Source organism: Exiguobacterium sp. s161 (genome assembly GCF_018619045.1).
In the GTDB taxonomy this organism is placed as follows: Bacteria; Bacillota; Bacilli; order Exiguobacteriales; family Exiguobacteriaceae; genus Exiguobacterium_A; species Exiguobacterium_A indicum.
This window is the reverse complement of record NZ_JACSNH010000001.1, coordinates 572,924-630,594: the sequence shown is the minus strand read 5'-3', so window position 1 is coordinate 630,594 and position 57,671 is coordinate 572,924. Positions and strand designations below refer to the sequence as shown.

General features: G+C 46.5%; 52 protein-coding genes and 1 other annotated feature (1 of these 53 cut by a window edge). Of the genes, 15 read left to right on the top strand and 37 right to left on the bottom strand.

Going from position 1 to position 57,671, the window contains the following annotated elements:
• Positions 1-266 precede the first annotated feature (266 nt).
• The 11 genes from dnaI to KNQ14_RS02965 all read right to left on the bottom strand — a co-directional run bounded on the left by dnaI (position 267) and on the right by KNQ14_RS02965 (position 12,126).
• Positions 267-1,184: a primosomal protein DnaI gene (gene dnaI, locus KNQ14_RS03015; RefSeq protein ID WP_023469020.1), complete on the bottom strand. Its 918-nt coding sequence runs from the start codon at positions 1,182-1,184 to the stop codon at positions 267-269.
• 12 nt (positions 1,185-1,196) lie between these two features.
• On the bottom strand, positions 1,197-2,558 hold the full coding sequence (locus tag KNQ14_RS03010) for a replication initiation and membrane attachment family protein (RefSeq protein ID WP_023469021.1): 1,362 nt from the start codon (positions 2,556-2,558) through the stop codon (positions 1,197-1,199).
• Between the two features lie 72 nt (positions 2,559-2,630).
• Positions 2,631-3,107, bottom strand: a complete 477-nt coding sequence (gene nrdR / locus KNQ14_RS03005) for a transcriptional regulator NrdR (RefSeq protein ID WP_023469022.1) — start codon at positions 3,105-3,107, stop codon at positions 2,631-2,633.
• Between the two features lie 13 nt (positions 3,108-3,120).
• Positions 3,121-3,489 carry a hypothetical protein gene (locus tag KNQ14_RS03000; protein WP_023469023.1) on the bottom strand — a complete coding sequence of 123 codons (369 nt, stop codon included), beginning with the start codon at positions 3,487-3,489 and terminating at the stop codon, positions 3,121-3,123.
• 107 nt (positions 3,490-3,596) lie between these two features.
• Positions 3,597-3,983 carry an adenosylmethionine decarboxylase gene (speD, locus tag KNQ14_RS02995; protein ID WP_023469024.1) on the bottom strand — a complete coding sequence of 129 codons (387 nt, stop codon included), beginning with the start codon at positions 3,981-3,983 and terminating at the stop codon, positions 3,597-3,599.
• Between the two features lie 258 nt (positions 3,984-4,241).
• Positions 4,242-5,285 (bottom strand): glyceraldehyde-3-phosphate dehydrogenase, encoded by a 1,044-nt coding sequence (locus KNQ14_RS02990; protein WP_058264727.1) that lies wholly within the window; start codon positions 5,283-5,285, stop codon positions 4,242-4,244.
• Between the two features lie 132 nt (positions 5,286-5,417).
• A complete protein-coding gene (gene coaE, locus KNQ14_RS02985) occupies positions 5,418-6,023 on the bottom strand; it encodes a dephospho-CoA kinase (protein ID WP_023469026.1) in 606 nt (201 codons plus the stop codon).
• A complete protein-coding gene (gene mutM, locus KNQ14_RS02980) occupies positions 6,020-6,850 on the bottom strand; it encodes a DNA-formamidopyrimidine glycosylase (RefSeq protein ID WP_214859600.1) in 831 nt (276 codons plus the stop codon). The genes coaE and mutM overlap by 4 nt, the downstream gene beginning before the upstream one ends.
• 16 nt (positions 6,851-6,866) lie before the next feature.
• The gene (polA, locus tag KNQ14_RS02975) at positions 6,867-9,464 is read right to left on the bottom strand and encodes a DNA polymerase I (RefSeq protein WP_035396554.1); all 2,598 of its coding nucleotides are present in this window, start codon (positions 9,462-9,464) and stop codon (positions 6,867-6,869) included.
• A gap of 212 nt (positions 9,465-9,676) precedes the next feature.
• Positions 9,677-11,410 (bottom strand): two-component system histidine kinase PnpS, encoded by a 1,734-nt coding sequence (gene pnpS / locus KNQ14_RS02970; RefSeq protein WP_214746581.1) that lies wholly within the window; start codon positions 11,408-11,410, stop codon positions 9,677-9,679.
• Positions 11,407-12,126: a response regulator gene (locus KNQ14_RS02965; RefSeq protein WP_370567751.1), complete on the bottom strand. Its 720-nt coding sequence runs from the start codon at positions 12,124-12,126 to the stop codon at positions 11,407-11,409. The genes pnpS and KNQ14_RS02965 overlap by 4 nt, the downstream gene beginning before the upstream one ends.
• 211 nt (positions 12,127-12,337) lie before the next feature.
• Between KNQ14_RS02965 and KNQ14_RS02960 the strand changes: the two genes are divergently transcribed.
• Complete coding sequence (locus KNQ14_RS02960; RefSeq protein ID WP_214746584.1) at positions 12,338-12,763, top strand: divergent PAP2 family protein; 426 nt, start codon at positions 12,338-12,340, stop codon at positions 12,761-12,763.
• A gap of 59 nt (positions 12,764-12,822) precedes the next feature.
• On the opposite strand, the gene KNQ14_RS02955 is transcribed toward KNQ14_RS02960, so the two are convergent.
• The 11 genes from KNQ14_RS02955 to dnaE form a co-directional block, all read right to left on the bottom strand.
• Positions 12,823-13,962: a zinc-dependent alcohol dehydrogenase gene (locus tag KNQ14_RS02955; protein WP_023469032.1), complete on the bottom strand. Its 1,140-nt coding sequence runs from the start codon at positions 13,960-13,962 to the stop codon at positions 12,823-12,825.
• 455 nt (positions 13,963-14,417) lie between these two features.
• Positions 14,418-15,356: a malate dehydrogenase gene (gene mdh / locus KNQ14_RS02950; RefSeq protein ID WP_214746587.1), complete on the bottom strand. Its 939-nt coding sequence runs from the start codon at positions 15,354-15,356 to the stop codon at positions 14,418-14,420.
• A 22-nt stretch (positions 15,357-15,378) separates the two neighbouring features.
• Entirely contained in the window at positions 15,379-16,653 is a 1,275-nt protein-coding gene (gene icd, locus KNQ14_RS02945; protein ID WP_058703891.1) for an NADP-dependent isocitrate dehydrogenase, read from the bottom strand.
• 71 nt (positions 16,654-16,724) lie between these two features.
• Positions 16,725-17,837 (bottom strand): citrate synthase, encoded by a 1,113-nt coding sequence (citZ, locus tag KNQ14_RS02940; protein ID WP_214859598.1) that lies wholly within the window; start codon positions 17,835-17,837, stop codon positions 16,725-16,727.
• A 218-nt stretch (positions 17,838-18,055) separates the two neighbouring features.
• A complete protein-coding gene (locus tag KNQ14_RS02935; RefSeq protein ID WP_023469036.1) occupies positions 18,056-18,526 on the bottom strand; it encodes a DUF441 domain-containing protein in 471 nt (156 codons plus the stop codon).
• Between the two features lie 60 nt (positions 18,527-18,586).
• Complete coding sequence (pyk, locus tag KNQ14_RS02930; protein ID WP_050677653.1) at positions 18,587-20,335, bottom strand: pyruvate kinase; 1,749 nt, start codon at positions 20,333-20,335, stop codon at positions 18,587-18,589.
• Positions 20,336-20,400: 65 nt separating this feature from the next.
• Positions 20,401-21,369, bottom strand: coding sequence for a 6-phosphofructokinase (gene pfkA, locus KNQ14_RS02925; RefSeq protein ID WP_214859595.1), 969 nt, complete (start codon positions 21,367-21,369; stop codon positions 20,401-20,403).
• A 147-nt stretch (positions 21,370-21,516) separates the two neighbouring features.
• On the bottom strand, positions 21,517-22,452 hold the full coding sequence (accA, locus tag KNQ14_RS02920) for an acetyl-CoA carboxylase carboxyl transferase subunit alpha (RefSeq protein WP_214746593.1): 936 nt from the start codon (positions 22,450-22,452) through the stop codon (positions 21,517-21,519).
• Complete coding sequence (accD, locus tag KNQ14_RS02915) at positions 22,439-23,299, bottom strand: acetyl-CoA carboxylase, carboxyltransferase subunit beta (protein ID WP_023469040.1); 861 nt, start codon at positions 23,297-23,299, stop codon at positions 22,439-22,441. The genes accA and accD overlap by 14 nt, the downstream gene beginning before the upstream one ends.
• 21 nt (positions 23,300-23,320) lie before the next feature.
• Positions 23,321-23,839, bottom strand: coding sequence for a FadR/GntR family transcriptional regulator (locus KNQ14_RS02910; protein WP_023469041.1), 519 nt, complete (start codon positions 23,837-23,839; stop codon positions 23,321-23,323).
• 102 nt (positions 23,840-23,941) lie between these two features.
• On the bottom strand, positions 23,942-27,103 hold the full coding sequence (gene dnaE, locus KNQ14_RS02905; protein ID WP_214859590.1) for a DNA polymerase III subunit alpha: 3,162 nt from the start codon (positions 27,101-27,103) through the stop codon (positions 23,942-23,944).
• 146 nt (positions 27,104-27,249) lie between these two features.
• Here dnaE and KNQ14_RS02900 point away from each other — a divergent pair, with 146 nt between their 5' ends.
• On the top strand, positions 27,250-27,444 hold the full coding sequence (locus tag KNQ14_RS02900; protein ID WP_023469043.1) for a YtzJ family protein: 195 nt from the start codon (positions 27,250-27,252) through the stop codon (positions 27,442-27,444).
• Between the two features lie 65 nt (positions 27,445-27,509).
• Here the strand turns inward: KNQ14_RS02900 and KNQ14_RS02895 are convergent, their stop codons facing one another.
• Positions 27,510-28,445 (bottom strand): DHH family phosphoesterase, encoded by a 936-nt coding sequence (locus KNQ14_RS02895; protein ID WP_214859589.1) that lies wholly within the window; start codon positions 28,443-28,445, stop codon positions 27,510-27,512.
• Between the two features lie 63 nt (positions 28,446-28,508).
• Here KNQ14_RS02895 and KNQ14_RS02890 point away from each other — a divergent pair, with 63 nt between their 5' ends.
• Complete coding sequence (locus KNQ14_RS02890) at positions 28,509-28,817, top strand: YtpI family protein (RefSeq protein ID WP_023469045.1); 309 nt, start codon at positions 28,509-28,511, stop codon at positions 28,815-28,817.
• Between the two features lie 51 nt (positions 28,818-28,868).
• Here the strand turns inward: KNQ14_RS02890 and KNQ14_RS02885 are convergent, their stop codons facing one another.
• On the bottom strand, positions 28,869-30,179 hold the full coding sequence (locus tag KNQ14_RS02885) for a DRTGG domain-containing protein (protein WP_023469046.1): 1,311 nt from the start codon (positions 30,177-30,179) through the stop codon (positions 28,869-28,871).
• A gap of 155 nt (positions 30,180-30,334) precedes the next feature.
• On the opposite strand from KNQ14_RS02885, the gene KNQ14_RS02880 reads away from it, so the two are divergent.
• The gene (locus KNQ14_RS02880; RefSeq protein ID WP_214859588.1) at positions 30,335-31,438 is read left to right on the top strand and encodes a M24 family metallopeptidase; all 1,104 of its coding nucleotides are present in this window, start codon (positions 30,335-30,337) and stop codon (positions 31,436-31,438) included.
• A 239-nt stretch (positions 31,439-31,677) separates the two neighbouring features.
• On the opposite strand, the gene KNQ14_RS02875 is transcribed toward KNQ14_RS02880, so the two are convergent.
• Complete coding sequence (locus KNQ14_RS02875; protein WP_214859587.1) at positions 31,678-32,403, bottom strand: SDR family oxidoreductase; 726 nt, start codon at positions 32,401-32,403, stop codon at positions 31,678-31,680.
• 154 nt (positions 32,404-32,557) lie between these two features.
• Between KNQ14_RS02875 and KNQ14_RS02870 the strand changes: the two genes are divergently transcribed.
• Complete coding sequence (locus KNQ14_RS02870; RefSeq protein WP_029342342.1) at positions 32,558-32,995, top strand: universal stress protein; 438 nt, start codon at positions 32,558-32,560, stop codon at positions 32,993-32,995.
• Between the two features lie 314 nt (positions 32,996-33,309).
• On the opposite strand, the gene KNQ14_RS02865 is transcribed toward KNQ14_RS02870, so the two are convergent.
• The 4 genes from KNQ14_RS02865 to tpx form a co-directional block, all read right to left on the bottom strand.
• On the bottom strand, positions 33,310-33,915 hold the full coding sequence (locus KNQ14_RS02865) for a 3D domain-containing protein (RefSeq protein ID WP_087681238.1): 606 nt from the start codon (positions 33,913-33,915) through the stop codon (positions 33,310-33,312).
• 303 nt (positions 33,916-34,218) lie between these two features.
• Positions 34,219-35,430, bottom strand: coding sequence for an acetate kinase (locus KNQ14_RS02860; protein ID WP_023469051.1), 1,212 nt, complete (start codon positions 35,428-35,430; stop codon positions 34,219-34,221).
• 120 nt (positions 35,431-35,550) lie between these two features.
• Positions 35,551-36,459 (bottom strand): class I SAM-dependent methyltransferase, encoded by a 909-nt coding sequence (locus KNQ14_RS02855; protein WP_023469052.1) that lies wholly within the window; start codon positions 36,457-36,459, stop codon positions 35,551-35,553.
• Positions 36,460-36,559: 100 nt separating this feature from the next.
• Complete coding sequence (gene tpx, locus KNQ14_RS02850; protein WP_214859586.1) at positions 36,560-37,051, bottom strand: thiol peroxidase; 492 nt, start codon at positions 37,049-37,051, stop codon at positions 36,560-36,562.
• A 172-nt stretch (positions 37,052-37,223) separates the two neighbouring features.
• Between tpx and KNQ14_RS02845 the strand changes: the two genes are divergently transcribed.
• Both KNQ14_RS02845 and KNQ14_RS02840 read left to right on the top strand, forming a co-directional pair.
• Positions 37,224-38,039 (top strand): NAD kinase, encoded by an 816-nt coding sequence (locus KNQ14_RS02845; RefSeq protein ID WP_023469054.1) that lies wholly within the window; start codon positions 37,224-37,226, stop codon positions 38,037-38,039.
• A gap of 89 nt (positions 38,040-38,128) precedes the next feature.
• Positions 38,129-38,896: a MerR family transcriptional regulator gene (locus KNQ14_RS02840; protein WP_214859585.1), complete on the top strand. Its 768-nt coding sequence runs from the start codon at positions 38,129-38,131 to the stop codon at positions 38,894-38,896.
• On the opposite strand, the gene KNQ14_RS02835 is transcribed toward KNQ14_RS02840, so the two are convergent.
• Both KNQ14_RS02835 and ezrA read right to left on the bottom strand, forming a co-directional pair.
• The gene (locus KNQ14_RS02835; protein WP_214859583.1) at positions 38,888-40,447 is read right to left on the bottom strand and encodes an amidohydrolase; all 1,560 of its coding nucleotides are present in this window, start codon (positions 40,445-40,447) and stop codon (positions 38,888-38,890) included. The genes KNQ14_RS02840 and KNQ14_RS02835 overlap by 9 nt on opposite strands.
• A gap of 67 nt (positions 40,448-40,514) precedes the next feature.
• Positions 40,515-42,221 carry a septation ring formation regulator EzrA gene (gene ezrA / locus KNQ14_RS02830; RefSeq protein ID WP_214859579.1) on the bottom strand — a complete coding sequence of 569 codons (1,707 nt, stop codon included), beginning with the start codon at positions 42,219-42,221 and terminating at the stop codon, positions 40,515-40,517.
• 223 nt (positions 42,222-42,444) lie between these two features.
• Between ezrA and KNQ14_RS02825 the strand changes: the two genes are divergently transcribed.
• The 3 genes from KNQ14_RS02825 (at position 42,445) to KNQ14_RS02815 (ending at position 44,444) form a co-directional block, all read left to right on the top strand.
• Positions 42,445-42,930 (top strand): GAF domain-containing protein, encoded by a 486-nt coding sequence (locus KNQ14_RS02825; RefSeq protein ID WP_214859577.1) that lies wholly within the window; start codon positions 42,445-42,447, stop codon positions 42,928-42,930.
• 233 nt (positions 42,931-43,163) lie between these two features.
• Positions 43,164-43,763, top strand: a complete 600-nt coding sequence (gene rpsD, locus KNQ14_RS02820; RefSeq protein WP_023469059.1) for a 30S ribosomal protein S4 — start codon at positions 43,164-43,166, stop codon at positions 43,761-43,763.
• A 153-nt stretch (positions 43,764-43,916) separates the two neighbouring features.
• On the top strand, positions 43,917-44,444 hold the full coding sequence (locus KNQ14_RS02815) for a biotin transporter BioY (protein WP_023469060.1): 528 nt from the start codon (positions 43,917-43,919) through the stop codon (positions 44,442-44,444).
• A 45-nt stretch (positions 44,445-44,489) separates the two neighbouring features.
• Here the strand turns inward: KNQ14_RS02815 and tyrS are convergent, their stop codons facing one another.
• Entirely contained in the window at positions 44,490-45,737 is a 1,248-nt protein-coding gene (gene tyrS / locus KNQ14_RS02810; RefSeq protein ID WP_174316490.1) for a tyrosine--tRNA ligase, read from the bottom strand.
• A 56-nt stretch (positions 45,738-45,793) separates the two neighbouring features.
• Positions 45,794-45,998: a binding site (T-box leader), on the bottom strand.
• A gap of 148 nt (positions 45,999-46,146) precedes the next feature.
• Between tyrS and KNQ14_RS02805 the strand changes: the two genes are divergently transcribed.
• Positions 46,147-48,663, top strand: a complete 2,517-nt coding sequence (locus tag KNQ14_RS02805; RefSeq protein WP_214859575.1) for a transglycosylase domain-containing protein — start codon at positions 46,147-46,149, stop codon at positions 48,661-48,663.
• Between the two features lie 125 nt (positions 48,664-48,788).
• On the opposite strand, the gene KNQ14_RS02800 is transcribed toward KNQ14_RS02805, so the two are convergent.
• Together KNQ14_RS02800 and acsA are read right to left on the bottom strand one after the other, a co-directional pair.
• Positions 48,789-49,337 carry a hypothetical protein gene (locus KNQ14_RS02800; protein ID WP_174316491.1) on the bottom strand — a complete coding sequence of 183 codons (549 nt, stop codon included), beginning with the start codon at positions 49,335-49,337 and terminating at the stop codon, positions 48,789-48,791.
• 198 nt (positions 49,338-49,535) lie between these two features.
• Positions 49,536-51,239, bottom strand: coding sequence for an acetate--CoA ligase (acsA, locus tag KNQ14_RS02795; RefSeq protein WP_023469063.1), 1,704 nt, complete (start codon positions 51,237-51,239; stop codon positions 49,536-49,538).
• 146 nt (positions 51,240-51,385) lie between these two features.
• Here acsA and KNQ14_RS02790 point away from each other — a divergent pair, with 146 nt between their 5' ends.
• From KNQ14_RS02790 to KNQ14_RS02775, 4 genes are all read left to right on the top strand, one after another.
• Positions 51,386-52,018 (top strand): GNAT family N-acetyltransferase, encoded by a 633-nt coding sequence (locus KNQ14_RS02790; protein WP_214859573.1) that lies wholly within the window; start codon positions 51,386-51,388, stop codon positions 52,016-52,018.
• Positions 52,019-52,036: 18 nt separating this feature from the next.
• Positions 52,037-52,669, top strand: coding sequence for an acetoin utilization AcuB family protein (locus KNQ14_RS02785; RefSeq protein ID WP_023469065.1), 633 nt, complete (start codon positions 52,037-52,039; stop codon positions 52,667-52,669).
• Positions 52,666-53,859 (top strand): acetoin utilization protein AcuC, encoded by a 1,194-nt coding sequence (locus KNQ14_RS02780; RefSeq protein ID WP_214859571.1) that lies wholly within the window; start codon positions 52,666-52,668, stop codon positions 53,857-53,859. Before KNQ14_RS02785 ends, KNQ14_RS02780 begins: the two co-directional genes overlap by 4 nt.
• Positions 53,860-53,964: 105 nt before the next feature.
• Positions 53,965-54,720, top strand: a complete 756-nt coding sequence (locus KNQ14_RS02775; RefSeq protein WP_149427725.1) for a maltotransferase domain-containing protein — start codon at positions 53,965-53,967, stop codon at positions 54,718-54,720.
• A gap of 53 nt (positions 54,721-54,773) precedes the next feature.
• Here the strand turns inward: KNQ14_RS02775 and ccpA are convergent, their stop codons facing one another.
• The 3 genes from ccpA to KNQ14_RS02760 all read right to left on the bottom strand — a co-directional run.
• Positions 54,774-55,784: a catabolite control protein A gene (gene ccpA, locus KNQ14_RS02770; RefSeq protein ID WP_023469068.1), complete on the bottom strand. Its 1,011-nt coding sequence runs from the start codon at positions 55,782-55,784 to the stop codon at positions 54,774-54,776.
• 159 nt (positions 55,785-55,943) lie between these two features.
• Positions 55,944-57,029, bottom strand: a complete 1,086-nt coding sequence (locus KNQ14_RS02765; protein WP_023469069.1) for a bifunctional 3-deoxy-7-phosphoheptulonate synthase/chorismate mutase — start codon at positions 57,027-57,029, stop codon at positions 55,944-55,946.
• A 199-nt stretch (positions 57,030-57,228) separates the two neighbouring features.
• Positions 57,229-57,671, bottom strand: partial view of a YtxH domain-containing protein gene (locus KNQ14_RS02760; protein WP_035396501.1) — the 3' portion only. Its footprint extends 94 nt past the window's final position; 443 of the gene's 537 nt are visible here — the last part of the coding sequence; the start codon falls outside the window, past its right edge; it ends in the stop codon at positions 57,229-57,231.

Below are 57,671 nucleotides of genomic sequence, written 5' to 3'. Positions count from 1 at the left end.
AGGGACGAGTCTTAATCTCGTGGTACCACCCTCGTTCCCGGACCATGTACTGGTTCGGCTCGAACACGCGTTAACGGGCGTGAGGCGCAAACGGATTAGCCCCGTTCGTGCTATGAGGGAGTAAAGACATGAATGATGCCATGAGAAGCTTCCACCATTCTTCTCTCGCTAGTTTGGTTCATTTCATACTTCTTATCCTCAATCGTTGCATCGTCTATTGACGTGTCATTAGTATAACGAATCGGTCGCTTCCTTGACAAGGAAAATTAGTAGCGACGTCGATTTTCACCGAGGAACTCGATCGGTTGTGTCGTCGTCCGGATCCGTTCCATTAGTCGTGCGGCCTTTAACTTATCACCTTGATCGTTCGTAATCCCGAAATGAAGCTCGAGTTCGTCATACGATAAGTTCGAGCTGAATAATGTCGGCAGACGATGCATCATGCGGTATTGCAAAATGATCCCGAACAATTCATCCCGTACCCACGGACTGATCGATTCTGCACCGATATCGTCAATCAGCAAGACTGGAATCGTTTGGAATCCTTCGAGGAACGTATCGAACGAGTCCGACCGGATTCGTCGTTTCGCTTCAGCGACGAAACCAGGAGCATGGACGAGAATCGTTGCAATCCGTTCTTTCTTCAGTGCATTCCCGATCGCAGCCAAGAGATACGTTTTCCCGACACCAAAGCTACCGTGCAGATACAATCCCTTTACATGCTCTTTTGAGCGCAGATGATTGAGGAACTGCGAAGCCGCGCGCAAGGCAAGCTTCCGGTCCGTAGTCGACAAGTCGAAATCACTGAAGTTCGCATCGCGGACTTCGTCCGGAAGGAATAGGCTCTTGAATTTTTTCTCAAGTGCACGTTCATCCTCTCGATCTTTGAGCGCTTGTGACTTCTCATACGAAACGACAATCTGTCCTTTTTCGACATGCAGGATCGGCTGATAACCTTCAATGACGGCCTTACTTTCAATCAGTCGATTCCCGTCCATCTGTTCCGCGTATTCATTCAGCTTGAGCATGCCCCGCTCGATCATTCGTTGATCGATTTCCGGATGGGTCCGTAAGAACATGACGACCCCCGGATGAGACAACACCCGTTGTTGAATCGCTCGAACCGATTCTGCGACGTCCGGTCGACTTAATATTTTTTCGATAGATGATTGGATATGTTCCATGTCCCGACTCCTTTAGTTCCCCTTCAGTTCTCGTAAGATTCGTTCCATCTCTTCATCGTCTGGAACATCCGCTTCGAAACTCGCTTTTTTAGAGGCTTCATACTGTTGCTGTTTCGCCTTCTCTTCTTGCAACCATTTCGGATTCGGACCGCCGTTCGTATTGCTTGTCCGTCCCCGACGTCCACCAACGGTCTGACGCGCGCGTTCTTGTTTTTGCTCCTGCTTCTTCGCGATCAAGTCATCTTGCTCCTGCGTCTTCGCCAGTGCCTCGGATGCTGTCACGTACCCCTTCTGTTTCCAATCATCGACGATCGATAAGAGGAAGTTCTTACTGAAGCGATTGTCTTTTTTGACGACGAGCGCATAGTAGTAGGCGGCATTGACGATCCCAGACGACATCTCATAATCGATGATCAATTGTTGGATCAACTCTTCATCTCGCTCTGACAGCGCTTTGACCTTCCGCAACTTCGCGACATAATGCTTCGGATGGGTGCTTTCCATCGTCTCCGTCGCTTCGACGTCTCCGACCTCGATCGTGTCGAGTGAGGCGACCTTCGCTTTTTTCTCTCGGCTGAGTTTTTGTTTCGCTGACAACATCATCTGTTTGCAACGTTCTTGTTTCTCAGCATCGGTCATCGGCAAGTATGCTTCGTGACGGAAACGGGCATTCAACAGCTCCGCCATCAATGCTTCATTCGACTGCGTGACGTAAGCAAGCTTCACGAGCAGATGATCGATCGCCTTTGAGTAAAAGGTCCGTGGTAAAAAGCGATCGGTTTGACGTTTCATCTCTTCTAAATCAAACGAATAATCGAATTCATATACTGCTCGTTCCTGTTTGGCATAGGCCTTCGGCTGATGCGCAGAAGCAAGACCAGCTTTCACATCGAACACTTGATCAAATCGGACCGTCCGATCAACGATATTCTTCGGAAGCGGTTCCGTCCGGAAACGATGCTGGAGGGAGCGGAAACGAATTTCACCGACGCGGTAGAATAGCAGACTCGATAACACCCCGTCATTCAAGAAAGTGTTCGGCGCAAGCGGCACCCGGATTTGATAGATGTAGCGATACGCGGCTTGGCGCGCTTCGAACGTCCGGATCAAACCGATGCCTTCTAGCTTGAATAACTCTTCCTTGAACTCGTCGACGGAAAAACCGAGTAGCGTTCCGAGTTCCGCATGGGAGATGTATTGGGATTTTGTTTTTCCCGGAATCATCTCGCTCCAAAACGTTTGATAGAGTCCAAGTGCTTTGACACCAATGATCGGCTGGTACAAATAATATAAAGATTGATAGGCTTCACGGTCGACGACACCATTGCTCATCACTAAGCAAAGATCGGTACCGGAAAGTTCACGTTCTACCATCTGACTCGTCCTTTCCTTAGGGAGAAAAAGAGAGGTGCGCTGACCGGACAGACGACCTCTCTTATATCACGTTCAATTTTCACGGTCATTTTCTTGATGTCGCTCCATCAGCTCAGAGAGCTCTTGGAAGAAGACATTGATGTCCTTGAATTGTTTATAAACACTCGCAAAGCGGACGTATGCCACTTCATCGACGGAAGCTAATTCATTTAACACGAGACGTCCGACCTGCTCACTTGGAATCTCATGCTGAGCCGTCGCCCGCAATGCCTTTTCGACCCGACTGACGACTGTTTCTAGCTGTTCAATCGAAATCGGTCGTTTTTCACAGGCACGCACTAGTCCCCTCAAAATTTTATCACGATTAAACTCGTCGCGCGTTCCGTCTTTCTTTACGATGATTAAAGGGGTCTGTTCGACCATTTCGAAAGTCGTAAAGCGATAGCCGCAAGACTCACATTCACGTCTCCTCCGAATCGAACCGAAATCCTGGACCGGTCTTGAGTCCAGTACTTTTGTTCCGTTAAAATTACAGGCTGGACAGCGCATGCCGTACCTCCGTTCACGTGATTTCTTTTGTTCCAATCATTTTTAATCGATATCCCGCATCAAGTGATGCATAGATTCGCTCGATGTGTTTTTCGAGATCAGGTCCGAGAAGACTTTCACGATGTAAGAATAGATCGACGGCCGTACGTCCGCCCGCCACCATAATGACGGTCGCGAGTCCGTCGACTTCTTTTAATGTAAAAGCGAGTTCTCCACGTTCCGCGTCAACACGACGAACTGTCCCGCCTTCTTGCTTTAAGATATTTTCTAAACCAGCAAACAACATCTCGACTGTTGCCGCATAGTAGTGTGTGCGTAAATTTTCGTTTTTATGTGTATCGGATGTCTCTAGCTGTTTTTGCAAGCGTTCCTTCAGTCCCATGGTCATCCTCTTTTCTTTGTTTCTTCTACTATTAAGAATAACAGACGTCAGACATATTAAAAAGCCCTCGTCTGAACGACGAGGGCTTGACGAATTCGTGTGTGTTGTCAGTTGACGTGCTGGACAGTAGCCGCTGGAACTTGAACTGGTCCCATACCACGTGGAATTTCGACATTTTCACGGATTTTCGCATCGAGCTTTTCAGCAATGTAGTTCGCTGCGATGGCTGGATCGATCCGATCCCCACAAGTAAAGACATCAACCGATGCATACCCGTGCTCTGGGAAACTGTGAATCGTCAAGTGCGATTCAGAGATAATGACGACGCCACTGACGCCGTGTGGTGCAAACTTGTGGAATGCTACTTCTCGTACTTCTGCACCTGCTTGAAGTGCTGCGTCAACGAAAAGTCGTTCAACGAATTCCATGTCGTTCAATTTTTCAGGATTACAATCCCAAAGTTCTGCAATAATGTGTCTTCCCATAGTATCCATTTGTGGATCCCCCCTACATTCAATGGTCTTCAAAGTAGTTGATCACTTACTTTGCGCCTGAGTCGTTCGCACCCACGGGGGAAAGTTAGTCCAGAGAGGTCCTAACCCTTTAAGCTGCGATTGCCAGACCGATTGAAGTTCACGATTTGAATTATAGCGAGTATCAAAAAGATACACAAGGATAAATTTCAAAAATTAATACATTTCTAGAAAAAAAACGGGACAGGTCCCGTCGTTACTGGGATCTGCCCGTTGTCATTAATTCAATTCAAGTTCTTTTTCAACCGTTCCCATCGCCTCTAAGTGCGCCGAAACAAGGTGTACGAGGTCGACGACGCGGCAGGAGTAACCCCACTCATTATCGTACCAAGCGAGGACCTTCACCTGACGACCACCCATGACCATCGTCGAGAGTCCATCGACGACCGTCGAACGCTCTTCTCCGTTGAAGTCGATCGAAACGAGCGGTTCCATCGTCATTCCGAGAATGCCTTCAAGCGCACCGTCCGCTGCTTTCGTGAACGCTTCGTTCACTTCGGCAACCGTCGTATCGCGACTGACTTCGACGACGAGATCGACGAGTGAGACGTTTGGTGTCGGAACACGAAGCGCGAGTCCATTCAATTTTCCTTCCAAGTGTGGCAAGACGAGAGAAATCGCCTTTGCCGCACCTGTCGATGTTGGAATGATGGATGAGCCACATGCACGGGCGCGTCGTAAATCCTTATGTGGATTATCAATATTATTTTGATCGTTCGTAAACGCGTGAACCGTCGTCACGAGACCCGATTCGATTCCGAATGCCCGATCGATGACTTGCACGACAGGTGCGAGACAGTTCGTCGTACACGATGCGTTCGAGACGATAGCATCTGTTTCATGATCATACATGTCGTCATTGACACCCATGACGATCGTCCGGACATCCCCTTTAGCAGGTGCCGTGATGACGACCTTTTTTGCGCCTGCCACTAAATGCTTCGCAGCACCCGTATCTGAGTTGAACTTTCCTGTCGCTTCGACGACGATATCGATGCCGAGTTCCCCCCACGGCAATAGTTCAGGATTGCGTTCACTGACGATTTGAATTTGTCTTCCGTCAACCATCAACGCCCCATCGATGATGTCGACCGAATAATTGAATTTTCCATGTACCGTGTCGTACTTGATTAAATGTGCGAGTGTTTCGACTGGATAACTTGCATTGATTGCTACGACTTCGCTTTTCCCCTCAGCGATCAGACGTCGAAAGACCATTCGACCAATTCGACCAAAACCATTGACTGCCACCTTGACTCCCATGTGCGGATCCCCCTTCAATGTGACGGATGTAGCTCCGTTTACAGATAGAACTATATCATGAAATGTAAGCGATTTCATTATGTTCTCTAAAAAAAGTGAGAGAAGATGGAAACTTCTCTCACTTCACACTTTTCATGTACCACTCTCATGCTTATCGGTGTCATATAATACTAACCATTTATCGATTTGTTGATATAACGAATCAAGACTCCCATCATTGAAGAACACATCATCCGCAAGCTCTTTTTTCTGTTCAATGCTAAGTTGCGAATGAATACGTGCATATGCTTCTTCTTCCGATAGATCATTACGTTGCATCAATCGTCTTAACTGCATGTTTTCCGGACAATAAACGACGACGACACGGTCGAACAGCGTCCGCCAATCGCCTTCAAGTAATAACGGAATATCAAATACGACGAGCGAATGTCCTGAACGTTCATAGGCATCTGCTTCATCAAGCATCTGTTGTCGAATACTTGGGTGCATCAACTGATTCAGCTGTTGTCGTTTTTCGCTATCCTGAAAAATGATTTGTCCGAGTTTTGGACGAACGAGACGTCCTTCTTCGAATGCTTCCGGGAAGGCCATCTTGACCCCATCATAGGCTCGCCCTCCTGGTTCAATGACTTCTCGCGCAACAAGATCCGCATCGATGACGGCTATTCCTTTTTGCTTCAGATAGCTAGAGACCGTACTTTTACCGGTAGCGATACTACCCGTCAGACCTACCCTCATAAGGCGACCTGTTGGCACGTCGGACAGAAGTGTGTTCCTCGTCCGCCGACTTTGATTTTTTCAATGGCAGTGCCGCAACGGGGACATGGTTCGCCCTTTTGACCGTATACCGCGAGTTGAAGCTGGAACTCACCTTTTCCGGAAGGTGAGACATAACTTCGGATCGTACTTCCCCCTGCTTCTACCGCTTGTCGTAAGACGTCGACACCGGCTTGATGGATGCGTGAGATATCATCAAGCGTCAAGGCACCAGCCTTCGTCAACGGATGGACACGTGCCGCATGAAGGGTCTCATCGACATAGATGTTACCGAGACCAAGGAAGACCGATTGGTCGAGCAATGCCGTTTTGATTGGACTTCTTTTTTTACGAATTAAATTCTCCGCTAACACTTCTGCTGTGAACTCTGGATCAAATGGTTCACGCTCCAGCTGTGCCAGTGGAGCAGTCTGCATCGCTGTTTCCTTATCACGTAATTCCATCGTTCCGAACTTCCGGACGTCATTGTAATGCAGCTCCGAACCATCCGTGAAACGGAAGACGACATGAGTATGTTTATCCCGCTCGACCGGTTGTGGATACGGGAAGTACTTCCCTTCCATCCGCAAATGGCTGACGAGATAAAAACGATCAAAATCAAAGAGTAGGAACTTACCGCGACGTTCGACGCGTTCGATCCGTTCTTGATGTAAGGCATCTGCAAATGGTGCCACTTCCATCCCCCGAATCATTTTCGGGTGGTAGACTTTGACGGAAGAGACTGTTTTTCCAGAGACCGAACGTTCTAAACTGCGGCGAACGGTCTCGACTTCAGGTAATTCAGGCACGTCTATTCCTCCTTGCTTACTTCGTTTCGTACCACGTATGTCCTGCGCCCCCATCGACGCGTAGCGGTACGGATAATTCGACGGTCTGCTCCATCGCTTGTTTGACAAGCGCTTGTAGCGCATCGAGTTCCTCGTCTGGTGCTTCAAAAATCAACTCATCGTGTACTTGTAATAACAAACGCGCTTTCAGATCAGATGCCTGTAAGGCAGCATGAACATCAAGCATCGCTTTTTTAATGATATCCGCAGCCGAACCTTGAATCGGCGTATTGATCGCCGTACGTTCCGCAAAACCGCGTAAGTTGAAGTTTTTCGAATTGATATCCGGAATATTACGGCGGCGGTTCATCAACGTTTCGACGAATCCATTCGCTCGTGCCGTCTCGATCGCCGTATCCATGAACTGTTTGATTTGCGGGAACAGCTCGAAATAACGATCGATGAACGATTGTGCTTCCTTCCGCGTGATGTTCAAATTTTGTGACAGTCCATAATCGCTGATTCCATAAATAATGCCGAAGTTGACGGCTTTCGCCTGACGACGCATGTTTCCTGTGACATCCTCCGGTTCAACACCAAAGACACTACTTGCCGTTTGGGTATGGATGTCCTCATCATGTAAGAACGCATCGACAAGCGTCTGATCCTGCGACATATCGGCCATGACACGTAATTCGATTTGTGAATAATCGGCAGCGTACAGTGACCAGCCTGCTTCACTTGGAACGAAGGCTTTTCGAATCTTCCGTCCTTCTTCAATCCGAATCGGGATATTCTGAAGGTTCGGATTGACCGAACTTAAACGGCCTGTCTGGGCAATCGTCTGAGCAAAACGGGTATGAATCTTTCCGTCTTCCTTGATGACTTTTTGTAAGCCTTCGACATACGTCGACTGTAATTTTTGGAGCTCCCGGTATAACATGATGTGATCGATGACCGGATGCAACGGACGCAGTTTTTCAAGGACGTCCGCGGCAGTCGAATAGCCGGTCTTTGTTTTCTTGAAGGCGGGCAGTTCGAGTTTTTCAAACAGAATCACACCAAGTTGTTTCGGTGAATTGATATTGAACGACTCACCTGCCGCTTCAAAGACCAACGTCTCAAGTTCCGTTAAACGTCCGGCAAGATCTGCTTGCATCGATTGGAGGGTCGCGACGTCGACACGAATCCCGGTCCACTCCATCTCAGCGAGGACACCTGACAATGGACGCTCTAGTGTTTCATACAGCTCATATTGCTGATTCGCCTTCAACTCTTCCCGGACTTTCGGGAACAATAATTCGATCATCCGTGCCTTCTCTGCAAGATAAGGGTGTAATACGTCATCCGCTGGGGCTAGACGTTTCGCTCCCTTACCGAGGACCGCTTCTTCGTTCGGTGCCATCAATGCATAATGACCAGCAATTGAAGCGAGCGTCGTGCCGCCACTTAAATTCAATAAGTAACCCGCTAATAACAAATCCTCATAACCGTTTAAGGTTAAGCCATGCTTACGCAACGCGAATGCGACTTGTTTGGCATCGAGACAAATCTTCCGATGTTCCGACTCGATCCATTGGCGGAATGCCGGATCCTCGACGAGCGTTGGAGCAGCAACATAGATCGTGTCAGGCGTCGCGATCGCAAACCCGATGATGTCTTCTTCCATGTAATCCTCTCGTAGCTGTTCAGCAAGCAACACCGCATCGGTGACGTCTTCAGGAAGTGAAGTGATCGTCACGACGTTCAACTGCTCTTTATCCTCTTCTTTGACGACAGGAGCAAATCGATTCGTCAACGACTTGAAGCCAAGCGACTGGAACAACGAATACGGCACTTGGGTATCAACGTCGCGAATTTGCAAATCCTCTAGCGTCGTCTCGAGCGGGACATCAACTTTAATCGTCGCAAGTTCTTTCGATAGTCGTGCGAGTTCTTCGTTCGCGATGACTTTTTCCTTCTGCTTCCCTTTTAAGTCTTCAACATGTTCATACAGTCCTTCGACAGAACCGTATGCCGAAATCAATTTTACCGCCGTCTTTTCACCAATCCCAGGAATCCCTGGAATGTTATCCGACTTATCCCCCATTAACCCCTTCAGGTCAATCATTTGAATCGGCTTTAGACCACCATACGTCTCAGCGAACAGTTCCTCCGTCATGCACTGGACGTCCGTGATCCCACGCTTCGTGATCAAGACTTCGACCTTATCTGTGACAAGTTGAAGTAAATCTTTATCACCTGTGACGATCCGCGTCCGATCCGTCGACATCGTTCGTGCGAGCGTACCAATCAAATCATCTGCCTCATAGCGATGGAGTTCCATCATTTGAATACCGAGCGCTTCACAGATATCCCGGACGATCGGGAATTGCTCACGTAGTTCGGACGGTGTCTTTTCCCGACTTCCCTTATACTCCTGATAGACATCATGACGGAACGTTTCACTCGAAGCATCGAAGGCAACGAGCATATGTGTCGGTTGTTCTTCCTCGAGCAACTTCAATAACATCATCGTAAAGCCATAAGCTGCGTTCGTATTTCGTCCTTGCGCATCCGTCATTGGTGGTAAGGCGAAAAACGCCCGATAGGTCAACGAGTTCCCATCAATCAATAGCAATTTATTTTCCATCATCTACGCCCCTTTAATCGATTTTCTGTTCCTATTGTATCACTCTACACACATTTGTTCGCTAAAAATGACCAAAAAAAGACGATTGACTCACGGAGAGTCAACCGCCAAGGGCATGACGACATGGGAGCTGATCCAGTCGCCATACAGATGATGAAGAAGGTACTTTCATCATAAGATACATCTATTAAGGAAATGTGAATCCACTGTGAAATTCAGCCATGTTTTGGTAAACGAATCGTAAATGTCGTGCCTTTGTGCTCTTCCGATGCGATTTCGATCTCACCGTGATGGAGGTCGACAATGTGTTTGACGATGGCTAGTCCAAGACCCGTTCCCCCAGAATTACGGCTTCGTGCCTTATCGACACGATAGAAACGTTCGAAGATTCGTTGGGTTTCTTTCGGATGAATACCAATTCCGTCATCTTTGATGATGAGTTGGACAGACTCTTCTCCATCCTCGAGCTGAATCCAGACGTTGCCGCCGTTCGGCGTATAATTCAACGCATTCGCAACCAAGTTGACGACGACCTGTTTCAGACGATTCAGATCTGCTCGGATGAAGACTTCCTCTTCCATTTCGATATGAATCGTCATCTCTTTTTCTGTTGCTCGTCGATGCAGGAGTGCTGCTGTCTCCCGAACGAGACTTGTCACGTCAACGATTGCAGTCTCGAGCTGATAGTTATCTTGTTCTAAACGAGACAGCTCAAGCAAATCTTCTACCAATGTCTGCATTCGTTCCGATTCATCGTGGATGATCCGTAAGAACTGCTCTCGGATTTCCGGAACCTCTTGCGCACCATCGAGTAACGTTTCCGCAAATCCTTTAATGGACGTCAATGGTGTCTTTAATTCATGGCTGACATTCGCGACGAAGTCTTTACGCATTTGTTCCAGTTTTTTGATTTCCGTGATGTCGTTAAAGACGACGGTCGTTCCCTGCACGCGACCGTTCTTATCGAAAATCGGAGCGGCACTGACCATGAACGTCCGGCTATTGATGCCAAATCGAACACTCGACTGCTTTCGATTCGGTTTTTCCGTCAGATAGACATCTTCAATCACCTGACTCATTTTTTCGTTCGGAAGTACACGATAGTACAGCTTCCCACTAGACGGTTCATGAATGTTGAACATTTCCCGATACGTCCGGTTGACGAGCAGGACGTAGCCCTTCTCATCAATCAACATAAGACCGGCGCCCATGTATTCGATCAAAGATTCGAGACGTGCTCGTTGCATTGCTTCACCAGACGATGCGTTTTCGAGATTTCGCGCTAATAGATTGATAGAGCGCCCTAAATCGCGTGATTCATCCGGTGCCGCTAATTCATACACACGCGACTTGTAGTTCCCGTGCGACAGTTCATGTAAAACATCTGTTGCTTCTGCGATTGGACGTAGAAATCGTTTCGTCGACCGATAGATCGTCAAGAATATGATCACTAACGAGGCGAGTAGGGACAGAATGATGACCGTCCAAATCCGTGAATAAATGACGTTCAAGTCTTTTGCATAACGAATGAAACTGACATATACCTCACCACCGTCCGCTGTCGGAACAGGCTTCGTGAATTGGACGACACTGTCATCTGTTTTCGATTCAAACGTACCCTCATCAGGAATCGCTGAAAAATTGAGGGTCGCGACTTTCAGTTTCGTCACATCAACCGGTGTACCGGCAATGATTTCACCCCGACTATTGAATAAAATCATATCGAAGTTTGATTCCGCGTACAACTGATTCACGTACTGGGCCATCTCCGAAACATCGCGCCCTTGTAAGATCGTCTCGACAAGAGAAGTCTCATCCATCAATTTTTCTTTTTCATTTTGGACATAAAATTCTTTGAAGGATTGTCCAAGTAAGAAACCGAGTGCAATCAGCACGAGACTGATGAATGAAAACATTTTAAAGATGAATCGCTTGCGATACTTACTCATTCCGGTTTCGGCTCCTCCATCTTATACCCGAGACCACGAATCGTTTTGATGTAAATCGGTTTTTTCGTATTCGGCTCGATTTTTTCACGGACATGGCTAATGTGCACATCCACGATTCGTGTGTCGCCGACGAAATCATAGTTCCAGATTGCGGATAAGAGTTGATCGCGTGTCAGGACACGCCCCTTATTTTTAGCAAGATATACGAGCAATTCGAATTCCTTAGGTGTCAGTTCAAGACGCTCTTCTGCTTTGAAAGCTTCGTAGTTATCTGGAACGATCTTGACATCACCAATCAGAATCGTCCCATCCGTCACTTCTTCTGAAGGTGTTGTCTGATGACTCATCCGTCGTAAAATCGCTTTCACACGGGCGACGACTTCACGTGGACTAAATGGTTTCGTCAGATAATCGTCCGCACCGAGTTCCAGACCAAGGACTTTATCGAACTCATCATCCTTTGCCGTCAGCATCAAAATCGGCGTATTGATTTTTTGCTGGCGTAGTCGTTTACATACCTCCAAACCATCGAGTTCCGGCAACATGAGATCTAGTACGATCAATGCGGCATCTTGTTTTTCCGCTAATTTTAAACCTGACATCCCATCATGTGCCGTTTCGACGACGAAACCAGCCTGCTCTAGATTAAACTTCAACAGTGTTGCAATCGACAATTCATCATCTACCACGATAATTTTATCTTTCAAACCTTGCATCCCCCTCAAGTTTCGTTCTTTCGAATGAGGAATTCCGTGGAATCCGCTTCGTCTGTCTTCATCTTACCGACTTTCACAGGAAAATCACAAATCTTTCTGCTGTTTCTTTACACAATCTTTAAAGGAGATGCCGAATCTCACTAGATCATTCGTGTAAAAGCTAATAAAACGGGGAAACAATACATATCGTCAATTGTAGGAGGTAGAATGTATGGAATGGAACCATCCCCTTTTTGCAGCCATTACGGCGTGGTTCATCGCCCAAGCAGCGAAGCTTGTCACGAGTTTGGTACGGACACGAAAGTTCGACCTGGAAATCATGTTTGCTTCTGGTGGTATGCCTAGTTCACATAGCTCGACTGTCGTCGCCTTAGCCGTGGTCATCGGTTTTCAGGAAGGCTTCTCGTCCTCACTCTTCGCACTAGCTGCTATATTTGCCACGATCATCATGTATGACGCAACGGGTGTCAGACAAGCAGTCGGTGTTCAGGCAAAATTACTCAATGATTATTTCAAAGGAATTCGTCATGAGACCCCTCTTCTGAATGAGCTCGTCGGTCATACCGAGTTTCAGGTGTTCGTCGGTCTGTTACTCGGACTAGTCGTCGGTCTTCTATGGCCCGTCTTCTTCTTTTAATCCTATGATGTACAACAGCCCATCCAATAATCGGATGGGCTGTTTGAGTATGATATAGCTTATGGTTTCAAGACGACCTTGATGCATCCATCTGTCCGATCATTAAATGTCTGATAGGCAGAAGCAGCATCATCAAGTGCCACTCGGTGTGTCACGATATCCGTCGGATCAAATTCTTGATTGATGATTTTCTGGAATAGTTCCGGCATCAAATGAATGACTGGTGCTTGTCCCATTTTCAGCGTAATATTTCGGGTAAAGAAATCGCCAAGCGGAAACTGATTATATTTTTTAGCGTAGACGCCTGTCAACTGCACAGTACCAAATTTCCGGACAGCGTCCTTTGCAATGTCAATGGCACTCAACGTTCCACCTTGCAGACCAATCTTTTGTTCAATTTTTTCTACAGGGGACATCTTCCCATCAAAACCGACGCAATCAATTACGACGTCTGCCCCACCTTGTGTCAGCTCTTTAATATACGCACCACTTTCTGCGTGATCTGAGAAATTTACTGTCTCGACTTTATTCGTGACTTTAGCATGATTTAATCGATACACTTGATCATCTACCGCAATGACTCGCTTTGCCCCTTGCATCCATGCAAATTTTTGTGTCATTAGTCCAACTGGTCCTGATCCGAGTACAACGACTGTATCTCCTTTTTTCACACCCGCATGCAGAACACTCCAATACGCCGTAGGTAAAACGTCAGATAAAAACAATAGTGCCTCATCTTCTAATTCACATGATTCAGGAATCACGAGTGGCATGAAATTCCCGAACGGAACTTTTAAATATTCCGCCTGACCACCGGGATGTCCACCAAACTCTTCTGTAAAGCCGAAGTACCCACCTGTATCAACATGGGGATTTCCGTTCGAGTTATCACATTGACTCTCCATATCATGTTCACAAAAGAAACAGTGACCACAAGCAACATTAAACGGTAACACGACGCGATCACCACGCTTGACCTTCGTCACACCTGGTCCAACTTCTTCAACGATGCCCATCGGTTCATGACCAATGACATAATCCTTGTGAGCCGGCATATTCCCTTGATAGATGTGTAAATCTGATCCACAAATGGCAGTCGAAGTGATTTTAACGATGATATCATCGTTTTTATCAATCGATGGATCCTGGACTTGTTTGACTTGAACATCTTTTGCTCCTTGGTACGTTACGGCGCGCATGTGGCATCCCCCTTAGTGGAATAGAATGACGTACCTTTGTCCTTACCCTAATACAATCTTTTTTTATACATGTTTATTGAAATTGGAACTTTTCTCCTATATATATCGTATGTTGTGAAAAACACACTTTACACAATTAACCTATGAATGAAAGGAGGCACTCGCGTGGCACGATGCACCGTTTGTCGTCAATCCTGGTCTGCTCGAACAATCTATCGTTTAATCTGGTCTGCTCACGGACTCCCCTGTCCACATTGTCAAAACCGACAACATCTACATATGGAACATCAAGGTCACTTCCTTCGAATCGGATATTTGATTCCTTGGCTGACGTTTCTTCTTATACTGATTTGTCCTTGGTATGCCAAGTTATCGCACTATGCTTCTCCTCATCGGTTATGACGAGACAAAAAAGACGAACTTGTCACTTTCGACAAGTTCGTCTTTTTTTAGAATCAAGATTTTAATAAGTCGAGTACAGAACGGACTGTAGAGGCAGAGCGATTCAAAGCCTCTTGCTCTTCAGTCGTCAGTTCGAGTTCATAGACATGCTCAACACCGTTTCCGCCAAGAATGACCGGTACACCGAAATACATATCGTCATATCCATATTCGCCTTCGAGATAAGCAATGGCAGGTAGAATACGTCGCTGGTCCTTCAAGATCGCCTCGACCATCTCAGCAATTGCTGCTGCCGGTGCGTAGTAAGCGGAACCGCTTCCGAGTAACTGAACGATTTCACCGCCGCCTTTACGTGTTCGGTCAACGATCGCCTCTAACCGCTCCTTGGATATCAGTCTCTCGATTGGAATGCCTCCTGCCTGAGAATAGCGCAGTAGCGGCACCATGTCATCTCCGTGTCCTCCGAGTACGAATCCCGATACATCCTTTACAGAAACGTTCAGTTCCTCTGCTAAGAATGTCCGGAAACGTGCCGTGTCGAGGACACCGGATTGACCGATGACACGCTCTTTTGGAAAACCAGATGCTTGATAGACTGTATACGTCATCGCATCGACCGGATTCGTCAAAACAATGATGATCGATTCCGGTGCATGCGCGACGATTTCCTTCGTCACAGCCGTCATGACGGCAGCATTCGTACTCACGAGGTCCTCACGGCTCATCCCTGGCTTCCGAGCGATACCGGCAGTGATGACGACGATATCCGCACCGTTGATGTCGGCATAGTTCGATGTCCCTTTTACTGAAGCATCAAACCCGAGGATCGGCGCTGCCTCTTGCATATCGAGCGCCTTTCCTTTCGTCGGATTCTCTTGCTCGGGTCGGTCGACGAGGACGACATCTCCTAGCTCTCGCTGAGCAAGATAGAGTGCTGTCGTTGCGCCCGTAAAGCCACTTCCTATGACTGCGATTTTCTTCCGTCTGTTCATCGACTCATTCCTCCTGATCGGATTACATGTTTTTGATGAGTTCGTCCGCGAATTCAGAACACTTCACTTCAGTCGCACCATCCATGAGACGTGCGAAGTCGTATGTGACAACTTTCGATTCAATCGATGTTTCCATCGATTTGATGATGAGATCTGCTGCTTCGTTCCAGCCGAGGTGACGGAACATCATTTCGCCTGACAAGATGACAGACGATGGGTTTACTTTATCAAGTCCAGCGTATTTCGGTGCTGTACCGTGAGTGGCTTCAAAGATCGCATGACCTGTCATGTAGTTGATGTTTGCTCCAGGTGCGATTCCGATACCACCGACTTGTGCAGCAAGTGCATCTGAGATGTAGTCACCGTTCAAGTTCATTGTCGCAACGACATCGAACTCTTTTGGACGAGTCAAGATTTGTTGTAAGAAGATATCAGCGATTGAGTCTTTCACGATCAACTTACCAGCAGCTTCTGCGTCTGCTTGTGCTTTGTTCGCAGCATCTGTTCCTTCTTCTTCCTTGATACGATCATACTGGTTCCAAGTGAAGACGTGCTCTGCGTATTCACGCTCAGCAAGCTCATAACCCCAGTTTTTGAAAGCTCCCTCAGTGAACTTCATGATGTTTCCTTTGTGAACGAGCGTCAACGAAGCGCGCTTGTGCTCAAGTGCGTATTCGATCGCTGCACGAACGAGGCGTTCTGTTCCCTCTTTTGAAATCGGTTTGATTCCAAGACCAGATGTCTCAGGGAAGCGGATTTTATTGACACCCATTTCGTTTTGAAGGAACTCAAGCAGTTTTGCAGCGCCTTCGCTACCTTCTGCGTATTCGATTCCTGCGTAGATGTCTTCAGTATTTTCACGGAAGATGACCATGTCTGTATCTTCTGGGCGTTTAACCGGTGAAGGAACACCTGTGAAGTAACGAACTGGACGAAGGCATGTGTACAAATCAAGTTCTTGACGTAGAGCAACGTTCAACGAACGGATTCCGCCGCCGACTGGTGTCGTAAGTGGTCCTTTGATTGCGATGATGTGCTCGCGAATGAGGTCAAGTGTCTCTTCCGGTAACCAGTTGCCTGTTTTGTTGAATGCTTTTTCACCAGCGTAGACTTCTTTCCATTCGATTTTCTTTTCACCGTTGTATGCTTTTTCAACTGCTGCATCAAACACACGTACCGCTGCGTTCCAGATATCAGGTCCTGTTCCGTCACCAATGATGAACGGAATGATTGGAGCGTTTGGAACTTGAAGTGTACCGTTAGTTACTGTGATGTTTTCGCCTTGAAGTGTAGCCATGTCTAAAAATCCCCCTTAAGTAATTGTAATCTACATCAAAAATCAGGAGAGGATTGCTCCTCCCCGTCCTTTTAACGTTCTTGGATGGACACGTATGTCCGGTGCGTTTCACCCGTGTAGTCTGCACGCGGGCGAATCAGACGGTTATCGCTATACTGCTCTAAAATGTGCGCCAACCAACCTGACATCCGACTTACTGCAAAGATTGGAGTGAATAGTTCTGTATCAAGTCCAAGTGCATGGTACGTAGAAGCGGAATAGAAATCAACATTTGGTTTCAATCCTTTTTCCGATTGGACGATTTTGTCGATCTTAACTGACATCTCATACCATTTCGGCTCCCCGATTTGAGCAGTCAGCTGACGACTCATTTCTTGAAGGTGCTTCGCACGTGGATCGCCGTCCTTGTAGACACGGTGACCGAAGCCCATGATTTTTTGCTTGTTCTCAAGTTTATTATGAACATACTCGTCAACCTTTTCAACCGAATCAATTTCTAACAACATCTTCATGACGGCTTCGTTCGCGCCACCGTGAAGTGGTCCTTTTAATGCGCCCATCGCTGCCGTCACACCTGAGTAGACGTCAGAGAGCGTCGCGACACACACGCGTGCTGTGAACGTCGAAGCGTTCAACTCGTGGTCAGCGTGAAGAACGAGCGCTTGGTTGAAGGCTTTTTCTGCAACTTCCGTTGGCTCGTCACCCGTCAACATGAACAAGAAGTTTCCTGCGTATGAAAGACCTGTTTTAGGTGCGATCGGTTCTTGTCCTTTTTTGATACGGGCGTAAGCTGTGACGAGTGTTGCGATTTGTGCCTGTAATTTGATGGCTTTAGCGTAATTCGCCTCAGTCGACATATCTTCCGATGTCTCATCGTAAAGCGCGAGTTGAGAGAGCGCTGTTCGAATCGTCGCCATCGCATTCGCCGACTTCGGTGCTGCCTTCATCGTTTCAAGAACGGCAGTCGCAACCGTTGCTTCGGAAATGAGTGCTTCCGATAGTTGCTTCAATTCCTCTTCTTTTGGTAGACGGTCGTTCCACAATAAGAAGACGACTTCCTCAAATGAGGCGTGCTCCGCCAAATCATCAATCGTATAACCGCCATACGTCAATTGACCATCGATGATCGAACTGATTTTCGATGAAGTCGCGACGATTCCTTCTAAACCTTTAGTTTGCGTCATGACAATAATCCCCCTTTTTTTCCCCAGAAATTTAAAACGCTTTCATTTCCGTATTGAAAAAAAGACGTCCACTCAAGAGTCGTTCCCCATGCTTGTAGCGCTGTACTCTTGAATAGACCATCTTGTTTCTGTTCTTAGTATAAACAAAATTACCCAAAAAGTGAATGAACTTGCATACTATTATCAAAAAATTAATTCAGTTACTTTGCTGATTCGGCTCATCCTGTGAACGCTTTTGCGATGACATCCCACATTCCAATGACGAGCGCCGCGATTCCAGCACCAATCAATGGTCCAACCGGTACACCTCTAAAGAGTCCGACCGCAAGTATCGTTCCAGCTAGCAAGGCTGTCGTCACGAGTGGATCTTCTTTCATCAGTCCAACACCGTGTGCTGCGACGATTGCAACAAAAATTCCTGATAAAAATGAGATGATGCCGATGTGTCCCCGAATACTTTGGAGCAACTCCTTAAATCCGATATCCCCTGCTGCAATCGGTACGAGGATCGCTGCCGTGATCAATGTGACGCCCCACGTGATCCCCTTTGCCTGCAAGGAAGGAAACAGTCTACCATCCAGCCCGATTGCCTTGATGATCAGCAGGAAGGCTGCAGCGATGATTAATGATTTATTTTGTGCGATGACCCCGATGAAGACGAGGGCAATCAAAAAAAGATAAGCTTCCATACGTCCTCCTCATACAAAAAAAAGGCGGACATGACCTAAGTCACGTCCGTCATGAATGGATTATGCGTTATATAGTTTACCTGTCAATGGATCGATTGAGATCATTTGACCGTCTTTGAAGACTGTCAATGCATCTTCGACACCAACGATGACTGGTTTACCGAGTGATGGTCCAACGATTCCAGCATGGCTTGTCAATCCGCCATCAACTGTGATCATCGCTGCAGCCATCTCGATTGCAGGCATCATGTCACGATCAGTTGAGTTCGTAACGAGGATCATGCCTGGCTTCGCTTTAGAGTTTGCTTCTTCAGCATTGTTTGCGATGACGACTTCGCCAACGACTCCACGCTCACCGATACCGCGACCGTTTGCGATCTCTTTACCGACGATGTGGATTTTCAACATGTTCGTTGTACCAGCAGTCAAAGCAGGAATACCTGCTGAGATGACGACGAGATCACCATCTGTGACGAAACCAGCGTCTTTTGCTGTGTCCGCAGCAAGTGTCAACATGTCATCCGTGTTGTCTGAAAGATGATCAACGACGATTGGGTACACGCCCCATACGATGTTCAACTGACGTGCGACACGTGCGCTTGGTGTAACAGCGACGATGTTTGGCTCTGGACGGTATTTCGAGATACGTGCAGCCGTGTAACCCGATTGTGTCGGTGTCAAGATTGCTTTTGCGTCCAAGTTGATCGCAGTGTGCGTAACCGCTTGAGCGATTGCATCCGTTACTGTGTGCTCACTACGTGTCTGACGATCTTTCAACAAGAGCTTGTAGTCGAGCATTTTTTCTGTACGTTTTGCGATCGAGTGCATCATTTGGACAGATTCGATCGGGTAGTCCCCTGCTGCTGTCTCACCTGAAAGCATGATTGCATCCGTACCATCAAGAATCGCGTTCGCGACGTCTGATGCTTCAGCACGTGTTGGACGTGGGAAACGTTGCATCGAGTCAAGCATTTGTGTTGCTGTAATGACTGGTTTACCGAAGTCGTTACAAAGCTTGATCAAGTCTTTTTGAGTTGGCGTGACTTCTTCCGTTGGAATCTCGATACCGAGGTCACCACGCGCTACCATCAAACCGTCCGAAATCGCAAGGATTTCTTCGATGTTATCGACACCTTCTTGGTTCTCGATTTTCGGGAAGATTTTGATGTGGCTCGCGTTGTTTTTCTCAAGCAATTGACGAATCGCAACGACGTCTGACGCACGGCGCACGAAAGATGCCGCGATCAAATCGATATCGCTCTTGATACCGAACTCGATATCCGCAATATCTTTTTCTGTCAAAGCAGGAAGGTTAACCTTCACGTTTGGCAAGTTAACGCCTTTTTTCGTCTTGATGACGCCTTCGTTTTCGATTGAACAACGAAGCTCACGGTTCGGAAGTTTTTCAGTGACACGAAGACCGATGAGACCGTCATCAAGCATGATCATCGAACCAACTTCGACGTCATCATAGAGTCCTTCATACGTGACAGAGAATTTATCTTTCGTTCCGACGATTTCGTTTGCGTCTCCGCTAACGATGATGACTTCTTGACCACGTTCGAGAAGCGCTTTTCCTTCTTCAAACGAATGTGTACGGATTTCTGGTCCTTTCGTATCAAGAAGAATCGTAACGATTTTGTTTGCTTCTTTCGCTGCACGACGGATATCCGTGATACGTGCACCGTGTTCTTCATAATCGCCGTGTGAGAAGTTCAAACGAGCAACGTTCATACCTGCTTCAATCATTTCTGGAAGACGTTTTTCTGACGCCGGTCCAATCGTACATACAATTTTAGTTCTACGCATATTCCATAAACCTCCTACGGTGTTTGGCCAAGTGCTCTTGTCCATTCCAATCCTATCGACGTTCGTTAAATCGAAAGCTGTTTTGAAAGCTCGAGAATATCAAGATCCAGCTCATGTTTATTTTCGTCGAGTGCCTCATCGATATCGAGATCGATCATCTTACCACCACGTACACCTACGACACGTCCTTGTTTTCCTTGAAGTAGGATTTCGATGGCATGCGCCCCCATCCGACTTGCAAGTACACGGTCCGCTGCCGTTGGTGCTCCACCACGTTGAACGTGACCAAGAACCGTGACGCGTGTATCGAGACCTGTTTCTTTTGCGATAGCGTCTCCAACGTCCTGAGCACGGCCTGCACCTTCAGCGACGATGACGATTGAGTGTTTCTTACCGCGGTCGACACCACTTTGAATGCGATCGAGGACTTCTTTTAAATCTTCAGGACGCTCGGGAACAAGAATCGATTCTGCTCCACCAGCAAGTCCTGCATATAATGCGATATCACCCGCATCGCGTCCCATGACTTCAATGACATACGTTCGCTCATGCGACGATGCCGTATCACGAATTTTATCGATCGCTTCAAGCGCCGTGTTGAGCGCTGTATCAAAACCGATCGTATAGTCCGTTCCAGGGATGTCGTTATCGATCGTACCTGGAAGTCCAATTGTCGGGAAACCAAGTCCCGTCAATTTTTGGGCACCACGATACGACCCGTCTCCGCCTACGACGACGAGTGCATCAATTTCAAATTTCTTTAGATTGACGACCGCTTTTGCTCGTCCTTCTTCTGTACGGAACTCAGGGCAACGTGCTGAACGTAGGAACGTTCCACCTCGTTGAATGATGTCACCGACTGATCCAAGGTTCAACTGGACGATGTCCCCGTTGATTAATCCTTGATAGCCATTGTAGACACCAAATACTTCTAAGCCATGAAAAATCGCTTTACGCGTGACAGCACGCACCGCGGCATTCATACCTGGTGCATCGCCGCCACTCGTTAAGACAGCAATCCGTTTTAAACTCACGTTAATCACCTCTCCATTAATCTGAATCTAAAATAGCACGTTGTTTTCTTGTTTTACAACAGGGCAGATTGCATAAACTTTCACTAGCTTTTTCATCATCGATTCCGGAAATGAGGAATATCAATCATGATAGCGATTACATGGTGCTTATGTGCCAATTTGGTGATATTTTTCGGTCCGCTGATCGATGAGCTCTTCCTTGGTCAGATGAACCAATGATTCAAGTTTCTGTACCAATACAGTTTTTAATTTATCCGCCTGTAATGACACATCGAGATGCGCCCCTCCGACGACTTCTGGAATGATGGCATCCGCGATCCCGAGTCGTAATAAATCAGGTGCTGTGATCTTCATCGATTCCGCCGCTTTCTCCGCAAGACTTGCATCTTTCCATAATAATGCTGCAGCACCTTCAGGAGAGATGACCGAATACGTTGAATTCTCGAGCATCAAAAGTTGGTCACATACTCCGATTCCTAAAGCACCACCTGATCCACCTTCACCGATGACGATGGAGATGATTGGAACTGTCATACCAGCCATCTCAAATAAGTTTTTCGCGATGGCCTCACTCTGACCACGTTCTTCTGCCGCACGTCCTGGGTAAGCCCCTTTCGTGTCGATGAACGTAATGATCGGTCGATTGAATTTCTCCGCTTGTTGCATGAGACGTAGTGCTTTTCGGTACCCCTCCGGATGTGGCATCCCGAAATTACGACGAATGTTTTCTTTTGTGTCTTTTCCGCGTTGATGACCGATGATCGTCACCGGACGACCATTCAGTGTTCCGATTCCACCGACGATTGCCGCATCATCATATCCATGACGATCGCCGTGCAACTCGATGAAGTCTTCACAAATGAATTCAATGTAATCGAGTGTCGTTGGACGTTCTGGATGACGTGCCAATTGAACGCGATTCCACGCTTTCATATTCCCGTAAATATCGAGTTCTAACCGATGAAGGCGTTCTTCAAGAAGTTGGAGTTCTTCCTTGAAGTCTAGTCCTTGTGTTTCCGCCATATCATGGAGCTCAAGAATTTTTTCGCGTAACGCGATGACTGGTTGGTCAAATGGTTGCATGGTTCGTTCCCTCCGCATGTAGCTTTAAGATTCGCGTATAGTACGTTTTCAGATCATGTCGTGATACGACATCGTCCAGTTGACCTGCTTGTAATAAGAATTCTGCTGTTTGGAAATCTTCCGGTAGTTTTTCACGTATCGTCTGTTCGATGATCCGTCGACCTGCAAACCCGATCAACGCCCCCGGTTCAGCGATGTTAAAGTCACCGAGCATCGCAAAACTCGCTGATACCCCGCCGGTCGTCGGATGCGTCATACAAGAAATATAAAGTAATCCAGCATCTGAATGCTGTTTTAAGAAGAGACTCGATTTCGCCATCTGCATGAGACTAACCATTCCCTCTTGCATCCGTGCTCCACCTGAAGCGGAGAAAATCGTGACAGGTAGACGATGTTTCGTTGCGTAACGAACCGCTTCAGAAATCGCAGCACCGACCGCTGCACCCATCGAGCCCATCCGGAATCGTGCATCCATGACACAAGCGACGAGTGGGTGACCATTCACATTCCCGACGCCACAGACGATCGCTTCTTCAAGACCCGTTCTGACTTGGTCGCCCTTTAATTTTTCCGGGTAATCCTGGAATCCAAGCGGATCCGCTTGAACTGCCGGTAAGTCGAAATACGTCACCGAACCTTCATCGAATAATTGCGTAAAACGTTCTTGCGCTGTCAACGGGTGATGATACCCACATGAACAGACACGTAAGTTCGCCTCCAATTGTTTCGTATATTGGATTAATTTACATTTCGGACATTTCGTCATTAGGCCAACTGGCACATCGACACGCTGCTCCTTCGAAGTCAGCGTGACGAACTTTTTAGGTTTTCGAAAAAATGCTTGCACGTTCAGTTCCCCCTTGTCATCCTATGGGCGGTTCAAGAGTTGTTCCCGTTCCGCCTGCGTATAGAGTTCCCCTTGACCGAAGCTTTTATGGAAGGCATTGACTTGTCGCCAGATTCGTTCAAACAAATCGTTATCGACCGTCTGAATCAACGTCTCACGAAACGCTGCATCGGATGATACGACTGGTGCAAGCACCGAAAGGTCATCCAGCTGCGTGAGCGCTGCTTGCTCAAGCAAGCGGAGCGTTCCTGCCAAGTCTTCGAACTTCGAATCGCCAGTCACTAAGAATTGAGCGATGATTTGAATATAGGTATGATCGTCACGGTTCAATAGAAAGCTTCCGCCTCCATGTCGTGTCTCGACGATTCCTAAATAAGCGAGCGTCCGTAATGCTTCTCGTACGGACGGTCGACTGATGGATAGTCGTTCTGCCAGTTCCCGTTCTGATGGAATACGGTCTCCTGGAACTAATCCATCTTGTTCGATCATCAATTTAATCGCCGCGATATTGGCTTCAAACGCATTTCGTTTCTTCTCCATATCGATACGGCACCACCTTTCTGACCCTTAAGTCGGTTGCTTCAATCGGTGGCATTGGTCAGACCAATTACCCCTTATTATAACAAATCTTATTACCTAGTACTAGTTTGAGCGGGGGACATTTTTCAGGACGACATGATCCTCGCCAAACCGAATACGTAGCCGAGCTAGTAATTCCTCATCATGCTGCACTGCATAGAGCGGCGGTAACGATTTCGTCTCGCGTGAATCCGCGTAGCGAACGACGACTGGAATATCGCCTGGTACTGCTTCAAGCAACTGTTCGAGTGCGGCCAGCTCATTTTTTGAGGTTAACTTGACGAATAGCACATCTTGCCCAAGCGGACGCAGACGTTCCAAAATGAACTGACGCTCCCCTTCGCGATCCTGCACCTTTAGTTCAATCAGCAAGACGTTCCCTAAATAAAGTGATCGACGGAATCGTTCATATTGATTCGGGAAGACGACGACCTCTTCATTCGAATATCCGTCGACTGCCTGAATGACCGCCATCGTTTGACCGCGTTTCGTCTTGAATTCTCGAATCTGATCAATATAACAGACTAAATAATGTGTTTCCGAACCGACGCCAAGGTCATGGAAATAAGCAGATTCAACCGGAGCTTTCATTGCTGTCGTCAACGGCGAATACGTCAACCAGAACCCAAGCGCTTCCCGTTCTAATCGTGCCCAATCGGAATCACTTCGTTTCGAGGACTTCTGTGTCCGGCGTTTCCCGAGAATTGCCAACTCGTCTGGAAGTAATGTATTCGACGACTCAGTGAAATATTCGAGTACTTCTTGTTCAGCGAGTCCGCGATCGCCGTGTGTCGCTCGATCTAGCGCACCACTGTAGAGTAACAATTCGATTTTTGCGCGCTCCTTCTTACCCCATCCGACGTGGGTCAATAGATCAGCAATCGTCGCCGTGTGCTTTGATGCTTCCTTTACACGTTCGAACTCTCGCTCGGAAATACCTTTAATCACATGTATTCCGAGACGAATCCCTTTGCCTTCTAACGAAGAACGGTAATCGGAAATCCAGACGTCCGGCGATAAAACAGGAAGACGTCGTTCGCGCATCAATCGGACGAGACGCTCCGGTTGTTCGACCGAGACGAGTAAGAAAATGTGTGGGAAATGCGCTTTGATATATCCGAGGGCGTAACTAATCTTTGAATAGGCGACCGCATGGCTTCGGTTGAATCCATACCCAGCAAATCGCTCAATTTGTTCATAGAGTGAATGTGCAATCGCATCATCGAATCCATTCGATTTTGCTCCTTCGAGAAAACGAACCCGTTCCTGTTCGAGCGAATCCGTACTTTTCTTAGAAATCGCACGTCGTAATAAATCTGCTTGTGCGAGTGTAAATCCAGCCACTCGACGAGTGATTTCCATGACTTGTTCCTGATAGACGATGATGCCATACGTTGGTGCAAGTACGTCTTCTAATACGGGATGTAACATCTGATAAGGTTGACCAGCTTTTCGTTTCGCGTACAGATCAATGAATTTCATTGGTCCCGGACGATAGAGTGACATCGTTGCTACCAAATCCTCGAACCGATTCGGTTTGACTTCGCGCAACGTTTGTTTCATACCTGTCGACTCGAATTGGAAAATATCATCCGTCTCGGCGCGGGCAAAGACTTGGAATGTCGCGCGGTCTTCTTCCGGAATTTGCGTGAGCGTAAAGGATGGCTGTTCTCGTCGAATCAATTCTTCCATCCGACGCAAACGACTGAGATTTCGTAATCCTAACAAGTCAATTTTCAACAATCCTTGACGTTCCAATGCCTGCATCAAAAACTGCGTCACATAGCGTTCATTTGGTCCCGTTTCAACGGGTGTCGTCTCAACGAGCTGTTTAGATCCAATGACGACGCCAGCCGCGTGAACCGAACGTTGTCGCGGGAGACCCTCGACCGCTTGCGCTAGTTGCAACAGTTGCCGGCGCTTTTCGCTTCCAGAGAACCAGCGATATGTCTGTTTGTTTTGTTCGATTCCTTGTAACGTCGTGGATTTTCCAAGCTGTTTGACCGCAGCATCTAATTCATCCTTCGAAAACTCTAGCGTCCGTCCGACGTCTCGCAAAGCGGCTTTGGCACCGAGCGTCGACAATGTACCGATTTGAGCGACGTGATCTTTTCCATAACGCATCACGAGATCCTCTAATACTTCTTCGCGTCGTTCATCTTCGATATCGATATCGATATCCGGCATCGAAATCCGCTCGGGGTTCAAGAAACGTTCGAATAGTAATCCATACTTCAATGGATCCACCGTCGTGATCCCAAGCGCATAGCTGACAAGTGATCCGGCTGCTGAGCCTCGACCGGGTCCAACGAAGATGCCTTTCGCTTTTGCACTACGTACGAGTTCTTCAACGATTAAAAAATAATCGGCAAATCCTGTCTTATGGATGACTGATAGTTCATAAGCGAGACGTTCCCGCGCTTCATTACTTTCATGACCATGTGCCAGTAACCCTTCCTCAGCACGTTTCCGTAATAACGCATTCGAGTCTTCCGCGACACGCGGCAGTGGACGTTGTTGAAACGGTAATTCCAAGCGTTCAGATGTCGTAGCAAACTGCTCCGCCATCGTAATTTCTCGCTCGGTAAAGTCTTCGAGTAACTCTTCCCGGGTCTTTAAATGCATCAGACGATCTGTCTTTTGGTCTTGGAACGTTGTCGCTTCACCAATCGCACGTATCGCTTGATACGCTGGCGCTTCATCTCGACGGATGTAACGAACAGGATCGACTGGGACGGTCTCAACACCAAGCGCTGCTGCGACTTCGCGGTAACGCGCACGACTCTCTCGTTCGACCGTTGAGCGACTAGAGGTCACACCCATATATGTACGCGCTCCTTGAACATGTCCCATCCATTGAACGAAGGAACGACGTAGACGCGTCGCATCTTCAGAGGCTTGACGCAGTGGCACGAGCACCGCGATCAGTGATGAAACTTCAGTCTCCCCTTGTTGACTGGCTAGTCGATACAGTTGACGCAGTCCATCAGAAGAAAAAGCAAACCATAAGATACAAAATTCTTCTTCTTCGATTCGCTGCTCCCATCCGACGATCGGTTGCATATTTCGACGCTGACATGCATCGATGAATGCGGGAACTCCTGTTAATGTCGTTTCACAGATGACCGCTCGTCCGATGTGTCGACGGACTAGTTCATCGAGATAGGGCTCGATTCGAACTAAACTCTGCAATGGACTAAACTGCGTTCGAACATTTATATGCATCTTCCATTCTCCTTTCTCTTCTGATGGATGTTTTTAAAAGTTTTCAGAACCTTCATATCTAACTGACTCAAGTACTCGCCATCTGATTTATTATTCGATACAATAAGTATAGAAATATCATGACGGGTACGGAAGGAGCGTTTCTCATGATTTTGAATCGCAGTCAAATCGCACGTGAAAAAGTCGAACAATTAAAGCTCGGTGTTACCGCTTTTACTGAAACGGAAGAAATCGCTGAGAAGATTCGCAAATCTGTCGCTGAACTTCAACTGAATGTCATTGAAGATCACACAGATCGTGGCGTTTGGTTCATTCCGCAAGACGAAACAAAAACGCAATAAGCGTAAAAAGGCTGTTCGCTTCGCTTCCTCAATGAGAGGAGTGAGACCGAGCAGCCTTTTTCCATTTAAAACTGGAAGTTAGCAGCGACCTCGTCCAGACGACGGATGACACGTTCGACTTCACTCAACTGTCCAATCGTTGCACCAGACGCCATCGGATGTCCACCACCATTGAATTCTTTTGCTACTTCATTGATGACGGGACCCTTCGAACGAATCCGGACGCGAACCTCCGTGTCCGTCTCAAGGAACAATGCCCAACACTTCATGCCTTTTAAACCGGCAAAACTATTGACGAGCAACGATGCTTGTTCAACCGTTGCGCCAAACTGTTTCAACGTATCTTGTGTCAATACGACATAACCGACACCTTGATCCGTCAATTGAATTTGTTGCAGGACGTATCCTTGTAAATGAAGCGCCGCAAGTTCTGTTTCGTACATATTACGATACAACCAGTCCGTATCGATTCCTGCATCAATCAATTGCGCTGCGACTTCAAATGTTCGTTTCGTCGTACCACGGAATTGGAAACGTCCTGTGTCACCGACGATCCCAGCGTAGAATTGAATTGCAGCTGATCCTGGAATGTCGTATCCCCATTCGTTCAATAAATGAACGAGCAGTTCCGATGTCGAACTCATCGTCGTATCGACGAGTTGTACTGGTGCGTAGGGATCTTCATCCGGATGATGGTCGATTTTAATGACGTCTTTTCCTGTCATTGCGACCTTCCCGTCAATCCGCGCTTGATTCGCTGTATCCAGAATCACGACTAACGCCTCTTTGTATAATTCATCGTCTACTTGATCGAGCTCTCCCATGAATGACAATGATGTCGCCATCTCTCCAACCGTTAATACCGTTTTGCTAGGGAATTGATGTTGTAACGTCAATTGCAAACCGAATTGACTACCGAGTGCATCGGGATCTGGACGTTCATGACGATGAATGATGATCGTATCTGCCGCTTCAATCATTTGTTTGATTTGCTCTTTCACTGTGCACAGCTCCTCTAATCTTGATATGATATGAGATGAAGACAAAAAGGAGGTCCTTTTAACATGCAATTCATCCTCATCGCCCTCATCGTTTTCTCGCTTGGTGGGTATTTGTTAGCAAAACGCCGCGCGTTCCATACGAAAAGCACGAACCGAAAATACTTGTTCAATACGCAAGCGAGCATTTGGTTGAGCTTGTTCGTCATCCTATTCGCCGTCAACCAGTTCGTTTCCGGGAACGGATTAACGACACTCGTCGGGAAAATCGTTTGTTCCATTTTAATCATCGTCGGTGTTGCTTCATTCATCGCCGGATTCATCCGTTACAAAAAGATTTATCCGTATGTCGTCCGCGAGATGGAGCAATCCTGAGCTAGATTCAGAGGAACCGAAGTCCATTGACTTCGGTTCTTTTTGATTCATTTAACGATCGATGAGTTGGGATGTCACGAGTGCCTTCGCAACGATTTGTGTACCTTGATACATTTCGACATCGACTTTCCCGAATTTTCGACCGACATCAAAGACATTCGCCCGGATCGTTACCGTGCTCTCGATTTGAACAGGTTTAATGAAATAGATGCTGACGTTCTCGATGACAAGGTCACCTTTTTTCATATGGCGTAACATTCGCGTCGCTCCTTCGACTAGAAGCGTCGTCAACACCCCACTCGAAGCAGTCCCCATGAAGTTCGTCATTTGCGGCGAGACCTCAAGCGATAAGTACGGTCCTCGTTCGTCCTCTGCCGCCTTGATCTGTCCTGTAATTAGATCGTCGAACGTCTCTCCGACTTGTGGCTGACGATTCGCGAGTTGCAGTGCCTTGAGGACGTCTTGACGGCTAATGATCCCGAGCAATCGACCGTACTGGTCGATGACCGGCAGCATCTCGATTCCTTCCCAGACCATCTGATGCGCAGAATTCGTGACACTCGTTCGAATACCGACCGTGATCGGATGACGGGTCATGACTTTTTCAACAGCCCAGTCATGTGGACGGTCAATGATGTCCTTCGCTGTCACGACACCGACGACCTTCATTTGTTCATCGATGACGGGATAACGGTTGTGTTTCGTCTGCTCATTCAACTCGTGCCAGCGTGAAATCGGATCCGTCGTCTGTAAATAGAACGTATCATGCAACGGAATTAAAATATCCGAAACGAGTAAAATCTCCTTTTTGATCAATCGATCATAAATCGCTCGGTTGATCATCGTCGCAACCGTGAACGTATCGTAGGACGTCGAAATGATCGGTAACTCCATCTCATCCGCTAATCGTTTCGCATCTTCTGTCGTATCAAAGCCACCGGTAATCAATACAGCAGCTCCTGCTTCAAGCACGAGTTCATGTGCTTTTTCGCGGTTTCCGATGATGACGAGACTATCGACATCGATATAGCGCATCATCGCTTCGAGCTTCATTGCGCCAATGACGAATTTCGTCAACGTCTTGTGTAATCCATTTCGACCACCGAGCACCTGACCGTCGACGATGTTCACGACTTCCGCGAATGTCAGCTTCTCGATATTTTCTTTTTGTTTCTTTTTGATCCGAATCGTTCCGACTCGCTCAATCGTCGAAACGAACCCTAAATTTTCTGCTTCCTTGATGGCGCGATAAGCCGTCCCCTCGGATACGGTCAAATCCTTCGCGATTTGTCGGACGGAAATCTTTGTTCCGACATCAAGATCTTCGATATGTCGAATGATCTGTTCGTGTTTCGTAGGCATACTGTATCCCTTCTTTTCCTTTTTTCTACTCTCCTGTCATTATACTGTACTACTCTAAAGATGAAAACGTGTACTAGTCTGATTTGCGATAAATGTTTTTCGAACCGGACGATGATATACTTATGTAGAAAATGAGTAGAGAGGTGGAATCATATATGAGCGAACGTACGAATCAAATCAGTGAATTCCTGAAAGAACAAGGAATCGACTTAGCCGTCGTCACTTCGAAGGCAAATGTCTTTTACTTCTCAGGAGTCTACGCTGAACCCCACGAACGTGTCATGGCGGTTCTCGTCGATGTAACCGGTAAGCATGTATTATTCTGTCCGGCACTCGAAGCAAGTATCGTTGCAGCGAGTCCTTGGGAAGGAGACGTCATGACCTATGAGGATCACGAAAACCCATTTGATCGATTAGCAGAATTATTCGCGACATTCGAGCACTCGAATAACCGAATCGGTATCGAAGGAGAACACATGACGTTTAGTCGCTATCAGGAACTAAGCTCACGTCTCGAGAACGCAGCCATTCTTGATATCGGTGAGTCTTTACAAGCGCTTCGTCTGAAGAAAACACCGGAAGAAATCGCTATTCTTCAAGAAGCAGCCACACTTGCGGATGAAGCAATCGAAATCGGTAAACAAGCAATCCGCCCAGGAATCACGGAAATCGAAGTCATTGCAGAAATCGAATATGAAATGAAGAAAAAAGGTGTCCGTGAGATGTCATTTGATACGCTTGTCCTATTTGGTGCAAACAGTGCTGATCCGCATGGTGTACCCGGCGACCGTGTCATCCAAGAAGGCGACTTCGTCTTATTCGACCTCGGCGTCGTTTGGAAAGGCTACTGTTCCGATATTACACGGACCTTCATTTATGGCGAAGCGAACGAAGAACAGAAAAAGATCTATGAAACGGTTCGCCAAGCACTTGAAGCCGCGACAGAAGCGAGTCAGATCGGCACGACACTCGGTGCGTTAGATAAGGCAGCCCGTGACGTTATTACAAACGCTGGCTACGGACAGTACTTCACGCACCGTGTCGGTCACGGACTCGGAATCGAGGTTCATGAATTCCCGTCCCTCGCGTCAAACAACCTACTGACGGCTGAAGCTGGTATCGTCTACACACTCGAACCAGGCATTTATGTTCCAGGTGTCGGTGGCGTCCGTATCGAGGATGATATTCATCTCACTGCGGAAGGTCCAGTTGCGTTAACTCGCACACCAAAACATCTTCAATCCATTCCATCATCTTAAGCTGACTCAACAGTCAGTCTCTACAAAGATAAGGGTGGCAGAATGATAATCTGCCACCCTTATCTCGTGGATGACGCGTCACACGCCACTCCTACAGGAAAAGCGCATTGATGCGCTGTCAGAGACGAACAAGACCCGCTTTCCTGCTTAAATGAAGCATGAAAACTGGCTTGTGTCTCGCCTGAGGAAAGAGCGTGAAAAGACGCGTCATTCTTTTTTTGAGTCAACCTCATTTTCTCTTACTTACGGGATTGATGGACGACATTTACGCCACCAGTCACATCGAGGATTGCTCCCGTGATCATACTTGATTCTTCTGCCAACAAGAAAGAGATCGCGCGAGCGATATCTTCTCCGACACCCGTTCTTCCGACCGGCGTCGCCTCATCTTGCTCCGCTTCAGAAATCAACTTCGTCTTATTGTCACCGACGATGTTTCCCGGGTTGACCATGTTGACCGTAATGCCGTGTTCTGCCTCTTCAAGCGCTACACTCTTCGTCAAACTTACCATCCCACTTTTAGCAGCAGCGAACGCTGCCCGGCATACCCATCCTGGCGCTGTTGCACTTTCCGGGAAACCGTACGTAATGATTCGACCATAGGCTTGTTTACGCATGACAGGCAATACTTGACGCAACAGCCAAAAACTAGCTGTCAGATTTCCGGTGATCACTTCATTCCATTCCTGATCGGTGTAATCCACTAACGCTTTTCGTTCAAATATATAAGGTCCTGCATTAAGTATCAACGCATCAATCCGACCTTGCTCATTGATTGCTTGTTGGGTTGCGCGTTCCAATTCTTCTTGATTCGTCACATCTGCTTGAATCGTTATGAGATTCGGATGTGTAAATTCGGGTTCGGAACGATGAAACGCTGTCACTTTCCAACCTTCTTCCAGTAACTGGCGCGTCACTCGTTCTCCCAGTCCTTTTGTACCTGCTGTTATTAACGCGTGCCTCATCTTGGCATCGCCCCCTTTCACTGACTCCATCTTACGACGGAACGGAAAGGAAGGACAATTTTTAGAACTCACTGAATGTTTCATCCGCTCCCAGTAAAAGAATGGTATAATTAGGGTGTACTCATCATATCGATTACGAAGGGATGGATTCATCATGGCAATCGTCTATCATAATGTACTCGTAGCAGTAGATGGCTCAAAAGAGGCAGAACGTGCCTTTGAGACGGCAATCGATGTTTCATTGCGAAATGATGCAAAATTAATCATCGCACACGTCATTGATACACGGACATTCGCAACAGTAGAAGCCTATGACCGCACCATCACGGAACGTGCCGAATCTTACGCGAAGGAATTGCTAGACGAATACGTCAAGACTGCTCAAGATCGCGGTGTACAGGAAGTCGAAGTAGCGATTGAATACGGCTCACCGAAAGTAACGATCGCTAAAAAGCTTGCCCCTAATCATGATGCTGATTTAATCATCTGTGGCGCAACTGGTTTAAACGCTGTTGAGCGTTTCTTCATCGGTAGTGTCTCTGAAAGCATTACGCGTTACGCAAAATGCGACGTCTTGATCGTCCGTTTATGAATCCTCTTCTACAAAAAGGGGCTGACTCAAAAGTCAGTCTCTACAAAGATAAGGGTGGCAGAATGATGATCTGCCACCCTTATCTCGTAACAAAAAGAATGATGCGTCACACGCCACTCCTACAGGAAAAAGCGCATTATGCGCTGTCAGAGACAAACAAGACCCGCTTTCCTGCTGAATGAAGCAGGAAAACTGGCTTGTGTCTCGCCTGAGGAAAGGGCGTGAAAAGACGCATCATTCTTTTTTTGAGTCGGCCTCTTTTTGACGACCTGCTTAATTAAAAAACCATCGAACCAATGTCCGATGGTTTGCAATCATTTGTATTTTACTGTGACCGTACGACGACCCCAGTTGAAAGCTTCTGAACGAGAGTAGTAAAGGATATCCATCTTTTTCCCTTTAATGGCACCACCAGTATCAGCAGCTGTATACGTCCCTTTTAATTTCCCTTTGTAATACACTTTCACTGTCGAACGAAGTGGAATGACACGTGGATCAACCGCTACGACTTTCTTTTTCGAGCTTTTGATGTTCCAACCGATTGCTGTCAGATTACCGCTACCTGGATCATATGGTGTGTAAGCTGTTGCACTTACGTTCGTGATTGTTTTCCAACCACCTGTCGATTGTTTTTTCGATCCACTCGATTTTACGAGTTTCGAGTATTTCGCGCTAAGATAAGCCGTTTTACCTTTGTAGCTTACTTTGTACCAGTTCCCTGTTTTTGCTTTGTACGATAACGTTTGGTTCTTATATAGAAGACCGAGTTTTTTCGACGAAGTAGTAGCTTTTTGACGAATGACTAGGCTATCGACTGTTGACTTGACGCTTTTCTTAGTTGCAGCCTCTGCTTGAAGACCTGCGAACGAACTGAGTGCTAACACGACCGTTAAAACACTTGCGAGCATCCGTTTCATCATGTATTTTCTCCTCCATCATTGTTTCGTGTTTGTTAACTGAGATTAATATACATGACAAAACGAGAGAGTGCCGTTACATATAGACCACAAAAATATGTCTGTACTATTACTTTTATGTTACAAAGGACTCATTTTTTAAAGAAATCGACCTTTTTCGGATTTATTTTTACAAAGATGACGATTCATTTTTGGTTATATGACAAACACCGTAACAATAGATCGTACGTTCGTATATTTTCATTCTTAGATTTCATCAAAAAAGGACTGAATCGTCGGAATAACGACTCAGTCCTTTTGAGACAATTATGCGTTTTGAGCAACCAATCCACCAACACGAACTGTGTCACGTGCAATCATCAATTCCTCATTCGTTGGAATGATGATGACTTTAACTGGTGAGTGTGGGTAGTTAATGAAGAGTTCTTCTCCACGAGCTCCGTTGTTGAGTGATGGATCCCAGTAAACGCCCATGAATTCAAGACCACGTAAGACACGCTCACGGATTGAATCTGAGTTTTCACCTACACCGGCTGTGAAGATGATCGCATCGACACCATTCATCTCAGCAGCGTATTGCCCGATGTAACCGTGGATACGGTTCGCAAAGATACGAAGTGCCATCTCTGAACGATGGTTTCCTTCTTTAGCAGCTGTCTGGACATCACGCAAGTCACTTGAAAGACCTGAAAGACCGTAGATTCCAGACTCTTTGTTCATGACGTTCAAGACGTCTTCTGCTGTTTTCCCTGTTTTCTCCATCAAGAATGGAATCAACGCTGGGTCCAGTGAACCAGAACGTGTTCCCATCGTGATCCCTTCAAGCGGTGTGAAGCCCATTGTCGTATCGATTGATTCGCCACCCGAAACTGCTGCGATCGATGCTCCGCTACCTAGGTGACACGAGATCAAACGGAGGTCTTTTAACGGACGACCGAGTAATTCAGATGCACGTTCCGTAACGTATTTATGGCTCGTACCGTGGAAACCATATTTACGGATACCGTATTCTGTATAGTAATCATACGGCAAGCTGTAAAGGAAGTTTTCTTCTGGCATCGTTTGGTGGAACGCCGTATCGAAGACTGCCACTTGTGGTACTTCCGGAAGCAATGCTTGGAATGCCCGGATTCCGATCAAGTTTGGTGGAATGTGAAGTGGTCCGAGCTCTGTGTACGACTCGATATCGTGCATGACTTCATCTGTAATCAATACAGAGTCTGCATATTTTTCTTTACCATGAAGCACACGGTGTCCAACACCTTTAATCTCATCGTAAGACGAGATGATTCCGAACTCCATTAATTTTTCGAGTGACAACTCGACTGCTTCTTTATGTGTTGCAAGTGGGAGGACATCTGTATACTTTTGTCCTTCACCATATTTGATCGTAAAGATTGCATCGTCTTTACCGACGCGTTCAACGAGTCCGACTGCGATCATCGTTTCGTTCGGCATTTCGAGCAATTGGAACTTCAAAGACGAACTACCTGCGTTTACCGCCATAATTTTTGCCATGATTTTTCCCCTTTTCCATTTGAATCCAATGAACATTCACATCTGTTTAGGTTTTCTTCTATTTCTGTTCTACAACTAGAATAGTCAAATTAACGACAGATTTCAATCACTTTGCGTAATTCATTTTAATTCTGTGTTAATCCATTCATCAATCTGTTTCACCATGCCGCCAAACGCGCGAGCATCTGTGAACGATGGCAACTCAGCAAGCAATGCTTGTTTTGGCATCTTCATACCGGCTAAATGATTACGGACGATCAAGTAACTTTTTGCTGCCTGTTCTTGTTTGAACATCGTGAGCGGCAACTGCAAAATACCGATGACATGCGCTTTTGATTCGAAGTACTGTTTCAACTTCCCTTCCGTATCATGCTGGAACAGACCGTTCGGAATGACGAAGACTCCAAATCCACCTGGTTTGACGTATTGCATCGCTTGTTCAATCAACAAGAAATGACTGTAACTCATGCCTTCATCTCGTTTCAAGATGTAAGAAGCGGCAGCCTCTTCATCCGGATAATAACCGACAGGAAGATCAGCCATCGCAAGATCAACTGGATCTAACAATAATGGTCGTAATGCATCTTGATGGGTATACGTGACTGGATAGTCGAGTAATTCCGTTACCGCTGCCGATAAACGAATCAATGTCTCATCTACCTCGACCGCCTCAGCAGATGTACCTGTCGAAAGCTGACTTAAGACAGCATGTAACATGCCACCTGTCCCACTCCCCAACTCAAGTAGTCGGATGTCCTCCTTACCTACCAATTTCCCGATTAGATAACCAGCAAACAAAGCGACGCTATCTGGCGTCGGCAAATGATTCGGTTGCGCTTGTTTCATCCCTTCTAGAATAGCAAGCGATACTGCCTTACGAATGACTTCTTTGTCTACATTTTCAGTATGACGATCGTTCAATCGATCAATCACCGTCGTCAGTGCTTCTAAATAGGGCATATCCAGATCACGTTCGATTTGTTTTGTTTGACGTGTTAATTCCTTATATAACTTTTCTAACGGCTCCATGTACGTCATCCTCTCCAAAACGAAACGGCCCCCCGTAGAGCGGGAGCCGTTTCTATCATTAGTTCCATTGTAACGCTTCAGCGGCGTTTGTAAACCATTCTTACTTTGCTTCACGTGCTGCAGCGAGTGCTGCTTCGAAATTGACTTCGTCTGTTGATTCTTCAAGATATTCAACGTACGTAATCTTGTTGTTTGAATCAAGAACGAAAACAGAACGGGCAAGCAGGCGTAATTCTTCGATGGCTACGCCATACTGTGTACCGAATGAAAGATCACGGTGATCAGACAACGTCACGACTTGATCGAGACCGCTTGATGCGCACCAGCGACGTTGTGCGAATGGAAGGTCGTTTGAGACCGTCATGACCGTCACACCTTCGATTGTTGCTGCTTCTTCATTGAATTTACGTGTCTGCGCATCACAAACGCCTGTATCGATTGATGGGACGACGCTGATGATCCGGACACCTTGATATGTATCACGTGTTACCGGTGATAAGTCGTTAGCTAACACTTGAAAGTCAGGTGCTGTTTGTCCGACTTGAACCGCTGTACCTTGAAGTGTGATTGGATTTCCTTTAAACGTTGCCATTATGAATTCCCCTTTTCCCCTGAATGGATATACTGTATTTTCTATTTAACTATAGGAATGATCCGCGAAGATGGCAAGCATTCTGCCGTAATTGATGGACTTCAGTACCCGTCTTTCTAAAAAACAGGTATAATGAAAGAGTTCATGAAACGCTTTCAAGGGGGAATTGACCATGGCTCGAAATAATGTCTACCTGTACTACCGAAATACACAAAGACACGAGACGCAGGTGCGAAAGTTGATTGATGTCGGTACACGATACGGACTGAACGTCGTCCAAGATCACCGACAAGCAAACATCATCGTCTCGATTGGTGGAGATGGGGCTTTCTTGCAAGCGGCACGCTTCACAGGTTTCCGTGATGATGCGATCTATGTTGGATTCGCTGAAGGACCAAACTCGTTCTACTGTGATTTTGATATCAATGATCTTTCTGCGGTCGAAGCGATCTTTAAAGAGACAGGCAACCGTGTCTCGGATGGTGAAATCGAAGTACGTCGTTATCCACTGCTCGAAGCATCCATCAACGGTGGACCACCGATGCTCTGTCTGAACGAATGTTCCGTGAAGTCGAGCATCATCAAATCACTCGCGATCGAAGTCTATATCGACGACTTCCTGTTTGAGACATTCCGTGGGGATGGAATGGTCATCTCAACACCGACGGGCTCTACGGCTTATAATAAGTCACTCTCTGGTGCGATCGTCGATCCGTTGATCCATTGTCTTCAAGTCAGCGAAATTGCTTCCGTCAACAACAACCGGTACCGGACACTCGGTTCTGCTTTCCTATTGAATCGTGGACGGAAACTTTCGTTACGCATCATCGAGGACGGAAACGACTATCCGATCATCGGGATGGATAACGAAGCACTCAGTCTCACACGAACAGATTCAGTCGATATCCAGCTTTCTGAAAAAGAACTGAAAACCGTCAAATTGACGAACAATACATTTTGGCATAAGATTCAACGCTCGTTCTTATGACAATAAAAAAATCTGCCTCCTCGGGGCAGATTTTTTATTGCGTCTCCCGTTACGTCACCCTTTATACTCCAATCAAAGGAGGTACACAAATGATGTATTCCACTCAGGAAATCGCCAAACTGACCGGCGTCACAAAACGAACACTCTATCATTATGAGACGATCGGTCTCCTCGTGCCAAAGCGTACCAATGCTGGTCACCGAAGTTACAGCAGAGAGGATCTTTTACGTTTACAACAAATCCTGCTCTACCGCTCTCTTGATTTCCCACTGTCAGAAATCCAAAGATTACTCACGCAATCTGATCCCAATCATCATACGACACTGAAAAAGCAGATTGCACTCCTTCAAGAAAAAGCTTCGCATTATCAAATGCTTGCTCGACTCGCTGAACAGACATTACTCACCTTAAAAGGAGGACTCCCGATGAAAGACGAACAATTATTCCGTGGTTTGCGCCACGAAGAAATCGTTATGCATGAAAAGCAACATGCAGATGAAGTCCAGCAACACTACGGTGACACTGACGCCTATCGAATCAGTGCAAAAAGACAACAACAACGAACACCAAAAGAGAAAGAACAACTGAGCGGCATGCATAAGCAACTCGATCAGCGCTTGACGACCCTTTACCGCGACGGGCACGCGACGACGGATCCGGACGTTCAACAAGTCGTCAAAGAACAACATGATTTCATCGATACGTACTATTATCCGTGCGCATTATCTCTCTTTGCCTCACTCGGTCAGATGTATGTGTCTGACGAACGATTCCGTGCCTATTACGATGCGTATGCCCCCGGACTATCCACGTTCTATTCGGAAGCTATTTCACACTATACGCAAACATCACACTAACGCGGCTTCCGCCTGATAAACGGTTTTTCCAGCTTGGACCGTCTCGACCAAACGGTTATTCAAGATGGCTTCCCCACGTAAGCGATAGAAGTCTTCTTCAAAGATGACGAAGTCGGCATCATAGCCTGGTAAGAGCAATCCTTTTCGACCATGTGTTTCCGTCGCGAGATGTGGATTCTTCGTAAAGAGCAACAAGGCATCAAACATCGATAACGTCTCGTTCGTTTTATTGACACGCCCTGCCATTCCTTCCGTCGCTGCATAAAGCGACCGTCGGACATCGGGGTCAGAGATCGGCGCATCTGCTCCACCGCACAATAATGCGCCGGTCTCAGCTAAAGAACGTAAACGGTAACTCCAGTCTAAACGGTTCAATCCGAGTCGATCGACGATGAAGTCGGCGTCATCCAGTAAAAAGACCGGTTGAACGTCAACCAAGACTGGTAACTTCCGAATTCGCGCAAGCGTTTCTGGTCGGACGACCGTCGCATGAATGATGCGATCACGTTTCCCTTTTGGCGCCGGATACTTCTCGAGCATCTGTACGAACCGCTCGATTGCTAAATCACCGATGACATGTGCCGCGACCGTGAATCCGTAACTACGTGCACGTTTGACGAGTTGTTCGAGTTGGTCTGGTGTATGCACTTCGATACCACGTGTCGTCGGATCATCGGAATAACCACGACCGAGAAGAGCGGTTCGTCCTCCGAGAGCGCCGTCGACGAACAGTTTCATCGCACCGATTGACATCGTTGACGGTAAAGTAGGTTGTTGTTGCACGAACTCATCGATGACAAGATGATGCACGAGCAGGTGTGTATGGAATCCTGTCTCTTGCGTCACTTCCTTATAGGCTTGCAAGATATCCGCGACATCCCCGTGATACGACAAATCTTCCGTATGTGCCGCAATGATGCCATATTGGTATAAGTTCTTAATCGCTGACCGAAGGGACGCTTTATTTCGCTCCAAGTTTCCAGCTTGTAACGCATATAAAGGTTCAAGCGCCGCATCGTACAAGAATCCGTCTGCTTCTCCATTATCCGATAAACCGACCTTTCCACCTTCGATGACGGTTGATGCTTTATATCCGAGCTGTTGGAACAAGACATCGTTGACAAGTGCTGTATGCCGGTCCGTTCGTTTCAACAAGGCAGGTGCGTCAGGGAACAACTGATTGAGCCATGCCTTCGTCGGTGCACGATCAAGCTTCGTTTCGTCATAGCCTTCTGCCACATGGATCCCATTGACTGGTTCCGCCTTGAGAAAAGCTTGTCCTAACGCTTCAAGCGTTGTATAACGCGAGGCATCGACACGATTGATTGCTTCCCCGTAACCGATCAGATGAATATGCGCATCCGTAAAGGCTGGATATACAGCTTTTCCGTTCAAGTCGTGAATTTGATCAATACGTCTACCGAAACGGCGGCGTAGCTTTCCTTCCTCTCCCATCGCGATGATCCGCGTCTTCTCGACGAACATCGCTGAATGGACATCCTCTTCGTGTGCCATCGTTCGAATTAATCCGTTTACGTATAGTGTTCCCATTCCACTCACTCCTCTTTTTACAAAAATAGGGTGACCATGACGGTCACCCTGAATTGTCGATCCTGATTTAAACGTGCAATGTTTCTTCTGGTGCACACGACCGTTTAATACGTTCGATCGCGGCCGGATCGTATTCATTTAGGACACGTTCCGCTAAGACAATCGTTCGTTCATAGTCTCCCGCTAAGAACTTCGTTTCCGCGATCGTCAGCGACATATGTATCTCGTTGTCGTGGCGACGGTATCGGTTCGCATACTGGACGAGCCGTTCGGCATACGTGACTTCGAACACTAATGTATCTAACCGTTCTTGCACATGTTTAAACGTTTCTTGGACGTCTTGACTTTGTGCGACGATTGATCGAACGTTAAACGGTAACTCCTCTAACCGTGTTTCAAGCGTCTGCAGTGAACGATTCGCATTTCGAAGCGCTTCTTCCACCTCAGCCGGTAAATTCGGTAATCCGAGTCGTTTCAGACGGAGACGTGCCTGCGACAGCTGATGACGCCATTCGACGATTCGTTCGCGAACTTCCGTCTCTTCTTTTCGAAGTGCCTGGAGTTCGACCGTAAAGCGTTCGTACTGAATCATCAACTGTTCTTCAAGGCGAATCGCATCGCGCATCTGATCTTCAAGCATACTGAACGGGATGATTTTTCCAGCAATCGACTCATCGAGATCTTTTGCTGCTTCAAACAGTAGCTCTTCGTCACGCTGGATTGTCTCATAGTGAATCCCTAGATCTGCTGAGATTTCATATTTTTCACGTAAGATACTGAATTCTTGTGCCAACTGATGAATCCGTTCACGCATCCGTAGTGCTTTTTGTTTCAAGAATTGGTTTTCTTTTTTCACTTGATGACGCGCATCGACCTCACGACGGAACGTATCATACATTTGATCCACATCGGCTGATAACTGTTGAATCGCCTCTTCCAAACCATCGACTTCTAGCATTTCGATTTTTTCAGAAAGGCTCAGACGTTGTTCCTCGAACCGTTTGATCTCGGATTGAAGACCGAGTGGTTCAAGCGGATACCCATCTAACGACATTTCCTTATAGCCTGCTCCGAGCTGATCAATCCGTTGACGCAATTCATGAGCGAGAATCTTCCATTGTTTCGGTACGAGTTCGACGAGTTGACGCGTCGTTGCTACTTCTTGCTCGAGTAACAAGCTTGTTTCATACGCCTTCGTCACTTCACCTGAAGCTTCGTACTGACACATCTCATTCCAGTGCGCGTCGATTTGTTCACTTCGTTCTTCGAGACGCGCAAGCGCCGGACCGAATGAGTTCGCTTGAATCAATAATGATTTCCGAACTTGCCCTGAATCGGCTTCCCCTTGCGCTTTCAGTTCGGCTAGAACCGATTGATTCGATTTGAACGTCGACATCTCGACGAGCATCTCATCGATCAACCCTTCGAGTTCTGCAATCAATTGTTCCGTTACTTCGAGGTCATTCTTGACGGCGATGAACCGATATTTATCGAGCGCTTCCTCTGCCCGGTAAAGGGTCTCATCGATTTGGGCGACGTGGACCGTTAATAACTCTTCCCACGCTTGATGCCAGGAGCTGAACTTCGTCTCCGTCTCACCCGCCATCGGTAGTTGCTTTAAGTCCTGCAACTCCTTTGGAATCGATGCACTGACGATGCCTTGTTTGCGCATATCAAGTTCATCGATTTTCGTGTAGTATTTTTTTCGACTGATCATGCTAAAAAGCATGACGAGTAATACGATGACGATGACTCCGATCACCCATGCCCACATTTGTCACGACCTCCACTCTGTCCTACGACTTTAGATTTTCTCTAAATCGCAATAATCTTATCCTTATAATAGTATAGCGCAACCGTTTTGCATAGATTTACAAGGGCTTTTCCTGATTTCTTCCGCTGTTTTGAATCCTTTTTCCAAAAATCAATTGTTTGTCAGCTACGCGAAAACTCGTTAAACTAAGAAAAATACGCTTTTCACGGGAGGAATTTTTATTATGTTCGAAACAAAGACATATGAAGGTGACCGGACGAAACAATATGACATGCTCTCAAAACAACTCGATGCGCTATTAATGGGAGAAGACAATCAAGTCGCGAACTTATCGAACGCGAGCGCGTTGCTCAACCAGTTCCTCGACCGTATCAATTGGGTCGGCTTCTATTTGACGGATGCGGAGCAAAACCAACTCGTCCTCGGACCGTTCCAAGGACTTCCAGCATGCGTCCGTATTCCATTCAGTCGTGGCGTCTGCGGAACGTCCGCAGCAGAACAAACGACACAACGAATCAAAGATGTACATCAGTTCCCAGGTCACATCGCATGTGACGCGGCTTCGAATTCAGAAATCGTCATTCCACTCGTCAAAGACGGACAAACGATTGGTGTCCTCGATATCGACAGCCCAGAATTCAACCGTTTCGACGAAGTCGATCAAGCTGGTCTAGAAGCATTCTGTACGACACTGCTTCGCCATCTGTAATTCTGATTGACAGTCGATTATCCACACCGTATACTTGTAAAAGTGCAGAAATGATAACGATAGCGGTCAAATCGCTTACGTATCACATTTCATGACTCGGTGAATAACCGGAGGGGCATCGTGTAACTTTGCTATCAAGCGAGGGTGCCACATCATGAAATGGGCGTAATGTGGGTTTGATGGCGTTATTATTTTTATGCAAATAATAACGAACAATAAGGAGGAGTCTTATTATGGCTCGCTATACAGGTCCAGCTTGGAAACTCTCACGTCGTCTCGGTATCTCACTTACTGAAACAGGAAAAGAAATCGCAAAACGCCCTTACGCACCAGGTCAACACGGTAACAGCCGTCGTAAAGTATCTGAGTACGGTCTTCAACTTCAAGCGAAGCAAACACTTCGTCACATGTACGGAGTAAACGAACGCCAATTCAACCGTATCTTCAACGATGCTGGCAAAATGCCTGGTATCCACGGTGAGAACTTCATGTTCTTACTCGAAGCACGTCTTGATAACGTCGTTTACCGTATGGGTATGGCTCGTACACGTCGTGCTGCTCGTCAGCTCGTCAACCACGGTCACATCCAAGTTGATGGACAACGCGTTGATATCCCATCATTCCGCGTGAAACCAGGTCAAACGATCTCAGTTCGCGAAAAATCGAAGAACTTTGTCGTTATCAAAGAAGCACTCGAAGTTGCTCCAGCAACTAAAGACTTCGTTACTTTCGATGCTGAGAAGCTCGAAGGAACGTTCGTCCGTCTTCCTGAGCGTTCTGAATTGAACGATCAAATCCAAGAACAACTCGTCGTCGAGTACTACTCACGTTAATCGATTGTTCCAGCACTCACTTCGGTGGGTGCTTTTTTTATGCCTATGACTAAAATGTATACCTGGTCTTAAAAAAAGAGTGACGTCATTCATCCGTTTGTGTTAACCTTTAAACATAAATAGTTAACACAAACAGAAAAGAGGACTTCATTCATGAAAACAAGAGATTTAACATTCATCGCCCTTGGTGCTGCCATCATCGCAGCCGTCAGTTCTTTGCCACAGATTCAACTTGTCGGCGCTGTTCCAATCACGCTCCAGATGCTCGCGATCATGACGGTCAGCGCGATTCTCGGTGGAAAACGTGGTGGACTCGCTGTCTTGATTTTCTTATTACTCGCAGCAGCTGGTCTACCGGTGCTTGGCGGAAAAGGCGGACTAGCCCCATTCGTCGGACCAACCGTTGGTTATTTGATTGCCTTTCCGATTGCCGGATTCTTCATCGGACTTGTTGCTGAAAAAACGCGTCGCTTCGTTCCCCTCTTCATCGGGATGATCGTCTTCGGACTTGGTTTAGTCTACTTGCTTGGAACATTCGGTTTAATGGCTGTACTCGATCTATCGTTCAAAGATGCCTTTGCGATCAACTATCCTTTTGTCTTATGGGATACGATCAAAGCCGTCATCGCCACAACAATCGCCGTTCGCTTGTTGCCACTCCGTTTATTCCGGACAGCTTAAAAAAACGCTCTCTGCATCTAAGTGCAGGGAGCGTTTCGTATATCATCAAGCATGCTCGACGACGAAGTATTTTTTCTTTCCGCGACGTACGATCGTAAAGCGACCGATTGCATCAGCTTCCGTGATTTCTTTCGTTAAATCTTGCTCGCGTTCTCCGTTCAGGTAGATCGCACCGTTCGTAACGTCTTCACGTGCTTGACGTTTTGACGGACTGATCTTCGCCTCAACGAGAACGTCGACGAGGTTTGTCGCTTCACCGAGTGTAAAGCGTGGCATTCCTTTGAACGCATCTTCGATATCTTCGACTTGCAACGATTTAATGTCTCCACTAAAGAGTGCCGTCGTAATACGTTGCGCTTGTTTCAGCCCTTCTTCACCATGGACGAGAACTGTCATCTCTTCTGCGAGACGACGTTGCGCGACACGCTTCTCTGGTGCTGCCTTGACTTCTTCTGCGAGCGCGTCAAGTTCTTCGTGCGTTAAGAACGTGAAGTATTTCAAGAACTTGATGACGTCAAGATCGTCAACGTTGAACCAGAATTGGTAGAACTCGTACGGTGACGTTTTGTCAGCGTCTAACCAAACCGCACCACCTGCTGTCTTACCGAATTTTTGACCGTCTGCTTTTGTAACAAGCGGTACCGTCAATCCGAATGCTTTTTCTTCATGACCCGCACGACGAATCAATTCCATCCCTGCTGTGATGTTCCCCCACTGGTCACTACCTCCGACTTGAAGGCGGCATCCTTTGTCTTCGTAGAGTTTCAAGAAGTCAAACGATTGAAGTAACATATATGAGAACTCAGTGAATGAAATCCCGTTTTGAAGGCGTGAGTCAACAGAGTCTTTCGCAAGCATGTAGCTGACCGGGAAGTGTTTTCCGATATCGCGTAAGAAATCGATGATCGTCAAATCTTTCGTCCAGTCCAGGTTATTGGCGATCGTGACCGGGTTTTCTCCTTCAAGTGGTAAGAAACGTGACAACTGGTCCTTAATCCGATTCGCGAACTCTTCGACGATATCCGATGTATTCAACGAACGTTCTGTTGCGCGACCACTCGGGTCTCCGATCATTCCCGTTGCTCCACCAACGAGACCTACGACATGGTGTCCTGCTTGTTGGAATCGTTTTAAGACTAAGATCGGCAACAGGTGTCCGATGTGAAGTGAATCCGCTGTTGGATCAAATCCTGTGTAAAGTGTCGTTGGTGTCTCGAGTAATGTCTTCAATCCTTCTTCATCCGTCATCTGGTTAATTAAACCGCGAAATTCTAAATCCTCTAATAACGTCATTGTGTCTCCTCCTAAAGTTCACTTTTAACAATAAAAAACCGTCCCTTCGTCTAAGACGAAGGGACGGAAGATTCCGTGGTACCACCCTGATTGCCCTTTTAAAAAGGACCACTTGGTTCGTCGATAACGGGACGGACCGCTTGATTTCTCAAGAAACTCCTGGAAGCGTAATTCATAAGTTCACTGTGTCCTAGTTCGCAGCACCACTAGGTCTCTGTCACAGGGAGTGACTTACTACTGTATTCCGATCACTGTTTAACGTATCATATGAAAATAAGATGGTTTCATGATACGTCGAAGGCGAATCCGCTGTCAAGCCAAAATTAAGCAATGGATTTATGGTATAATACGTCTATCTGTGATTTAATATTAATTTACACCTAAGTTTAAGATGCAAAGGAGATCATTTATGCGCGAGAACTGGTCCAAGTTTTGGAATCACCCCCGGACGAAAGCCGTTCGGCACTGGTCGAATATCACATACGATGTTTCATGGAACATCATTTTATTCCTCATCATAGCAGTGTTGCTCATTGGAAGCTTTTCTGTCGGAGCTGCCGGCGGATACTTCGCTTCCCTTGTCAAAGGTACGAAAGCCCCTCCATTGACGGAAATGAAACAACAAGTCAATAGCTATGCAGTAACGAGTCAGATTTATTGGGGAAGCGGCGAGAAATTGACGAACGTCTCTACTGATGAAGAACGTCAGCCTGTCGACATTAAAAATATCTCTCCGTATTTATTAGATGCCGTCTTATCAACTGAAGATACTGATTTTTATCAGCATGATGGTGTTGTCCCAAAAGCAACATTGCGTGCAGTCTTGCAAGAGCTGACAAACTCCGCGTCACGGACTGGCGGAAGTACGTTGACTCAACAATTAATTAAAAACCAAATTTTGACGAATGAAGTCTCGTTCGAACGCAAAGCAAAGGAAATCATCTTAGCGCTACGCCTCGAGAATGCGATGTCAAAAGACGAAATTCTTCAAGCTTATTTGAATGTCGTCTCATTTGGTCGAAATTCACTCGGACGTAACATTGCTGGAATTGAAGCGGCTTCTCAAGGTGTCTTTAATAAATCAGCGAAAAAGCTGACATTACCACAAGCAGCCTTCCTCGCCGGCATTCCGAAAAACCCTTATTATTACACACCGTATCTTCAAGGTGGCGTCGTCAAGAAAGATTTGACACCAAGTATCAATCGGATGAAAACCGTCTTGAAGCGGATGTATGTCGCAAAAAACATCACAAAAGAACAATACGAAAAAGCGATCAAGTACGATATCACGAAAGACTTTGCGAAACAATCGAAACGTTCACGTGACACATATCCGTATGTCTACGACTTAGCAGAGCGTGAAGCAACAAAAATCATGACGAAGTACTTGATGAAACAAGATGGAATTAAAGAAGATGAAGTCAAACCGTCTGAACTAGCAGAAGTTCGAGCAAACTACCAAGATCAAGCACTGGTTGCTCTCCGTCAAGGTGGGTACAAAGTTCACTTGACGCTGGATAAGAAAATTCATGAATCCATGCAACAACCTGCGAAGAACAATGGAAACTTCCCTGGCAGCATGCAGTACAAACAAGTCGTGGATCCAAAAACGAAAAAAACCGTTTCGAAACAAGATCCCGAAGAGACAGCAGCGGTCATGGTTCAAAACGAAACAGGTCGTATCCTTGGATTCGTCGGCGGGCGCTATATGGATGGGAAAGCGGATGACTTCAACCGGGCATTCCAAGCCAAACGTCAAATCGGATCGACAGCAAAACCAATTCTCGTATATTCAAATGGTATCGAGAACGGTTTAATTACTCCGGGATCGACCGTCAATGACGAAGAGTATTACTACCAGACCGTACCACGTCAACCAGGTGATCGCCCAATCAAGAACGAAGGCGGTCGTTATCGTGGGAACGTGACGGTTCGCACCGCACTTGAACTCTCATTAAATGTACCTGCTGTTAAGATTTACGAGAAGATGAACATGTCGAACTCGATTCAAAAACTCGTCGATATGGGCGTGGAAGTACCGGATGCGATTCGTTATGCTCCTTCGGCAGCACTCGGAACGATGGAGATCACACCAGTCGAACTTGCTGGTGCTTACGCAACACTCGCGAACTATGGTGAATTCGTGCAACCATACGTCATTTCGAAAATCACGAAAGACGGAAAAAACATTTATAAAGCAAAACCAAAGAAAAAACGAATTTACGAACCACGAACGGCTTACTTGACGCTTGATATGATGCGCGGTGTCTTCACAAAAGGTACGGCAACATTTGCAAAAGACCGATTGAATGTTCCTGGAGACTGGGCAGGTAAAACCGGTACGACCAATGATGTCAAAGACTCTTACCTCGTTGGTTCGACACCTGGTGTGACCCTTGCCGTCTGGACAGGGCATGACCAAAACAACTCACTCATCGGTCCGACGACGTATTATCAACGCACACAGACGCTATGGTCACAAATGGCGAACGCAGCATATGGCGCTAACAACAGCTATTTCAAATCAGGTGCTCGCTTCACACAACCATCTTCTGTAACAGCAAATGACTTTAAGAACAGTGGTCGTTTCAAAGAAGAAGATAAAAAGAAAAAAGCCGAAGAGGCGAAGAAAAAAGCGGAAGCTGAGAAAAAGAAAGAAGAAGCAGCTAAGCGAGCAGAAGAAGAAGCAAGCAGAGCGGAAGAACAGAAACAAGAAGCTCAACAAAACGAGCAACAAGCGGAAGCTGATGCTAAGAAAAAAGCAGCCGACGACGCCAAACGCGCTGCCGATGCAAAAGCGAAAGCCGAGGCGGAAGCTAAGAAGAAAGCGGAAGCTGAGGCGAAGAAAAAAGAAGCAGATGTACAGAAACAACAAGAACAACAGAAAAAACAAGATGAAAAGAAAGACGATACTTCTGAAAACTAATAAAAAGAAGCTGGAACACAACTAACTGATTTTATAGGAAAAGACCCTCGATACGACTACTCGTTTCGAGGGTCTTTCGTTTATTAAACTGGATTATATTACAACCTCATTTTGAAAATTTTAATTTAGAGTGACTTAGAGAAGGTTGATGTTTTTACTTTAGTCACTTTTTTTCCTTTATATGCGACCCAAGATTTTATTTTTACAGAGTATTCTAACTTTGCAGGGTTCGTCCACTTAAAATAAGTTTTGTGCATGACTATACTATCTTTTTTAAATTTAGAATACGTCATTTTCCCATATGTCCCCAGTAAAACCATTGCAGTTCCACCTTTTTCTGCAGCCTTTAATGCCGTTCCGACATAAGGAACATTTTGTATACTCTTCACGTAACCAGCAAGATTCCCTCCTCCAGCTACAAAAGTACCGTACAAGATTATTTTATTGTTATCTTTTTTAATCTTATTTACTTTTTGGATCGCCACACTAAATTGTTTGTATTTAGTTTGAGATTTTGGAGCATACATTTTGTAATACATAGCGTGTAATCCCGAATCTTTTGTAGGTAGAGTTGAACTCCCTGAATCAGCACTTGTAAAGCTTGGTGCGCCTAAAGATACAGTTAGAACGGTGGAAAGAATTAAACCAGATTTTAAAGTCTTGATTTTAACCAAACAAACCATCTCCCTACTCTTTTTATTGGAAAAATAATTCAGTAAAATTATAACATAAGAAAATTCTTTTAACTTTCTATCATCTATTTTTAAAAAATTTGTAATAAAAAATCCCCCTTAAGTAAGGGGGATAAAATTTCCATAATAGAATTTTTTGAACTTACTAATCTCTGAATTTTACTGGAACTGTTTTTACACTCAATCTTCCATCGTAGAAAGATCCCCTGTTTCAAGATTTAACTCCCATGCTTTCAAGACACGGCGCATGATTTTACCACTTCGTGTCTTCGGCAATTTATCCCGGAAATCAATTTCTCTCGGTGCCGCGTGAGCAGCCAGCCCCTCTTTGACGAATGCTTGGATTTCTTGTTTTAGTTCATCCGTCGGCTCGTAACCATCACGCAAGGCAATGAACGCCTTGATGATTTCACCGCGGACTGGATCTGGTTTCCCGATGACACCGGCTTCTGCGACAGCTGGGTGCTCGACGAGACGACTTTCGACTTCGAACGGACCAACCCGTTCTCCAGCCGTCATGATGACATCATCGACACGTCCTTGGAACCAGAAGTAACCTTCGTCATCCATATAGGCAGAATCCCCTGAGACATACCATCCTTTAAAGAAATACGATTCATATTTCTGCGGATTGTTCCAAATTTGACGCATCATCGATGGCCATGGTGTTTTTAAAGCAAGGTTCCCCATTCGGAATGGCGGTAACTCATTTCCTTGATCATCAATGATCGCAGCCTGAGTTCCTGGAATCGGTTTCCCCATCGATCCCGGTTTGATGTCCATCGACTTGTAGTTACAAATCATCATCGCGCCTGTCTCCGTCATCCACCATGTATCATGAATCCGTTGATCAAAGGCTTCTTTCCCCCAACGAATGACTTCTGGGTTCAACGGTTCGCCGACAGACAATACATGACGAAGACTTGAGAGATCATGATGATTTGCAACATCCGCTCCCGCTCCCATCAACATCCGGAAAGCCGTTGGTGCGCTATACCAGACCGTTACCTTGTACTTCTCAATGACACTGTACCAGAAATCCGGATTGAAGCGTCCACCGACGACGATGTTCGTCGCGCCATTCAAGAATGGTGCGAAGATACCGTAACTTGTTCCTGTGACCCATCCCGGGTCAGCCGTACACCAGTAGATATCATCTTCTTGGAGATCAAGTACCCAGCGACCTGTCATCAAGTGCTGAATCATCGCATTTTGAACGTGGAGCACACCTTTCGGCTTCCCTGTCGATCCTGAAGTGTAGTGCAGGATCAATCCGTCTTCACGATCTAACCAGACCGGTTCGAATACATCGGATGCTTGCTCGAACGCTTTGCGGAAATCGAGTAATGTGTCCGATTCTTCGATATCTTCGTCGACAAGTACTACTTTTTCAAGTGATTCCAGTTCCCCAACTGGAACACGTGGGAGCAATGCCTTCGTCGTCACGAGTAACTTCGCTTCAGAATCAAGCAAGCGATCACGGACCGCTTGTTCCATGAATGCTTCAAATAACGGACCGACGATTGCGCCTACCTTCAGTGCGCCAAGCAAGGCAAAATACAATTCCGGTGAACGTGGCATGAAGATGAAAATACGGTCACCCGTTTTGACCCCTGCGTCGACTAATACGTTTGCCGCTTTATTCGTCAATCGTTTCATATCTGCATATGTGAATCGTTGTTCCGTCGTTCCATCGAAATAGATCAGCGCATCCTTGTTCGCCCGCTCGCCTTCTGCGTGGCGGTCGATTGCTTCATGAGCCATGTTGACTTTCCCCGTTGTCGCCCATGAAAAGTACTGCTCAGCATCTTTCCAGTCGTACGTGTTCGTTTCATCATACTCTGCTAACCAATGCTTCCCCGGAAGCGCTTTCAAAACTTTCATGTCTCGTTCCTCCCCTTCTATGTTTTCCTCTTTATTATAAGCTAGTTATCCGTCAGTTCAATCCATTTGCCGTCAATTTGTTAAAAAATCCCTCTCTTTGCTCAAGCGCTTTCGTCTATAATGAATAGGAAGGTGGTGACGCTTACATGTTTGAAAAACAATTCAATCATCGGACGCATGAAACATCACTCGGTCCCGTTGACATCGAAGGTCCCGTACCGAGTCAAACACTAGCAACGTATACACTCGATTCAGGGTTGACGGCTTTTCGTCCACCCACTGAACAACATCAAGCGCTCGTTGAGATTGCGGACCTTGAAGAAGGACGGATCATCGTCGCTCGTCAAGGAACGGAAATCATCGGTTATGTGACTTACTTATACCCTGACCCTTACGAAACGTGGAGCGAAGGAAACAATCCGTACATCTTGGAACTAGGAGCGATCGAAGTCTCCTCTCGGTTCCGCGGACAACAGATCGGTAAAAAATTGCTTGAAATCTCTATGCTCGATCCTGCTATGGAACACTATTTGATTTTAACGACTGAATATTATTGGCATTGGGACCTAAAAGGGAGCGGACTATCGGTCTGGGATTACCGAAAGATCATGGAGAAGATGATGAACCATGGTGGTCTTGTCTTCTTCCCGACCGACGATCCGGAAATCGCCTCCCATCCTGCCAACTGCCTGATGGCACGTATCGGAAAACACGTCTCACCTGAAGTCGTCGCTCATTTTGATGCGCTACGCTTGAGAAGACGCTTCATGTATGACTGAGCTCGAGGAGGAATCGTCATGTTAATCGAACAAATCATGAATACGACGTGCATCACGATGCAACCGACGAATTCCATCGCGCATGCGGTCGAACTCATGCAACGTCATCAGATTCGTCATGTTCTTGTCGTCAATGCCCGCCATGAACTCGTCGGTCTTGTCGGATTAAAGGAAATTCAAAGCGCAAGTAGTATCTTTCATCCGGATACAGCAAAACAAGACCTACAGTATCCGGTCTCAAGCATCATGATTGAAAGTCCTGTCACGGCTCATCCGCTCGATTTTCTCGAAGATGCGGCTGTGCTGTTTTATGAATACCGATTGACGTGTCTGCCAATCGTCCGCGGTCGACGCCTTGTCGGTGTCGTCACGGAAACGGATTTGTTGCGGACATTCGTTCAATTGACAGGTGCACTCGAACCAAGTTCTCAAATCGAAATCCGTGTTGAGAACACTGCTGGAACATTAGCAAAAATTGCCGCACTGCTTGCCAAAACGAATATCAATATCTTAAATGTACTCGTATATCCAACAGACGATCCGTATGTCCGGATCGTTGCGTTTCGTGTCCAGACGATGAATCCGATTCGGATTATCGAAAAGTTGCGCAAAGAAGGATTCGATGTACTTGGACCGGATGTGAGCAGATGAAGGATTTTGCTTATCTGTACAGTCCTGAAGAAGCGACTTATCGGTTTTCGGAGACACATCCATTCAATCCGATTCGTCTCGAATTAACTGTTTCCTTGCTTGAAGCGATGCATCAATTAGATGACATTCCTTGTATCGCGCCACGTCATGCGACTGATGAAGAATTGTCACTCGTTCATGATCAGGATTATATTGCCGCCGTCAAAGCAGCTGGAACCGGAGCATTAACCCCCCTCAAGGCACAGATGTATGGTCTTGGGACAGAAGATACACCTTTGTTTCAAGGGATGCATTCGGGCGCTTCTCTCCTTGTCGGCGGCACGATCGAAGCGTGTGATCTCGTCTTATCTGGTCAATATAAACGGACCTTTCATATCGGCGGTGGATTGCATCACGGATTCCGTGGACGTGCCTCTGGTTTTTGTGTCTATAACGATACCGCTGTCGCCATGGCAGCCATGATTGAAAAATATCACTGTAAAATTCTTTATGTCGATACAGACGCCCATCACGGTGATGGTGTACAATGGGCCTTTTATAATCGAAAGGACGTCATGACATTGTCTCTCCATGAGACGGGTCGCTACTTATTTCCAGGAACGGGAATGGTGACGGAACGGGGGTCTGAAGAAGGGTATGGATTCAGCTGGAACGTGCCACTGGACGCCTTTACGGAAGATGATTCGTTTTTACTCGCGTATGAGACGGCCCTCTTTGAAGCCTGCGAATTGTTCCAACCAGATCTCATCATTACGCAAAATGGTGCCGATGCACACGCGCTTGATCCATTGACTCATCTATCTTTGACGATGAAAAGTTATGAACAGATACCTCAAATCGCCGTCGCTGCAGCAAATAAATATACGAATGGAAAAATCGTTGCTTTAGGAGGCGGTGGCTATGACTGGTATCGTGTCGTTCCCCGCGCGTGGAGTCAAGTTTTCGCTGCCATGACCGGACAAGCTCCGTTTCACGGAGAGATTCCTGTTTCATGGCAAGAACGTTGGAGTGGACAAGAAACAACCCCACCTACACACTGGCATGATCCATCCCCACTCTATCCCGCCATTCCGCGACGACCTGAAATCGAAGAAAAAAATTGGGAAACCGTCAAACGACTGATTTGGCCGTTCGTGAGCGATGAGCGTAAGAATCAATTGACTGCGACTTCCCCTTACTCCATTGATTAATTGACTTTTTATCTTCACATTTATTTCGTTCGGAGTTCACAACTTGTTGCTATACTAAATATGGAATTTTTACTTAGTAAATGAATAATAGTTGGGGGAATCATCATGAAAAAGGCATGGCTTTATTCCGGTCTTATTCTATCGACGGGGATCGTACTCGCAGGGTGCGGCAATGAAAAACAGGCAATGGATCACGATAACATGCAAGGGTCAGGAAAACCGACGGTCGAGGTCAACGTCAATGTTCCAGCCAAGACAATGGAAGAAGATAAAGTTGTTTTTAAAGCGTCAGCTGTCGAACAAAAGAAACCAGTCAATCTTGAGGACGTGACATTTGAAGTTTGGGAAGCCGGAAAACAAGACGGTGCCCATCAAAAGTTCAAGGCAACCTTGAAAAAGACGGGTTCTTATCAAGCAGAAGCTAAGCTTGCTGAAGGTGAGTATGAAGGACTGTATCATATCAATGATAAAAAAGGACTCCATCATATGGATAAGATCTCATTCGTCGTCATGGATCATTCACATGAAAAAGAGGAAGCATCGCACGAGCATGGACATGATCACGAAGCCGTCGACGGTCTGTCTGTCCATTACATGGGCGCAACAAAAGCGAAAGCTGGTGCTGAACTTCCCGTCTCCTTTCATGTTTTCCTCGATGGGAAACCGCTAAAAGCGAACGTACAAGTGGAAGTCATTGAAACGGGCATTGAAAAGCATAACTACGTTCCTCTAGAAAAAAAGGGTGATGCTTACAGCGGGAAAGTGACATTGACTGCACCTGGTCAGACGACGGTTCGACTCCATGTCGAAAATGACCAACTCCACCATCACCAAGATGAACTTATTACCGTCGCGAAATAAAAAAACGTCTCTTTTTTCAAGCAGCTTGCTTGAGAGAAGAGACGTTTTTTCGATTAAGGACGTGTCGAATCCCGTTGTTCGATTCGGTGTGGTAACGTGACATCGTTCGTTTCAATTTCTTCTTTGTTCAAGATTTTCGTCAATAGACGCATCGAGACTGCTCCGATATCATACATCGGTTGAACGACAGTCGTCAGTTTCGGACGAATCATCGTTGCAAGACGTGTGTTATCGTGTCCGATGACTTCGAAGTCTTCCGGTACACGGTGTCCCGCATCCTGTAAGGCATGGATGACACCAAGAGCCATCTCATCCGTTCCAGCAAAAATCGCGCGTGGGCAATCTTCTCCAAGTTCAAGCAATTGATTCATCGCCTTCATTCCTGAATCATACGTATAGTTTCCAAGGACGACATTTTGCTCGTTAAACGGAAGATTTGCTTCTTCGAGTGCTCGGCGATAACCCGCAAATTTCTTTTCACCATTGATTTGCTGTTCGAGTGGTCCAGTGATGAATCCAATCCGTTCATGTCCACGGTCGATCAAAGACTTAACAGCATCGTGCGCAGCACTCTCATAATCGATATTGACGGCAGGAAGATCATAATCTTGATTCAACGTCGCAGCAAGAACGATCGGAACCGGTGATGTTTTGAACTCACGAACGAGATCCTCATGCAAACGTCCACCCATGAAGATGATTCCATCCACCTGTTTTCCGAGTAATGTATTGAGCAAATGAATCTCTTTTTCCCGGTTTTGGTCGGAGTTACATAAAATGATGTTATATTTATACATTGTCGCGACATCCTCAATCCCGCGTGCTAAATCCGCAAAGAAGATGTTCGAGATATCGGGCACGATGACACCGACCGTCGTTGTTTTTTTACTTGCCAGTCCACGGGCAACAGCGTTTGGACGATAACCAAGCTGTTCGATTGCGTCTTGGACCTTCTTTCGTGTAGATGGTTTGACATTCGGGTTTCCGTTGACGACACGCGATACGGTCGCCATCGAAACAGCAGCCTCTCGCGCGACATCGTAAATCGTAATATTACTATTCAAAACAAATTCCTCCTTTAGTATGATCCATCTCAAGTGTTTTCATTTCGTTTTTCATTTTTAGGCAACACGAAAGGAAGACAGGAAAAGATAGTTTTCTTTTCCCATTCTTCCTTCATTGTAAAACGTTTTCATTCGCTTTAGGTTACCCTTTTTCGGAAATCATTGAACGTTTAGTGCCGGAAAGGTAGTCGTCAAGTTTTCGATGAACGTATCGAATTCTTGGAAATCGAGTTGTTGATTCGCATCAGACAACGCAAGTGCTGGGAACGGATGGACTTCGACCATGACAGCGTCTGCCCCAATCGCGTATGCCGCTTTTGCTGTTGGCAAGAGTAAATCTTTACGTCCTGTCGAGTGCGTGACATCGACCATGACAGGAAGATGCGTCTCTTGCTTCAGAATCGGAACTGCTGAGATATCAAGCGTGTTCCGTGTTGCACGTTCATACGTCCGAATACCACGCTCACATAAGATGACTTGATCGTTACCACTCGCCATGATGTACTCAGCCGCGTACATGAATTCCTCGAGCGTTGCAGAAAGACCTCGTTTTAAAAGAACCGGCTTATTCGTCCGACCGACTTCTTTGAGTAAATCGAAGTTTTGCATGTTGCGTGCGCCGACCTGGATGATGTCGACATATGGTAAAGCAGATTCAACGGCGCTCGGTGTCATGATTTCAGTGATGACATGCAAACCGTGCGCGTCCGCTGCTTTTTTCAACATCTTTAGACCTTCGAGTCCTAGACCTTGGAAGTCGTAAGGCGATGTACGTGGTTTGTACGCTCCGCCTCGCATGAACTTCACGCCATGTTTCGCGAGCTGTTCCGCGACCTCAAATACTTGTTCTTCGCTCTCGACCGCACACGGTCCAGCGATCAATTGTTGTGAACCGTCTCCGATGACGGCATCTCCGATCCGGATGATCGTATTCGTCGGTTTTTGTTTCCGTGATACGAGTAATTTCCGAGTCCGATCTTCTCCTTGTAATTCGAGAGAAGCTTTGAAAATTTCTTTAAATACATGCTGAAGGCGTCCTGTTTCAAAAGGTCCATGGTTATTAGCGGCAATTGATTCGAGCATTTGACGTTCTCGAACAGGGTCGTATCGATCAAGCCCTTGTGCTCGTTTGACTTTTCCGATTTCAACGGCAATTTGACCTCGTCTGTTCATCAATTCCAATAATTCTGCATTCACTAAATCGAGTTCATCACGTAATCTTTTTAATTCTGCATGTTGATCCATGTCCTACCACTCCCTAATCAGCATATAGCTCGTAATAGCAACTAATTATAGCGAACTCCTTCCCTGTTGTACATAAAGAAGCTGCATGATTTCTTAAAATATGAAAATAAATTACGTTTTTTCATATAATTTTTTGATGTTTCCTCTATAAGGAAACATAGAAAAAGAGCCCTCATGATGAGAGCTCCTCATGTATTGATTATTTCTTATGATTCACATCAGACTGTGGATCATTGTCTTCCTCTTGTTCGTCTGCTAACTGTTCACGTAACTCCGAAAGTTCAACGACCGTCTCCGTGTCGATTTCTTCTGCAACAGACGCCCCATCGACTTCGTCGCCGATTTCACGTTCAATGTCCCGTACGAGTTGCTCCGCTTCCGCGAGAGCAGCATCAATGCTTGCCTGATCCTTCTCAAAGCCCGCATATTGTGCCGCTTCTTGAACCGTTGAATTGTTCTTCGCTTTTTCAATGACAGGTGCTGCCTTATCTTTCGCTAGTTGAATCCACTCACCTACGAGTGGCTCAGCTTTTTCGCGGACGACTTGTGTCTGTTCCGTCAAACGTTGACGGGCAGGAGCCGTACGCTCGTCAATCAGATTGCGTACTTCACGACCTGATTTTGGGCTAGAAAGGAGAGCTG

Excerpts from the sequence above, each read along its gene's own strand:
- dnaI (WP_023469020.1), bottom strand. The coding sequence starts at position 1,184 with ATGGAACATATCCAATCATCTATCGAAAAAATATTAAGTCGACCGGAC.
- KNQ14_RS03010 (WP_023469021.1), bottom strand. The coding sequence starts at position 2,558 with ATGGTAGAACGTGAACTTTCCGGTACCGATCTTTGCTTAGTGATGAGC.
- nrdR (WP_023469022.1), bottom strand. The coding sequence starts at position 3,107 with ATGCGCTGTCCAGCCTGTAATTTTAACGGAACAAAAGTACTGGACTCA.
- KNQ14_RS03000 (WP_023469023.1), bottom strand. The coding sequence starts at position 3,489 with ATGGGACTGAAGGAACGCTTGCAAAAACAGCTAGAGACATCCGATACA.
- speD (WP_023469024.1), bottom strand. The coding sequence starts at position 3,983 with ATGGATACTATGGGAAGACACATTATTGCAGAACTTTGGGATTGTAAT.
- KNQ14_RS02990 (WP_058264727.1), bottom strand. The coding sequence starts at position 5,285 with ATGGGAGTCAAGGTGGCAGTCAATGGTTTTGGTCGAATTGGTCGAATG.
- coaE (WP_023469026.1), bottom strand. The coding sequence starts at position 6,023 with ATGAGGGTAGGTCTGACGGGTAGTATCGCTACCGGTAAAAGTACGGTC.
- polA (WP_035396554.1), bottom strand. The coding sequence starts at position 9,464 with ATGATGGAAAATAAATTGCTATTGATTGATGGGAACTCGTTGACCTAT.
- pnpS (WP_214746581.1), bottom strand. The coding sequence starts at position 11,410 with ATGAGTAAGTATCGCAAGCGATTCATCTTTAAAATGTTTTCATTCATC.
- KNQ14_RS02965 (WP_370567751.1), bottom strand. The coding sequence starts at position 12,126 with ATGCAAGGTTTGAAAGATAAAATTATCGTGGTAGATGATGAATTGTCG.
- KNQ14_RS02960 (WP_214746584.1), top strand. The coding sequence starts at position 12,338 with ATGGAATGGAACCATCCCCTTTTTGCAGCCATTACGGCGTGGTTCATC.
- KNQ14_RS02955 (WP_023469032.1), bottom strand. The coding sequence starts at position 13,962 with ATGCGCGCCGTAACGTACCAAGGAGCAAAAGATGTTCAAGTCAAACAA.
- mdh (WP_214746587.1), bottom strand. The coding sequence starts at position 15,356 with ATGAACAGACGGAAGAAAATCGCAGTCATAGGAAGTGGCTTTACGGGC.
- icd (WP_058703891.1), bottom strand. The coding sequence starts at position 16,653 with ATGGCTACACTTCAAGGCGAAAACATCACAGTAACTAACGGTACACTT.
- citZ (WP_214859598.1), bottom strand. The coding sequence starts at position 17,837 with ATGACGCAAACTAAAGGTTTAGAAGGAATCGTCGCGACTTCATCGAAA.
- KNQ14_RS02935 (WP_023469036.1), bottom strand. The coding sequence starts at position 18,526 with ATGGAAGCTTATCTTTTTTTGATTGCCCTCGTCTTCATCGGGGTCATC.
- pyk (WP_050677653.1), bottom strand. The coding sequence starts at position 20,335 with ATGCGTAGAACTAAAATTGTATGTACGATTGGACCGGCGTCAGAAAAA.
- accA (WP_214746593.1), bottom strand. The coding sequence starts at position 22,452 with ATGCAACCATTTGACCAACCAGTCATCGCGTTACGCGAAAAAATTCTT.
- KNQ14_RS02910 (WP_023469041.1), bottom strand. The coding sequence starts at position 23,839 with ATGGAGAAGAAACGAAATGCGTTTGAAGCCAATATCGCGGCGATTAAA.
- dnaE (WP_214859590.1), bottom strand. The coding sequence starts at position 27,103 with ATGCATATAAATGTTCGAACGCAGTTTAGTCCATTGCAGAGTTTAGTT.
- KNQ14_RS02900 (WP_023469043.1), top strand. The coding sequence starts at position 27,250 with ATGATTTTGAATCGCAGTCAAATCGCACGTGAAAAAGTCGAACAATTA.
- KNQ14_RS02890 (WP_023469045.1), top strand. The coding sequence starts at position 28,509 with ATGCAATTCATCCTCATCGCCCTCATCGTTTTCTCGCTTGGTGGGTAT.
- KNQ14_RS02885 (WP_023469046.1), bottom strand. The coding sequence starts at position 30,179 with ATGCCTACGAAACACGAACAGATCATTCGACATATCGAAGATCTTGAT.
- KNQ14_RS02880 (WP_214859588.1), top strand. The coding sequence starts at position 30,335 with ATGAGCGAACGTACGAATCAAATCAGTGAATTCCTGAAAGAACAAGGA.
- KNQ14_RS02875 (WP_214859587.1), bottom strand. The coding sequence starts at position 32,403 with ATGAGGCACGCGTTAATAACAGCAGGTACAAAAGGACTGGGAGAACGA.
- KNQ14_RS02870 (WP_029342342.1), top strand. The coding sequence starts at position 32,558 with ATGGCAATCGTCTATCATAATGTACTCGTAGCAGTAGATGGCTCAAAA.
- KNQ14_RS02865 (WP_087681238.1), bottom strand. The coding sequence starts at position 33,915 with ATGATGAAACGGATGCTCGCAAGTGTTTTAACGGTCGTGTTAGCACTC.
- KNQ14_RS02860 (WP_023469051.1), bottom strand. The coding sequence starts at position 35,430 with ATGGCAAAAATTATGGCGGTAAACGCAGGTAGTTCGTCTTTGAAGTTC.
- KNQ14_RS02855 (WP_023469052.1), bottom strand. The coding sequence starts at position 36,459 with ATGGAGCCGTTAGAAAAGTTATATAAGGAATTAACACGTCAAACAAAA.
- tpx (WP_214859586.1), bottom strand. The coding sequence starts at position 37,051 with ATGGCAACGTTTAAAGGAAATCCAATCACACTTCAAGGTACAGCGGTT.
- KNQ14_RS02845 (WP_023469054.1), top strand. The coding sequence starts at position 37,224 with ATGGCTCGAAATAATGTCTACCTGTACTACCGAAATACACAAAGACAC.
- KNQ14_RS02840 (WP_214859585.1), top strand. The coding sequence starts at position 38,129 with ATGATGTATTCCACTCAGGAAATCGCCAAACTGACCGGCGTCACAAAA.
- KNQ14_RS02835 (WP_214859583.1), bottom strand. The coding sequence starts at position 40,447 with ATGGGAACACTATACGTAAACGGATTAATTCGAACGATGGCACACGAA.
- ezrA (WP_214859579.1), bottom strand. The coding sequence starts at position 42,221 with ATGTGGGCATGGGTGATCGGAGTCATCGTCATCGTATTACTCGTCATG.
- KNQ14_RS02825 (WP_214859577.1), top strand. The coding sequence starts at position 42,445 with ATGTTCGAAACAAAGACATATGAAGGTGACCGGACGAAACAATATGAC.
- rpsD (WP_023469059.1), top strand. The coding sequence starts at position 43,164 with ATGGCTCGCTATACAGGTCCAGCTTGGAAACTCTCACGTCGTCTCGGT.
- KNQ14_RS02815 (WP_023469060.1), top strand. The coding sequence starts at position 43,917 with ATGAAAACAAGAGATTTAACATTCATCGCCCTTGGTGCTGCCATCATC.
- tyrS (WP_174316490.1), bottom strand. The coding sequence starts at position 45,737 with ATGACGTTATTAGAGGATTTAGAATTTCGCGGTTTAATTAACCAGATG.
- KNQ14_RS02805 (WP_214859575.1), top strand. The coding sequence starts at position 46,147 with ATGCGCGAGAACTGGTCCAAGTTTTGGAATCACCCCCGGACGAAAGCC.
- acsA (WP_023469063.1), bottom strand. The coding sequence starts at position 51,239 with ATGAAAGTTTTGAAAGCGCTTCCGGGGAAGCATTGGTTAGCAGAGTAT.
- KNQ14_RS02790 (WP_214859573.1), top strand. The coding sequence starts at position 51,386 with ATGTTTGAAAAACAATTCAATCATCGGACGCATGAAACATCACTCGGT.
- KNQ14_RS02785 (WP_023469065.1), top strand. The coding sequence starts at position 52,037 with ATGTTAATCGAACAAATCATGAATACGACGTGCATCACGATGCAACCG.
- KNQ14_RS02780 (WP_214859571.1), top strand. The coding sequence starts at position 52,666 with ATGAAGGATTTTGCTTATCTGTACAGTCCTGAAGAAGCGACTTATCGG.
- KNQ14_RS02775 (WP_149427725.1), top strand. The coding sequence starts at position 53,965 with ATGAAAAAGGCATGGCTTTATTCCGGTCTTATTCTATCGACGGGGATC.
- KNQ14_RS02765 (WP_023469069.1), bottom strand. The coding sequence starts at position 57,029 with ATGGATCAACATGCAGAATTAAAAAGATTACGTGATGAACTCGATTTA.